The 54,986-nt window shown below is 65.6% G+C and carries 52 protein-coding genes and 4 pseudogenes (1 of these 56 running past the window's edge); 26 read left to right on the top strand and 30 right to left on the bottom strand.

All coding sequences use genetic code 11. The annotated features are described in order from the left end of the window. Positions 1–234: the 3' portion of a hypothetical protein gene (locus ACQ4OD_RS16545; protein WP_198754354.1), read on the top strand. Its footprint begins 78 nt before the window's first position; the window shows 234 of its 312 coding nt (coding positions 79–312); its start codon lies beyond the left edge, outside the window; it ends in the stop codon at positions 232–234. Then, positions 231–965: a YkgJ family cysteine cluster protein gene (locus ACQ4OD_RS16540; protein WP_139668712.1), complete on the top strand. Its 735-nt coding sequence runs from the start codon at positions 231–233 to the stop codon at positions 963–965. Before ACQ4OD_RS16545 ends, ACQ4OD_RS16540 begins: the two co-directional genes overlap by 4 nt. A gap of 97 nt (positions 966–1,062) precedes the next feature. Here the strand turns inward: ACQ4OD_RS16540 and ACQ4OD_RS16535 are convergent, their stop codons facing one another. Beyond that, positions 1,063–2,169: a methyl-accepting chemotaxis protein gene (locus ACQ4OD_RS16535; protein WP_408981089.1), complete on the bottom strand. Its 1,107-nt coding sequence runs from the start codon at positions 2,167–2,169 to the stop codon at positions 1,063–1,065. A gap of 195 nt (positions 2,170–2,364) precedes the next feature. Further along, a pseudogene (locus tag ACQ4OD_RS16530) lies at positions 2,365–2,634 on the bottom strand (PAS domain-containing protein); the annotation flags it as partial. A gap of 234 nt (positions 2,635–2,868) precedes the next feature. Between ACQ4OD_RS16530 and ACQ4OD_RS16525 the strand changes: the two are divergent. The 6 genes from ACQ4OD_RS16525 to ACQ4OD_RS16500 all read left to right on the top strand — a co-directional run bounded on the left by ACQ4OD_RS16525 (position 2,869) and on the right by ACQ4OD_RS16500 (position 11,122). After that, positions 2,869–4,032, top strand: a complete 1,164-nt coding sequence (locus ACQ4OD_RS16525; protein WP_198754352.1) for an efflux RND transporter periplasmic adaptor subunit — start codon at positions 2,869–2,871, stop codon at positions 4,030–4,032. After that, a complete protein-coding gene (locus ACQ4OD_RS16520; RefSeq protein ID WP_430944593.1) occupies positions 4,029–7,118 on the top strand; it encodes a multidrug efflux RND transporter permease subunit in 3,090 nt (1,029 codons plus the stop codon). The genes ACQ4OD_RS16525 and ACQ4OD_RS16520 overlap by 4 nt, the downstream gene beginning before the upstream one ends. Before the next feature lie 9 nt (positions 7,119–7,127). Next, on the top strand, positions 7,128–7,799 hold the full coding sequence (locus ACQ4OD_RS16515; RefSeq protein WP_139668704.1) for a heavy metal response regulator transcription factor: 672 nt from the start codon (positions 7,128–7,130) through the stop codon (positions 7,797–7,799). A 48-nt stretch (positions 7,800–7,847) separates the two neighbouring features. Beyond that, positions 7,848–9,251: a heavy metal sensor histidine kinase gene (locus tag ACQ4OD_RS16510; RefSeq protein WP_430944592.1), complete on the top strand. Its 1,404-nt coding sequence runs from the start codon at positions 7,848–7,850 to the stop codon at positions 9,249–9,251. Between the two features lie 130 nt (positions 9,252–9,381). Then, positions 9,382–9,606, top strand: a complete 225-nt coding sequence (locus ACQ4OD_RS16505; protein ID WP_023631633.1) for a hypothetical protein — start codon at positions 9,382–9,384, stop codon at positions 9,604–9,606. Positions 9,607–9,811: 205 nt separating this feature from the next. Further along, positions 9,812–11,122: an OprD family porin gene (locus ACQ4OD_RS16500; protein ID WP_430944591.1), complete on the top strand. Its 1,311-nt coding sequence runs from the start codon at positions 9,812–9,814 to the stop codon at positions 11,120–11,122. Positions 11,123–11,225: 103 nt separating this feature from the next. Here ACQ4OD_RS16500 and ACQ4OD_RS16495 read toward each other — a convergent pair whose 3' ends face one another. From ACQ4OD_RS16495 to ACQ4OD_RS16485, 3 genes are all read right to left on the bottom strand, one after another. Next, positions 11,226–11,477, bottom strand: coding sequence for a DUF3077 domain-containing protein (locus tag ACQ4OD_RS16495; RefSeq protein ID WP_430944590.1), 252 nt, complete (start codon positions 11,475–11,477; stop codon positions 11,226–11,228). Next, positions 11,474–11,713, bottom strand: a complete 240-nt coding sequence (locus ACQ4OD_RS16490) for a hypothetical protein (RefSeq protein ID WP_430944589.1) — start codon at positions 11,711–11,713, stop codon at positions 11,474–11,476. Before ACQ4OD_RS16490 ends, ACQ4OD_RS16495 begins: the two co-directional genes overlap by 4 nt. Positions 11,714–12,093: 380 nt before the next feature. Continuing rightward, entirely contained in the window at positions 12,094–12,891 is a 798-nt protein-coding gene (locus tag ACQ4OD_RS16485; RefSeq protein WP_430944588.1) for an RHS repeat-associated core domain-containing protein, read from the bottom strand. 297 nt (positions 12,892–13,188) lie between these two features. Between ACQ4OD_RS16485 and ACQ4OD_RS16480 the strand changes: the two genes are divergently transcribed. Then, positions 13,189–14,685 carry a GGDEF domain-containing protein gene (locus tag ACQ4OD_RS16480; protein ID WP_110700680.1) on the top strand — a complete coding sequence of 499 codons (1,497 nt, stop codon included), beginning with the start codon at positions 13,189–13,191 and terminating at the stop codon, positions 14,683–14,685. 146 nt (positions 14,686–14,831) lie between these two features. On the opposite strand, the gene ACQ4OD_RS16475 is transcribed toward ACQ4OD_RS16480, so the two are convergent. Beyond that, positions 14,832–15,308, bottom strand: a complete 477-nt coding sequence (locus ACQ4OD_RS16475) for a ferritin-like domain-containing protein (RefSeq protein WP_430944587.1) — start codon at positions 15,306–15,308, stop codon at positions 14,832–14,834. Positions 15,309–15,510: 202 nt separating this feature from the next. Between ACQ4OD_RS16475 and ACQ4OD_RS16470 the strand changes: the two genes are divergently transcribed. Further along, positions 15,511–15,732 carry a DUF3820 family protein gene (locus tag ACQ4OD_RS16470; protein ID WP_031315465.1) on the top strand — a complete coding sequence of 74 codons (222 nt, stop codon included), beginning with the start codon at positions 15,511–15,513 and terminating at the stop codon, positions 15,730–15,732. Between the two features lie 91 nt (positions 15,733–15,823). On the opposite strand, the gene ACQ4OD_RS16465 is transcribed toward ACQ4OD_RS16470, so the two are convergent. Genes ACQ4OD_RS16465 through ptsP form a run of 3 tightly spaced genes read right to left on the bottom strand, consistent with a single transcriptional unit; the run spans position 15,824 to position 21,335 of the window. Further along, positions 15,824–17,539, bottom strand: coding sequence for a PTS fructose-like transporter subunit IIB (locus ACQ4OD_RS16465; RefSeq protein ID WP_430944586.1), 1,716 nt, complete (start codon positions 17,537–17,539; stop codon positions 15,824–15,826). Next, positions 17,539–18,486, bottom strand: coding sequence for a 1-phosphofructokinase (gene pfkB / locus ACQ4OD_RS16460; protein WP_430944585.1), 948 nt, complete (start codon positions 18,484–18,486; stop codon positions 17,539–17,541). The genes ACQ4OD_RS16465 and pfkB overlap by 1 nt, the downstream gene beginning before the upstream one ends. Continuing rightward, positions 18,486–21,335, bottom strand: coding sequence for a phosphoenolpyruvate--protein phosphotransferase (ptsP, locus tag ACQ4OD_RS16455; RefSeq protein WP_258599255.1), 2,850 nt, complete (start codon positions 21,333–21,335; stop codon positions 18,486–18,488). The genes pfkB and ptsP overlap by 1 nt, the downstream gene beginning before the upstream one ends. Positions 21,336–21,631: 296 nt before the next feature. Here ptsP and cra point away from each other — a divergent pair, with 296 nt between their 5' ends. Continuing rightward, complete coding sequence (cra, locus tag ACQ4OD_RS16450) at positions 21,632–22,627, top strand: catabolite repressor/activator (protein ID WP_102682508.1); 996 nt, start codon at positions 21,632–21,634, stop codon at positions 22,625–22,627. 2 nt (positions 22,628–22,629) lie between these two features. Then, complete coding sequence (locus ACQ4OD_RS16445; protein ID WP_139668691.1) at positions 22,630–23,445, top strand: TatD family hydrolase; 816 nt, start codon at positions 22,630–22,632, stop codon at positions 23,443–23,445. Here the strand turns inward: ACQ4OD_RS16445 and ACQ4OD_RS16440 are convergent. From ACQ4OD_RS16440 to ACQ4OD_RS16420, 5 genes and pseudogenes are all read right to left on the bottom strand, one after another. Further along, complete coding sequence (locus tag ACQ4OD_RS16440) at positions 23,435–24,139, bottom strand: methyl-accepting chemotaxis protein (protein ID WP_371919248.1); 705 nt, start codon at positions 24,137–24,139, stop codon at positions 23,435–23,437. The genes ACQ4OD_RS16445 and ACQ4OD_RS16440 overlap by 11 nt on opposite strands. A gap of 153 nt (positions 24,140–24,292) precedes the next feature. Beyond that, positions 24,293–24,583, bottom strand: a pseudogene (locus tag ACQ4OD_RS16435) (HAMP domain-containing protein); the annotation flags it as partial. Between the two features lie 996 nt (positions 24,584–25,579). Beyond that, entirely contained in the window at positions 25,580–26,410 is an 831-nt protein-coding gene (gene ampE / locus ACQ4OD_RS16430; protein WP_198755211.1) for a regulatory signaling modulator protein AmpE, read from the bottom strand. Beyond that, positions 26,407–26,973 (bottom strand): 1,6-anhydro-N-acetylmuramyl-L-alanine amidase AmpD, encoded by a 567-nt coding sequence (ampD, locus tag ACQ4OD_RS16425; RefSeq protein ID WP_430944584.1) that lies wholly within the window; start codon positions 26,971–26,973, stop codon positions 26,407–26,409. Before ampD ends, ampE begins: the two co-directional genes overlap by 4 nt. 88 nt (positions 26,974–27,061) lie before the next feature. Next, positions 27,062–29,212, bottom strand: coding sequence for a DUF1631 domain-containing protein (locus ACQ4OD_RS16420; protein ID WP_430944583.1), 2,151 nt, complete (start codon positions 29,210–29,212; stop codon positions 27,062–27,064). Positions 29,213–29,457: 245 nt separating this feature from the next. Between ACQ4OD_RS16420 and nadC the strand changes: the two genes are divergently transcribed. Further along, complete coding sequence (gene nadC, locus ACQ4OD_RS16415; RefSeq protein ID WP_110700602.1) at positions 29,458–30,306, top strand: carboxylating nicotinate-nucleotide diphosphorylase; 849 nt, start codon at positions 29,458–29,460, stop codon at positions 30,304–30,306. Positions 30,307–30,380: 74 nt separating this feature from the next. Here the strand turns inward: nadC and trxB are convergent, their stop codons facing one another. Then, the gene (trxB, locus tag ACQ4OD_RS16410) at positions 30,381–31,343 is read right to left on the bottom strand and encodes a thioredoxin-disulfide reductase (RefSeq protein ID WP_430944582.1); all 963 of its coding nucleotides are present in this window, start codon (positions 31,341–31,343) and stop codon (positions 30,381–30,383) included. 327 nt (positions 31,344–31,670) lie between these two features. On the opposite strand from trxB, the gene cysZ reads away from it, so the two are divergent. Beyond that, positions 31,671–32,399 (top strand): sulfate transporter CysZ, encoded by a 729-nt coding sequence (gene cysZ / locus ACQ4OD_RS16405; RefSeq protein ID WP_111531689.1) that lies wholly within the window; start codon positions 31,671–31,673, stop codon positions 32,397–32,399. Positions 32,400–32,512: 113 nt separating this feature from the next. On the opposite strand, the pseudogene ACQ4OD_RS16400 reads toward cysZ, so the two are convergent. Then, a pseudogene (locus tag ACQ4OD_RS16400) lies at positions 32,513–32,932 on the bottom strand (methyl-accepting chemotaxis protein); the annotation flags it as partial. A gap of 174 nt (positions 32,933–33,106) precedes the next feature. After that, positions 33,107–33,739 (bottom strand): annotated as a pseudogene (locus tag ACQ4OD_RS16395) (PAS domain-containing protein); the annotation flags it as partial. 269 nt (positions 33,740–34,008) lie between these two features. Between ACQ4OD_RS16395 and ACQ4OD_RS16390 the strand changes: the two are divergent. Next, positions 34,009–35,220 (top strand): glycosyltransferase family 4 protein, encoded by a 1,212-nt coding sequence (locus tag ACQ4OD_RS16390; RefSeq protein ID WP_198755209.1) that lies wholly within the window; start codon positions 34,009–34,011, stop codon positions 35,218–35,220. Here ACQ4OD_RS16390 and ACQ4OD_RS16385 read toward each other — a convergent pair. Then, positions 35,189–36,292 (bottom strand): NADH:flavin oxidoreductase, encoded by a 1,104-nt coding sequence (locus tag ACQ4OD_RS16385; protein WP_198755208.1) that lies wholly within the window; start codon positions 36,290–36,292, stop codon positions 35,189–35,191. The genes ACQ4OD_RS16390 and ACQ4OD_RS16385 overlap by 32 nt on opposite strands. A gap of 251 nt (positions 36,293–36,543) precedes the next feature. Between ACQ4OD_RS16385 and ACQ4OD_RS16380 the strand changes: the two genes are divergently transcribed. After that, positions 36,544–36,891, top strand: a complete 348-nt coding sequence (locus ACQ4OD_RS16380; protein WP_023630676.1) for an HPF/RaiA family ribosome-associated protein — start codon at positions 36,544–36,546, stop codon at positions 36,889–36,891. Positions 36,892–37,020: 129 nt separating this feature from the next. Continuing rightward, positions 37,021–37,320 (top strand): DUF3509 domain-containing protein, encoded by a 300-nt coding sequence (locus ACQ4OD_RS16375; RefSeq protein WP_110700611.1) that lies wholly within the window; start codon positions 37,021–37,023, stop codon positions 37,318–37,320. A 3-nt stretch (positions 37,321–37,323) separates the two neighbouring features. On the opposite strand, the gene ACQ4OD_RS16370 is transcribed toward ACQ4OD_RS16375, so the two are convergent. Next, a complete protein-coding gene (locus ACQ4OD_RS16370) occupies positions 37,324–37,794 on the bottom strand; it encodes a phosphate-starvation-inducible protein PsiE (protein ID WP_031315617.1) in 471 nt (156 codons plus the stop codon). A gap of 220 nt (positions 37,795–38,014) precedes the next feature. Between ACQ4OD_RS16370 and ACQ4OD_RS16365 the strand changes: the two genes are divergently transcribed. After that, positions 38,015–38,278 carry a YebG family protein gene (locus tag ACQ4OD_RS16365; RefSeq protein ID WP_023631474.1) on the top strand — a complete coding sequence of 88 codons (264 nt, stop codon included), beginning with the start codon at positions 38,015–38,017 and terminating at the stop codon, positions 38,276–38,278. Between the two features lie 78 nt (positions 38,279–38,356). On the opposite strand, the gene ACQ4OD_RS16360 is transcribed toward ACQ4OD_RS16365, so the two are convergent. Further along, positions 38,357–39,376, bottom strand: coding sequence for a Leu/Phe/Val dehydrogenase (locus ACQ4OD_RS16360; protein ID WP_139668671.1), 1,020 nt, complete (start codon positions 39,374–39,376; stop codon positions 38,357–38,359). 123 nt (positions 39,377–39,499) lie between these two features. On the opposite strand from ACQ4OD_RS16360, the gene ACQ4OD_RS16355 reads away from it, so the two are divergent. Beyond that, a complete protein-coding gene (locus ACQ4OD_RS16355; protein WP_139668669.1) occupies positions 39,500–40,306 on the top strand; it encodes a SirB1 family protein in 807 nt (268 codons plus the stop codon). Here ACQ4OD_RS16355 and ACQ4OD_RS16350 read toward each other — a convergent pair. From ACQ4OD_RS16350 to hmgA, 4 genes are read right to left on the bottom strand one after another with little or no spacing between them, the layout of a single operon-like run. Continuing rightward, positions 40,295–41,644, bottom strand: a complete 1,350-nt coding sequence (locus tag ACQ4OD_RS16350; RefSeq protein WP_198755207.1) for an MFS transporter — start codon at positions 41,642–41,644, stop codon at positions 40,295–40,297. The two genes, ACQ4OD_RS16355 and ACQ4OD_RS16350, sit on opposite strands and share 12 nt — an antisense overlap. A 51-nt stretch (positions 41,645–41,695) precedes the next feature. Further along, positions 41,696–42,325 (bottom strand): maleylacetoacetate isomerase, encoded by a 630-nt coding sequence (maiA, locus tag ACQ4OD_RS16345; protein WP_430944581.1) that lies wholly within the window; start codon positions 42,323–42,325, stop codon positions 41,696–41,698. 13 nt (positions 42,326–42,338) lie between these two features. Beyond that, positions 42,339–43,631 carry a fumarylacetoacetase gene (gene fahA, locus ACQ4OD_RS16340; protein WP_198755206.1) on the bottom strand — a complete coding sequence of 431 codons (1,293 nt, stop codon included), beginning with the start codon at positions 43,629–43,631 and terminating at the stop codon, positions 42,339–42,341. Positions 43,632–43,634: 3 nt separating this feature from the next. Further along, on the bottom strand, positions 43,635–44,936 hold the full coding sequence (gene hmgA, locus ACQ4OD_RS16335; protein WP_430944580.1) for a homogentisate 1,2-dioxygenase: 1,302 nt from the start codon (positions 44,934–44,936) through the stop codon (positions 43,635–43,637). Between the two features lie 190 nt (positions 44,937–45,126). On the opposite strand from hmgA, the gene ACQ4OD_RS16330 reads away from it, so the two are divergent. Then, a complete protein-coding gene (locus ACQ4OD_RS16330; protein WP_094010273.1) occupies positions 45,127–45,906 on the top strand; it encodes an IclR family transcriptional regulator in 780 nt (259 codons plus the stop codon). 379 nt (positions 45,907–46,285) lie between these two features. Here the strand turns inward: ACQ4OD_RS16330 and ACQ4OD_RS16325 are convergent, their stop codons facing one another. The 4 genes from ACQ4OD_RS16325 to ACQ4OD_RS16310 form a co-directional block, all read right to left on the bottom strand. Continuing rightward, positions 46,286–47,200, bottom strand: coding sequence for an SDR family oxidoreductase (locus tag ACQ4OD_RS16325; RefSeq protein WP_198755204.1), 915 nt, complete (start codon positions 47,198–47,200; stop codon positions 46,286–46,288). Between the two features lie 115 nt (positions 47,201–47,315). Further along, entirely contained in the window at positions 47,316–48,221 is a 906-nt protein-coding gene (locus ACQ4OD_RS16320; RefSeq protein ID WP_139668656.1) for an alpha/beta fold hydrolase, read from the bottom strand. A gap of 173 nt (positions 48,222–48,394) precedes the next feature. Next, positions 48,395–49,081 carry an LrgB family protein gene (locus ACQ4OD_RS16315; RefSeq protein WP_102682530.1) on the bottom strand — a complete coding sequence of 229 codons (687 nt, stop codon included), beginning with the start codon at positions 49,079–49,081 and terminating at the stop codon, positions 48,395–48,397. Further along, positions 49,071–49,457 carry a CidA/LrgA family protein gene (locus ACQ4OD_RS16310; protein WP_102682531.1) on the bottom strand — a complete coding sequence of 129 codons (387 nt, stop codon included), beginning with the start codon at positions 49,455–49,457 and terminating at the stop codon, positions 49,071–49,073. Before ACQ4OD_RS16310 ends, ACQ4OD_RS16315 begins: the two co-directional genes overlap by 11 nt. Before the next feature lie 101 nt (positions 49,458–49,558). On the opposite strand from ACQ4OD_RS16310, the gene ACQ4OD_RS16305 reads away from it, so the two are divergent. Next, entirely contained in the window at positions 49,559–50,446 is an 888-nt protein-coding gene (locus ACQ4OD_RS16305; RefSeq protein WP_430944579.1) for a LysR substrate-binding domain-containing protein, read from the top strand. Between the two features lie 113 nt (positions 50,447–50,559). On the opposite strand, the gene ACQ4OD_RS16300 is transcribed toward ACQ4OD_RS16305, so the two are convergent. Next, on the bottom strand, positions 50,560–51,015 hold the full coding sequence (locus ACQ4OD_RS16300; protein ID WP_198755202.1) for a flavodoxin: 456 nt from the start codon (positions 51,013–51,015) through the stop codon (positions 50,560–50,562). Positions 51,016–51,199: 184 nt separating this feature from the next. Between ACQ4OD_RS16300 and ACQ4OD_RS16295 the strand changes: the two genes are divergently transcribed. From ACQ4OD_RS16295 to ACQ4OD_RS16275, 5 genes are all read left to right on the top strand, one after another. After that, a complete protein-coding gene (locus ACQ4OD_RS16295; RefSeq protein ID WP_102682534.1) occupies positions 51,200–51,823 on the top strand; it encodes a hypothetical protein in 624 nt (207 codons plus the stop codon). Between the two features lie 147 nt (positions 51,824–51,970). Beyond that, positions 51,971–52,543, top strand: a complete 573-nt coding sequence (locus ACQ4OD_RS16290; RefSeq protein WP_102682535.1) for an antibiotic biosynthesis monooxygenase — start codon at positions 51,971–51,973, stop codon at positions 52,541–52,543. A 76-nt stretch (positions 52,544–52,619) separates the two neighbouring features. Beyond that, positions 52,620–53,312 carry a dihydromonapterin reductase gene (gene folM / locus ACQ4OD_RS16285; protein ID WP_139668650.1) on the top strand — a complete coding sequence of 231 codons (693 nt, stop codon included), beginning with the start codon at positions 52,620–52,622 and terminating at the stop codon, positions 53,310–53,312. A gap of 11 nt (positions 53,313–53,323) precedes the next feature. Beyond that, on the top strand, positions 53,324–53,620 hold the full coding sequence (locus ACQ4OD_RS16280; RefSeq protein ID WP_102682537.1) for a DUF1244 domain-containing protein: 297 nt from the start codon (positions 53,324–53,326) through the stop codon (positions 53,618–53,620). Continuing rightward, complete coding sequence (locus ACQ4OD_RS16275; RefSeq protein ID WP_139668648.1) at positions 53,613–53,954, top strand: HopJ type III effector protein; 342 nt, start codon at positions 53,613–53,615, stop codon at positions 53,952–53,954. The genes ACQ4OD_RS16280 and ACQ4OD_RS16275 overlap by 8 nt, the downstream gene beginning before the upstream one ends. Positions 53,955–53,990: 36 nt before the next feature. Here the strand turns inward: ACQ4OD_RS16275 and ACQ4OD_RS16270 are convergent, their stop codons facing one another. Continuing rightward, positions 53,991–54,899, bottom strand: a complete 909-nt coding sequence (locus ACQ4OD_RS16270) for an alpha/beta hydrolase family protein (RefSeq protein ID WP_430944578.1) — start codon at positions 54,897–54,899, stop codon at positions 53,991–53,993. Between the last annotated feature and the right edge of the window lie 87 nt (positions 54,900–54,986).

The raw sequence follows: 54,986 nt of genomic DNA, 5'->3' as shown, positions 1-54,986 counted from the left end.
AGCGATCAGCGCCAGCACATGCTCAAGGCCTGCCTGGCCATAAGCCAGTTCAAGGATGCCCACGCTCTGGGCAAACCCGCCGAGTTCGACGACCAGGTCGGTTACAGCGCGCTGCTGATCGAGGGCACCTACCCGCAGAAACACATGCAGAACCGCATCGGCACCGAGCTGTGCCTCTATGATCGCCAGCGCCAGCAGGCCTTCGTCACCGACTGGGAAGTCGGCAAGCGATGAGCGACAGCATTCGGTTCGCCTGCACCGGCTGTGGTAAATGCTGCACCGGTCATCACGTGCCTTTGACCCTGGCCGAGGCCCGGCAGTGGGCGAGTTCCGGCGGCCAGGTGGTGGTGCTGATCGAGGGTTTTCTCGCCGATGGCCTGGGTATGCCGGCCGACCAGCGCGAGCATGTGCTGCGCCGTTCGCACCCGGTGCCGTGCGGTGACGCGCAGTTGCAGGTGTCGGTAACCTTCGCCGCATTCAACCCCGGGCGCTGCCGCAACCTCGATGACAATGACCTGTGCGGTATCTATGAAAGCCGCCCGCTGGTCTGTCGTATCTACCCGGCGGAGATCAACCCGCACCTGCCGCTGCGCCCGGAAAACAAGGACTGCCCGCCCGAGGCCTGGACGCAAGGGCCGGAACTGATTCACGGCAGCCTGCCGGTGGATGAGGCGCTGCGTGCCCTGATCGAGGCCTCACGCCAGGCCGATCGCGACGATATCGCGGCCAAGGTGGCAATCTGTCAGGCGCTGGGGATGACCACCAGCGCTCTGAAGGGCAATGGATTTACTGCCTGGCTGCCGGACATGGCGGCGTTTGCCTCGGTGCTGGAGCAGGCGCCACGGGCGGTCGATGGACCGTGGGCTGTGCATGTGCAGGACGAGGCGCTTGCGGCCGGTCTGCAGGAACATCGGCTACAGGTGACGGGCGAAGCGCCGGTCTACTATGCGTTCATCGGTTTCTAGATAGATCCAATCGCGGGGCAAGCCCACGCCAAGTACCAAGGTGCTTCGTGGGAGCGGGCTTGCCCCGCGATAAGGCCGGCACAGACAACTCAGTCAGTCACTGACAACGCCGCCAGAACTCGTCCGCCAGTCGCCGCAGGTCCTTGGCCAGGTCCGCCACGTCACTGGCACTGCTGTGGCTGCGCTGCCCGACGCTGACCGTCGCCTCACTGGCCTGGCGGATGCTGTTGATGTTGCGGTTGATGTTCTCGCTGACCTGGCTCTGCTGCTCCACCGCCGCAGCGATCTGCAGGCTCATCTCGTTGATCTGGTTGACCCGCACGCTGATGCTGTCCAGCGCGTCGCTGGCCAGTTGCGCCTGCTCAACGCTGTGCCCGGCATGCGCGCTGCTCTGCTGCATCACTTGCACCGCCGCGCGAGCCCCATCCTGCAGGGCGCCGATCATGCGCTGGATATCGTGGGTCGACTGCGCGGTGCGCTGGGCCAGGCCACGCACCTCGTCGGCGACCACCGCGAACCCCCGCCCCTGGTCACCCGCCCGCGCCGCCTCGATGGCGGCGTTGAGCGCCAGCAGGTTGGTCTGCTCGGCAATGCCACGGATCACATCAAGCACCCCGGAAATCTCGCTGCTGTGGTTTTCCAGTTGCTGGATCACCTCGCTGGCCTCCACCAGCGAGCCCGCCAGGTCCTGGATCGCGCAGCGGTTGCGGTCGACCAGCTGATGCCCGGACTGGGTCTCGTCTTCCGCCTGGTCGGCCGCCATCGCCGCCATCTGCGCGCTGCTGGCTACCTGGGCGACGCTGGCGCTCATCTGCTGGATCGCCGTGGCCACCTGGTCGGCCTCGTTCTGCTGCTCCAGGCTGTTGGCGTGGCTGCTGTGCAGTGCCTCGGCCAGGGAGCCCGAATGCCCGGCCAGGCGCGACGAGGTGTCGCCGATACGTCCGACCACCGCGCCCAGCTGCGCCTTGAGCATGCGCATGGCGAACTCGATCTGCCCCAGGCCGTCGCGCCGGCCGGTATATAGCCGCTGGCTGAGTGGGTTGTCGGCAATCGCCTGGGCCTGTCGGCGCAGCCGCTCGTACGGGCGTAACAGCAACCGGATCGCCAGGCTGCTCAAGCCGACCGCCGCCGCCACCTCCAACACGGATTCCAGCAACGGTGCCCCCAGCCACCACTGCCCGGCGCCCAGCACCAGCGCCAGCACGGCGCCGACCGCCAGCGACAAGCGGGTGCCCAACCCGATCACCGGCAGGCGCTCGCGCCAGCCACGCCGGCCCTCGCGCAAGCGCGCATAGGCACGCTCGGCCGCCGCCACCTGCTCAGTGCCAGGCTTGGTCCGCACCGACTGGTACTCCAGCACCTGCCCGCCGCTGCTGATCGGCGAGACAAAAGCGCTCACCCAGTAGTGATCGCCATTCTTGCAGCGGTTCTTCACCAGCCCCATCCACGAGCGCCCGGCCTTGAGGGACTGCCACATCTGGGCGAAGGCCTGGGGCGGCATGTCGGGGTGGCGGACGATGTGGTGGGGATTGCCCAGCAGCTCCTCGCGCAGGAAACCGCTGACCCGCAGGAAGTCGTCGTTGGCATAGGTGATGCGGCTGTCCAGGTCGGTGGTGGACAGGATGTTGGCGTCGCCGGGGTAATCCACTTCGCGACCGGTAACAGGCATATTGCACTTCATCGGAGGCACTCGTTGTTGTACGGGAGATCGGCAGGGCGTACGACTCTAGGGGCAAACGCCGACGTAACATTGATCCATGGCAGGATATTGGCACTTGGCCATCAACCCACCGAAACTGACAGCCGTGACAGCCTGGCGTCACGCTGCCGACCCGGTCGGCGCGCTATAACCCTGTAATAGCCGAATCCATTTCCCAGCCCCTTGGCCAAGGTGCCCACCCCGATGCGACGTCCGTCCCGCCTCCTCGTACTCGCCGCCCTGGCCCTGGTCCTGCTGGTCGCCATCGGCGCCTGGCTGGGGCCGCGCCGCGAAGCTACGGCCAACCGCGCCGCCAGCACGATACCGGTGCGAGTGATAGCCGTGGCCCAGCAGGACGTGCCGCGCTACCTCAGCGCCATCGGCTCGGTGCTGTCGCTGCACAGCGTCGAGGTGCGCCCGCAGGTCGAGGGCGTGCTGACCCAGGTGCTGGTCAAGGAAGGCCAGTGGGTCAAGCAGGGCGACCTGCTGGCCACCCTCGATGACCGGGCGATCCGTGCCAACCTCGACCAGGCCCGTGCCCAGCTCGGCCAGACCCAGGCGCAGTTGCAGGTGGGCAAGGTCAACCTCAAGCGCTACCAGTTGCTGAGCAGCGACGACGGCGTGTCCAAGCAGACCCTCGACCAGCAGCAGGCGCTGGTGAACCAGTTGCAGGCGACGATCAAGGGCAACCAGGCGGCCATCGACAATGCCGCGGTGCAGCTCAGCTACACGCAGATCCGCTCGCCGGTGAGCGGTCGCGTCGGCATTCGCAACGTCGACCCTGGCAACCTGGTCCGCACCAGCGACACCCAGAGCCTGTTCAACGTCACCCAGATCGACCCGATCGCCGTGGAATTCGCCCTGCCCCAACAGCAGCTCCCAGTCCTGCAGGGCCTGTTGAACTCAACCACGCCCGCCGAAGTGGAGACCTACCTGGACGCCGACGGCGAACGCAGCCTGCTCGCCAAGGGGCACTTGATGCTGATCGACAACCAGGTCTCGGCCACCACCGGCACGGTGCGGGTCAAGGCTGAGTTCGCCAACCAGGACGGACGTCTGTGGCCGGGCCAGCTGGTCACCGTGCGCCTGCGCACAGCGGTGGACGAGGACGCCCTGGTGGTGCCGCCACCGGTGGTACAGCGCAGCATCGACGGCCACTTCGTCTACCGTCTGGACGGCGACAAGGTCAGCGCCGTACCGGTCAAGGTGGTGTACCAGGACAGCACGCTGAATGTCATTGCCGGGGTCAAGGCCGGCGATCGCCTGGTGCTGGACGGTCAGTCGCGACTCAAGCCCGGCAGCACCGTGGAGGTCACCCCCGACACCCCTGCCCCGGCGGAAATGGCCGAAAGCAGGAGCCAGCCATGAACACCCGCAACGGGGTCTCGGCCTGGTGCATCGACCACCCCATCGCCACCTTGCTGCTGACCTTCGCCCTGGTCCTGCTCGGTGCCATCGCCTTCCCGCGCCTGCCGGTGGCGCCGCTGCCCGAGGCCGACTTCCCGACCATCCAGGTCACCGCCCAGTTGCCCGGCGCCAGCCCCGAGACCATGGCCTCGTCGGTCGCGACGCCCCTGGAGGTGCAGTTCAGCGCCATCCCCGGCATGACCCAGATGACCAGCAGCAGCGCCCTGGGCTCGACCAACCTGATCCTGCAATTCACCCTGGACAAGAACATCGACACCGCCGCCCAGGAGGTCCAGGCGGCGATCAACACCGCCACCGCGCGCCTGCCCCAGGACCTGCCCAGCCCGCCCACCTGGCGCAAGGTCAACCCCGCCGACAGCCCGGTGCTGATCCTCACCGTCAGCTCGGCGCAGATGCCCGGCAACCAACTGAGCGACTACGCCGAGACCCTGCTGGCCCGCCAGCTCAGCCAGATCGACGGCGTCGGCCTGATCAACATCACCGGGCAACTGCGCCCGGCCATCCGCGTGCAGGCCCAGCCCGAGAAGCTCGCCGCCATCGGCCTGACCCTGGCCGACATCCGCCAGGCCATCCAGCAGACCAGCCTCAACCTGGCCAAGGGCGCGCTGTACGGCGAACACAGCGTGTCGACCCTCGCCGCCAACGACCAGCTGTTCCACCCCGAGGACTACGCGAAGCTGATCGTCAGCTACCGCAACGGCGCCCCGGTGCACCTGGCCGACGTCGCCAAGGTGATCGACGGCGCCGAGAACGCCTACGTCAGGGCCTGGTCCGGCGAACAGCCGGGGTTGAACCTGGTGATCTTCCGCCAACCCGGCGCGAACATCGTCGACACCGTGGACCGGGTGATGGCTGCCCTGCCCCGCCTGCAGGAAATGCTGCCGGCAGCGGTCGAGGTGTCGGTGCTGCAGGACCGCACGCAGACCATCCGTGCCTCGCTGCACGAGGTCGAGCTGACCCTGCTGATCGCCGTGGCCCTGGTGATCGGGGTGATGGCGCTGTTCCTGCGCCAGTGGTCGGCGACCTTCATCGTTTCCAGCGTGCTCGGCGTGTCGCTGATCGCCAGTTGCGCATTGATGTACGTGTTCGGCTTCAGCCTCAACAACCTCACCCTGGTGGCCATCGTCATCGCCGTGGGTTTCGTGGTGGACGATGCCATCGTCGTGGTGGAGAACATCCACCGCCACCTGGAGGCCGGCGACGACAGCCGCACGGCCGCGCTCAAGGGCGCCGGCGAGATCGGCTTCACCGTGGTGTCGATCAGCTTCTCGCTGATCGCCGCGTTCATTCCGCTGCTGTTCATGGGCGGCGTGGTCGGCCGGCTGTTCAAGGAATTCGCCCTGACCGCCACCGCGACCATCCTGATTTCGGTGGTGGTCTCGCTGACCCTGGCGCCGACCCTCGCCGCGCTGTGCATGCGCCGCCCCGAGGCACAGCATGACGGTTTCGGCCAGCGCCTGGTGCGCTGGTACGAGAAGGGCCTGGACAGGGCCCTGGCGCACCAGCGCGTCACCCTCGGCGTGTTCGGCCTGACCCTGGCACTGGCGGTGGTCGGCTACGTGGCCATCCCCAAGGGCTTCTTCCCGCTACAGGACACCGGTTTCATCCTCGGCACCAGCGAGGCGGCGGCCGATGTGTCCTACCCCGCGATGATCGAGAAGCACAAGGCCCTGGCGAAGATCATCGAAGCCGACCCGGCGGTGCGCGCCTTCTCCCATTCGGTCGGTGTCACCGGCAGCAACCAGACCATCGCCAACGGGCGCTTCTGGATCTCCCTCAAGCCCCGTGGCGAGCGCGACGTGTCGGCCAGCGAATGGATCGACCGCATGCGCCCGAAACTGGCGCAGGTTCCCGGCATCGTCCTGTACCTGCGCGCAGGGCAAGACATCAACCTCAGTTCCGGGCCGTCGCGCACCCAGTACCAGTACGTGCTCAAGAGCAATGACGGCGTTGCGCTGAACCTGTGGACCCAGCGCCTGACCGAACGCCTGCGCGAGAATCCGGCGTTCCGCGACCTGTCCAACGACCTGCAACTGGGCGCCAGCGTCACCCGCATCGACATCGACCGCCAGGCCGCCGCGCGCTTCGGCCTGACCACCACCGACGTCGACCAGGCGCTGTACGATGCCTTCGGCCAGCGGCAGATCAGCGAGTTCCAGACCGAGACCAACCAGTACAAGGTGATCCTCGAACTGGACGCCCGCCAGCGCGGCAAGGCCGAGAGCCTCAACTATTTCTACCTGCGCTCGCCGCTGTCCGGCGAAATGGTGCCGTTGTCGGCCCTGGCCCATGTCGCGCCACCCAGCACCGGCCCTTTGTCGATCAGCCACGACGGCTTGTTCCCGGCGGCCAACCTGTCGTTCAACCTGGCCCCCGGCGTGGCCCTGGGCGATGCGGTGCAGACCCTCGAACGCACCCAGCGCGAACTGGGCATGCCCGACGCCATCGCCGGCAACTTCCAGGGCGCCGCCCAGGCCTTCCAGAGTTCACTGTCGAGCCAGCCCTACCTGATCCTCGCCGCGCTGGTGGCGGTGTACATCATCCTTGGCGTGCTCTACGAGAGCTTCGTGCACCCGCTGACCATCATCTCCACCCTGCCCTCGGCGGGCCTGGGCGCGTTGATCCTGCTCTGGGCGATGGGCCAGGACTTCACCATCATGGGCCTGATCGGCGTGGTGCTGCTGATCGGCATCGTCAAGAAAAACGGCATCCTGCTCATCGACTTCGCCCTCGAAGCCCAGCGCAACCACGGCATGACGCCGGAGCAGGCGATCCACCAGGCGTGCCTGGTGCGCTTCCGCCCGATCATCATGACCACCCTGGCCGCGCTGCTCGGCGCACTGCCGCTGATGTTCGGCTTCGGCGCTGGCGCCGAACTGCGCCAGCCACTGGGTATCGCCGTGGTCGGCGGCCTGCTGGTGAGCCAGGCCCTGACGCTGTTCACCACCCCGGTCATATACTTGGCCCTGGAACGCCTGTTCCACCGCCGCCGGGCCACCGTCGCCCCCGCGCCGACCGCCAGTTGAGACAAGACCATGCGTGTGCTGATCATCGAAGACGAAGAAAAAACCGCCGACTACCTGCATCGCGGCCTCACCGAGCAGGGCTTTACCGTCGACCTGGCACGCGACGGCATCGACGGCCTGCACCTGGCCCTCGAAGGTGACTACGCGGTAATCGTGCTCGACGTGATGCTGCCTGGCCTCGATGGTTACGGGGTGCTGCGTGCGTTGCGGGCACGCAAGCAGACGCCGGTGATCATGCTCACCGCCCGCGAGCGGGTCGAGGACCGCATCCACGGCCTGCGCGAAGGCGCCGACGACTACCTGGGCAAGCCGTTCTCGTTCCTCGAGTTGGTGGCCAGGTTGCAGGCCCTGACCCGACGCAGCGCGGTTCATGAACCGTTGCAGATCCAGGTCGCCGACCTGTGGATCGACCTGATGGCGCGCAAGGCCAGCCGGGCCGGCCAGCGCCTGGACCTGACCGCCAAGGAGTTTTCGTTGCTCAGCGTGCTGGCCCGGCGCCAGGGCGAGATCCTGTCCAAGACCGCGATCGCCGAGCTGGTCTGGGACATCAATTTCGACAGTGACGCCAATGTCGTCGAGGTAGCGATCAAGCGCCTGCGCGCCAAGCTCGACGGGCCCTTCGACAACAAGCTGCTGCATACCATCCGAGGCATGGGCTATGTCCTGGAAAACCGTGGCTGAAGCCTGCGGCAGTACCCGCTCCCACGCGTCGGCCACAGGTGCCGCCCCATGAATCCTTTACGCAACTCCATCGCCCTGCGCCTGTCGGCGCTGTTCGCCATGGTCGCCCTGGCCGTGTTCGTGCTGATCGGCAGCGCGCTGTACCGCCAGGTCGATCGCAGCCTCGACCTGTTGCCTGAAGCCGAGCTCGATGCGCGCTTCAGCGTGCTCGAATCGACCCTCAACCGCTACGGCACCCCCGAGCACTGGGCCAAGATCAACAACAAGCTCAACCTGCTCGGCGAAGAAGACCGGCGCATCCGCTTCTGGGTAGTGAGCGGCAATCCGGCCTTCGAGTATGGCCAGCCCAGCGAACAGGTCCGCGCTTTCGCCGACGGCCCGGAGGGCATGCGCGACCTGCGCCTGAGCGACAGCCCCTATCCCTACAAGGTGCTGGTCAGCGCTCTGCCCGCCCTGGGCGAGCGCCCGCCGCTGCGCTTTCTGATCGGCATCGATACCGAGACGTTCTGGCAGGCCCAGCACAGTCTGCTGGTGGCTATCGTCGGCCTGGCGGCCTTCGGCGTGGTGCTGGCCTCGCTGCTTGGTTACTGGGTCGCGCGCATTGGCCTGCGCCCACTGCTGGCCCTCTCCGACGAGGCCCAGGCCCTGGCGCCGCCGCGTCTGGATGGCCGCCTGCAGACCCGCGACCTGCCGCCTGAACTGGCACGCTTCGCCGGCACCTTCAATGCCGCCCTCGACCGCGTCAGCCAGGCCTATTCGCAACTGGAAGCCTTCAACGCCGACGTCGCCCACGAACTGCGCTCGCCGCTGACCAACCTGATCGGCCAGACCCAGGTCGCCCTCACCCGCGGGCGCAGCGCCGAGCACTACTTCGAGGTGCTGCAATCGAACCTCGAAGAACTCGAGCGCCTGCGCAGCATCATCAACGACATGCTGTTCCTGGCCAGCGCCGACCAGGGCAGCAAGGCCACCGCCCTTACCCAGGCCTCACTGGCCGAGGAAGTGGCCACCACTCTCGACTACCTCGACTACATCCTCGAAGACGCCCACGTCAGCGTCACCGTCAGCGGCGATGCCCAGGCCTGCATCGAAAAGGCCCAGTTGCGCCGGGCACTGATCAACCTGCTGAACAACGCCGTGCAGCACACCGCACCGCACCAGGCGATCCAGGTGCGCATCGAGGCTAATGAGGAGCAGGTCAGCATCGCCGTGAGCAACCCGGGGCCGGCGATCGACGACGAACACCTGCCGATGCTGTTCGAGCGTTTCTATCGGGTGGATGCGGCCCGCGCCAACAGCGGCGGCGGCAACCACGGACTGGGCCTGGCCATCGTCAAGGCAATCGCCCTGATGCACGGCGGCAGTGTTTTCGTGCACAGCGAGGCCGGGGCGAATACCTTCGGTATCAACTTGCCGAGCGCTCAACTACGCGGGTTTGCGGTAAAAGTCTGAGTGTTTTTCCCGCGATCATTACTTTTTGCGCAACAGTGCTTATCTGAACAGCCTCTGTTTCCCCGCTGTTTACAGGACTAACTTTAGCCCTGTCTCCATTAGCACTTGCCCCGCAAGAAGGTTGTTCCAAATGTCCAACAGTATGGGTATTGCCAGCGTCTTCGTCCTGTCTTCCCTGTTGTTGTCGCCCCTGGCCATGGCGGAAGAATCCCCGGCCTTCGTCGCCCGCAACGCCGAACTCGCCGCGGTTCACCAAGAGGCGCGTGACGCCTACGCCGCGCAGCAGTCGGCTGCGGCTAAAGACGCACAGCAGACCGCTTCCAAGGTATCTGTCGATACCGATGCCGATAGTTGACCGGCCACGTCAGCTGTTTCCAGTTTTCCCTGGGCTACACCATGGGCACTGCCTGTGACGATATGTTAGCCTTTCAAAGCCGCTGCCTTTCAGCGGCTTTTTTTATGCGTCGGAAATCTCAGCCTGGCTGTTACGTCTCTAATAAGAACTTGCAGACACGACAATAAAAAACTGCCCCATCGCTTGACCAAAGGAGTTTGTACCGGTGTCTTTCGCGTTTCGTTTCACCCCGTTGTTCGTTGCATTGGCCGCAACGATGCCCGTGGCCGCACAGGCCGATGAAGACAAGGCTGATGGCTTCATCGAGGGCTCCACGCTGAACCTGCATTTGCGTAATGCCTACTTCAACCGCAACGAGAAGAATGCCTCGATCAAGGACAAGCGCGAGTGGGGCCAGGGCGCCGTGGCGCGCTTCGAGTCCGGCTACACGCCTGGCGTGATCGGCTTCGGCCTCGACGCCCACGCCATGGTCGGCCTGAAGCTCGACGGCGGTGATGGCCGCGCCGGCACCTCGATCCTGCCGAGCGCGCCGGAGGACAAGGCGCGCCATGCCTTCTCCACTGCCGGCGGCGCGATCAAGCTCAAGGGTTTCGACACCGAGTTCAAGGCCGGCGACCTGTTCCTCACCAACCCGGTGATCGCCGGTGGCGAAAGCCGCATGCTGCCGCAGACCTTCCGCGGCGTCGCGCTGACCAACAACAGCATCGACGGGCTGATGCTCGAAGGCGGCAAGGTCAGCTTCACCAAGCCGTACAACCAGAGCGGCCACCGCCGCATCAACACCTACTACAGCAACCAGACGCCCGAGCAGGACAGCCAGAACCTGAGCTGGGCCGGTGCGTCGTGGAGCGGCACCGAGGGCGTCACCGCCAACCTCTACGCCGCCGAGCTGAAGGACATCTGGAACCAGTACTACGCCGACTTCGACTACACCTACCAGGTCAACGACCTGGTCAGCCTGAACCCGGGCGTGCACTTCTACCACACCCAGGACACCGGCCAGTCGAAGCTGGGCGACATCGACAACAACACCTGGAGCGTGCACTTCACCGTCGCCGCCGGGTACCACAGCGTCACCGCCGCCTACCAGCGGGTCAATGGCGACACGCCGTTCGACTACATCAACCTGGGCGACAGCATCTTCCTCGACAACTCGCGCATGTACTCGGACTTCAACGCGCCGAACGAGCGCTCGTGGAAGCTGCAGTACGACTATGACTTCGCCGGCCTCGGCATGCCGGGCCTGAGCACCTCGCTGTCGTACTCGCGCGGCAAGGCCGACCTGACCAAGGCCAGCCAGGACACCCAGTACTACGCCTTCTATAACGCCGACGGCGAGAATGCCCGGCACTGGGAGCGCGACTTCGACGTGAAGTACGTGTTCCAGCAAGGCCAACTGAAGGACCTGTCGGTGCTGCTGCGCTATGCCACGCACCGGGCCAACGCGGCGTACTCGAACATCCAGGACAACGACGAATTCCGCGTGATCGTGGATTATCCGTTGAACGTGTTCTGATCCATCATCGCGGGCGAGGGCTACGCCCTCGTTTCGCCGGCAAGCCGGCTCCCACAGGTACAGCGCTATTTTGTGGGAGCCGGCTTGCCGGCGATGCTCTGCTTCAACTGTTTCTTTTCAGCCCTGTTTCCAGGTCATTGATCAGCGCCTTGGCCATGGCGCTGAGCATCCGCGCCGCACTCCCCGCTTTCAGGTCCCCTTCCATTTCCGCCTCGGTGGTCAGGTGCAGGATGCAATCCTGCAATACCGACAGTTCATCGAATGCCCGGCTCAAGGGTACACCCGGCAGCACGCGATAACATTCCAGGAAGGTCTCGTCGCCCGCGGTGACGGGCATATCGAGCTGCTCGCTCATGGCTGCACCTCCAGCGACCTGGCATGGGCCATCAGGCAGCTCAGCAGCCGGCTGTGGATGGAAATGTTCTCCACCAGGATCTCGGGACGCTCATCCACGGGAAAGGCCATGTAGACATCGCAGGTGCGGGTCATCATGGTCATCAGGACAGCGGCATGTTCCCAGACTTCGGCGAGGGGCAGGTGGTCGATGATGGAGATGTAGGGGATGGGTGGGTCAGGTACTAGCTTTTTCATATGCGTTTTCCAATGTCATTAAAGGAAACCGCCAGCTCATCCTTTCTCACCAGATAAGGGTGGCAGCCGTACACGGGGTGAGAAAACCGAGGACATTGGAACCCGGCCAGACCTAGGTCTGCCCATGCACGGCTGCCGTAACAGAATGCGGAACCAACATCGTTCGGGTTTCTCACGCCCGGTCACCAAATTTGGCGACCCGACGACGTTAGCCCTGATGCATTTCCCGGCCTATCCAGACCCTTCCGGCAAGCGCGTAGGATAGGTCCCAAGCACAGCCCGACTGAAGCATTTGGTTTCAGATTCGGAAATGTCGTACACCAGATCACGCAAGAAGGCTCACGGCACTCCTTCTCTACCAATTTCGAGCGAATGCTCTGCTACGTGGCAGTTCGAAGCATGTCCATGGTTTCACTATACGGAGGTGGGGCGTCGTATTCCGGTGGCAGGTCAACAGCCTCAGCGACAGGTCTACGGGGCGAATCTAATGGGTTTTGGTCAGCCTCAGTCCCCCAATCGGGCAGCGGAAGCCCACGCTGTACATACTCAACAGCGGAGTAGAATCGACCCTCTTCAAGCTTTTCGAAACTCTTGGCGATCTTTTTTTTGTTTCGCTCAAATTGCACCCACGGCATCGATGTTGTTGGCCGAGCATTCGGAAGGTTCTCTACTTGATCGGCAAGTTTTTTGGCTTTCTCGATCCTGCTGATGAGCTTGCCAATATGGCGTTTAGCTTTCTTGCTCAGGGTCGGATAGTTCTGCCAATCAGGATGGTACTGAAGTGGATTCTCGAGTTGCGCATGGCGATGCAGTTGACTCGTAAGGTTGCGAGACTGCCCAGAATCATCCCGATAATTCATAGGGTCACCGGCACAGTACGCGTAGGCATTGGCCCCACCCGCATCAAACGGGCTCAAACTATCCGCCGAGATAAAGCGCATAAGCCGAGGGTTATAGATACGGTGCCCCCGCCCCAAAAAATAGCAACTGAGGGGTGGTGTCCGTGGGTATCCATCGAAACCAAGCCACGGCTGCACACGGTTGCCAACCGCGTCGAATCCATAGCTGGTATAGGCAAACGCCTGGCGCCCGGCCTTTGAAGTGTGTTGCACAATCGAATGTTGGCGATCGGTTGCAAGCAACCCCATCGTCCGAAAACTGTTCGGTTCAAGAGTCATGGACATGCGCTTTTAATGAAGTGTCATAGCACTCTGCCCCCCAAACTGAGAGCTGACAACTGGTAGAAATGCCAGGTCATCCCGGTCTGTACCCGTGCGTATTCAAGCCTGCACATTGCGCAACGCAAATTCCCCTGTCGCCGCGAGCTAGACTTGTCATTGCGCCCGACTGAACCCTTTCCGTCGAGCGGAACACCTTTGATCTTGTCCGACAATCCCGCCTTGCCTAAAATACCGCCGCCGCTTTCCGGCCCACTCCCCATGGATCCCGGGGCTTATGCAGTTGCGAGCATGACGTTGCCCACCCGATCACCACGATCCGCCCTGTACAAGTCACACCCCGAGCTGGTCCTCAATCTGGGCAGCTGCCTTGCCGTGCTCGCCATCGTGGCCATCGTCGGCTACCTGCTGGCCCGCGAGCGCGACAGCGTCGAGCAATCGGAAATGCGCTCGTCGAGCAACATCGTGCAACTGATCGAAAGCGACATCCTGCGCAACGTCGAGCTCTACGACCAGTCGCTCAAGGGCCTGATCTGGGCCGTGCAGCACCCCGAGCTGCTCAACGTGCCGACCAAGCTGCGCCAGCAGATCCTGTTCAACCAGGCTTTCTCCGCCCCGGTGCGCGGTGACATTCTCTGGCTCGATGCCAAGGGCGACGTGCTCGGCGACTCCACCAGCGCGGTGCCGCGCCAGGCCAACTTCGCCGACACCGTGGCCTTCCAGGCGCACCGCGACCGCCCGGGCCTGGGCCTGCTGATCAGCCCGCCGTTCAAGGCACGGCTGGGCAACCTGGACTGGTGCATCAGTTTCAGCCGGCGCATCTCCGGCGCCAACGGCGAGTTCCAGGGCCTGGCCGCCGGGGCCCTGCGTCTGTCCTATTTCAACGAACTGTTCCAGCGCCTGGATATTGGCGTGGACAGTAGCATCAACCTGCTCAACACCGATGGCCAGCTGCTGGCGCGCCAGCCGACCCGGCCGCAGGATCCACTGATCGGCACCAGCTTCAGCGAGCGCCCCAACTTCAAGCGCATCCTCAGCGAGCGCAGCGGCAGCTTCACAGCCCGCTCGACGGCCTATGAGGGCCAGCGCCTCTACACCTTCGCCCGGGTCGCCGACCTGCCGTTGATCGTGCTGGTGGCCCACTCGGCCGATGAAGTGTTCCAGTCGTGGCGGCGTACCGCGATCGTGGTCAGCGTGGCCACCGGCGTGCTGTGCATTGGCATCCTCTGGCTGACCTTGCTGCTGGGCCGCGAGCTACGTCGGCGCCACGATGCCGAACTGGGTCTGGCCACCCTCGCCGCCACCGACAGCCTCACCGGCCTTGCCAACCGCCGCCGCCTCGACCAGGTGCTGCGCCAGGAATGGGCGCGCGCCCAGCGCAACCGCAAGCCGCTGGCGGTGTTGATGGTGGATGTGGACCACTTCAAGGCCTTCAACCAGCGCCATGGCCATGCCGGTGGCGACCATGTGCTGCGCGAGGTGGCCACCACCATCGAGCTGTGCATCCGCCGCCCTGCGGACCTGGCGGCGCGTTACGGCGGAGAGGAGTTCCAGGTGGTGCTGCCGGAAACCGAGTTGGCCGGCGCCCGGTTGCTGGCCGAGCGGATTCGCGCCAGTGTCGAGGCGATGCCGCCATTCGGCGATGACGAGCGGTCGGTGACGGTCAGTGTGGGGATTGGCCTGCATATCCCCGGTACCCATCAGGACCTGGCGGCGCTGCTGGGCGATGCGGACGAGGCGTTGTATCGAGCCAAGGCCAATGGGCGGAATCGGGTGGAAGGACCCGAGGGGTGAGTCATGGGGCCGTTACACGGCCCTTTCACCGCGGTTCGTCGCCACGACAAGCCGGCTCCCACAGGGTTCGCTCCAGCTTCAAGCCATGCGCGATCTTGTGGGAGCCGGCTTGCCGGCGAAAGGGCCGCTCAGCGGCCCCTTGCTACTTACGACCGAGCGCGGGCTGCGTTACGCAGAGCCTTCACCTGGTCATGATTGCGCTGCACGCCCTGCAGTTGTTTCTCTACCAAGGCATACGAAGCGTCATTGGCCGAGCGCCCCAGTTTGACCAGCTTCTCGCGGGCTTCCTTGTAGGCCTTCAGCGCATGGTCTTCACCACGCTCCACTTCATTGAGCACCGCCTCTTCATCCTTGCCGGTGACCATCGACTTGAGGTTGACCCAGCCACGGTGCAGGTCGCCGCTGATGCTGGTGCTGGTTTCCGGATCACCGCCCAGCCGGCGCACTTCACTTTGCAGCTCGGCCGCAGCACTGGCGCACTCGCTGGCACGCTGCACGAAGAACGCTTTCAGTTCAGGGTTCTTCACATCCTCGGCGGAGGTCTTGAAGCCTTTCTCACCATCCTTGCTGTACTCGATCAGGTCGTTGAGTACGTCGATCGTGTCTTTGTTGGGGTTACTCATGGCAACAACTCCTTGGCAGGTGATAGTCACCTTGATCGGAGCAGGCTTCGTGCCAGGCCCAGCAAATAAAAATAAATGATATAAATCAGTAACTTGAAGATTTAATAAACACACCGTTAAACGGCGTTCTGCATGATCGCCGCTTGGGTCGTCGTGCAGTTTGCAGTAAGGTCGCGCTTCAACCACCACCGGCCACCGCCCGATGAAACCCGAAACCCTGCAACTGCTGGTAACCCGCACCATGCCTTTTGGCAAGTACCAGGGGCGGATCATCGCCGACCTGCCCGGGGACTACCTGGCATGGTTTGCCCGCAAGGGCTTCCCGCCGGGGGAGCTGGGAGGGTTGCTGGCGCTGATGCACGAGATCGACCACAACGGATTGGGCGATCTGCTGAAACCGTTGCGGGGCAAGACCAGGGGTTGAAGCACTTGATGGCCCTATCGCGGGGCAAGTCGCATCGGCGCACCGCCGCTCCCACGCCTTGTCAGCGGCTCCGCGACAGGATCCTGCGGGATTAGCCCTTGGCCGGCGCCACCACCATCTCCACCTGCTCGCTCTTCTTGATCAGCGCGTACACCACCGCCGTCAGCAGGCTGCCGGCGACGATGGCCAGCAGGTACAACAGCGCATGGTTGATCGCGTTGGGGATCAGCAGCACGAACAGCCCGCCATGGGGCGCCATCAGCTTGCAGCCGAAATACATCGACAAGGCCCCGGTCAGCGCGCCGCCGGCGATGCTCGCCGGAATCACCCGCAGCGGGTCCTTGGCGGCGAACGGGATCGCGCCCTCGGAGATGAAGCACAGGCCCAGCGCCAGCGCCGCCTTGCCAGCCTCGCGCTCACTCTGGGCGAACTTGCGCCGGGCCAGGAAGGTGGCGATGCCCAGGCCGATCGGCGGCACCATGCCGGCGGCCATGGTCGCGGCCATCGGCGCGTAGCTCGACGAAGCCAACAACCCCACCGAGAAGGCATAGGCGGCCTTGTTGATCGGCCCGCCGAGGTCGACGCACATCATGCCGCCGAGCAGCAACCCGAGCAGCACGGCGTTGGTGGTGCCCATGCTGTCGAGGAAGTGGGTCAGTCCCGCGAGCATGGCCGCCACGGGCTGGCCAACCACGTAGATCATCACCAGGCCGGTGAACAGGCTGGCCAGCAGCGGGATGATGAGGATCGGCTTGAGCGCGTCGAGGCTGCTGGGCAGGCGCACCCAGCGGGCGATGGCCTTGGCGCTGTAGCCGGCCAGGAAGCCGGCGACGATGCCGCCGATGAACCCCGCCCCGAGCGTGCTCGCCAACAGGCCACCGATCATCCCGGGCGCCAGGCCCGGGCGGTCGGCAATGGACCAGGCGATGTAGCCGGCGAGCAGCGGCACCATCAACTTGAACGCCGCCTCGCCGCCGATCTGCATCAAGGCGGCGGGCAGCGTGCCGGGCTCCTTGTAGGCCTCGATGCCGAACACGAACGACAAGGCGATCAGCAAGCCGCCGGCCACCACCATCGGCAGCATGAACGAGACTCCGGTCAGCAGGTGCTTGTAGACGCCGGTCTTCTCGGCCGGCGGCATCGCGCCGGTCGCCCCCGCTGCCTCCACCTTGCCCTCGGCCAGTGCCTTGTCCAGCGTGGCGCGGGCCTGCTTGAGGGCGATGCCGGTGCCGCAACGGTAGATGCGCTTGCCGGCGAAGCGCGCGGCCGGTACTTCGATATCGGCGGCCAGCAACACCACATCGGCTGCGGCGATGGCCTCGGCCGGCAGCGGATTGCGTGCGCCGACCGAGCCCTGGGTTTCCACGGTGAGCTGGTAGCCCATGGCCTGCGCCGCCTGTTGCAGGGCTTCGGCGGCCATGAAGGTGTGGGCCACGCCCGTCGGGCAGGCGGTCACAGCGACAATCTTCGGCCCACCATGCACCGGGGTTTGCGCCACCTGCACCTGGGCGCCGGCAGCGGCCTCGTCGAGGAAGCCTTCACGGTCGGCCAGGGCCTGGGCCGGCGTGCTCTGGTACAGGCGCTTGCCGGCAAAGCGCGCCAGGTCCACCGGCCCGGTGCTGACCACCAGCACCCAGTCGGCCTCGGCGATCTGCGTTGGCGTCAGGCGCAGCTCCGGGTGTTCGGCGTCGTGCACCTCGACGCAGGTTTTCCAACCCCGACGCTGGGCTGCGGCGGCCAACAGACGGGCGCTGAGCACGCTGGACACCTGGCCGTTGGGGCAGGCGGTGACAATGGCAATGTTCATCAGCAGCCCTCTTCTTGTTGTTCTGTAAGGCGCACGGCGGCTTCCAGGCGCTCCAGTTGCTCACGGTCGTGAATGCCGAAGCCGACCTGGGTGACTGCCTGGGCGGCGATGGCGGTGGCGCGACGCAAGGTAGCGGCGGGCGCTTCGGCCTGGAGCAGGCCATGGACCATGCCCGCGACCAGCGAATCACCGGCGCCGACGGTACTGGCGATGCGCACTTTCGACGGTTGCGCATGCAGCGCCAGGCCAGCGGCGAACCAGTTCACGCCCTGCTCGCCCTGGGACACCACCACATGCTCGACGCCAGTGGCGAGCAGCCGCCGTGCGGCCGCGCGTTGCTCGTCCGCGCCCTGCACCGGCAGCCCGAGGACTTCACCCAGCTCCTCGGTGTTGGGCTTGACCAGCCAGGGCGCGGCCTGCAGGCCTGCGCGCAAGGCTTCGCCGCTGCTATCCAGGGCCACCTTCAGGCCCTGCGCCTTGAGCATCAGCAGCAGCTCGCGCAACCACTCGGGGCTGATCCCCCGTGGCAGGCTCCCGGCCACCACCACGGCGTCATGCCCCGGGGCTACGTGTGCCAGACGTTGCAGCAAGGCGTTGCGGGCGGCCTCGTCGACCTGCGGCCCTGGCCCGTTGATATCGGTGACCTGGCCATCGGCCTCGACCAGCTTGATGTTGCTGCGGGTCTCGCCGGGCACGCGGACGAAGCAGTCGGCGAACCCACGCCAGGCAATCAGCGCTTCGAACGGCGCCAGGTTGTCGAGTCCGAGAAAACCGCCGACGGTCACGCTGTGGCCCAGGTCGGCCAGCACCTGGGCGACGTTCAGCCCCTTGCCGGCGGCATGGCTGTGCTGCGCCTGGCTGCGGTTGACCGCGCCTGCACGCAGGCGCTCGAGGCTGATGGTGATATCCAGCGCTGGGTTGAGGGTGAGGGTGAGGATCTTGGCCATCAGTAACGCTCCACCAGCGCCCGGACTGCCTCGGCGCTGTCTTGTTGCAGGGCCTCGCGCGCCAGGGCGCGGGCCGTCGAAAGGTCGGCCTGGCGCACCAGGGCCTTGACTTCAGGAATGCTGCGGGCGGCGACGCTCAGTTCGTCCACCTCCAGGCCCAGCAGCACGGCCACCGCCTGCGGGTCGGCCGCCAGCTCGCCGCACACGCCCACCCACTTGCCCTGGGCATGGGCGGCGCGCACGGTCATGTCGATCAGGTTGAGCACCGCCGGGTGCAGGCCATCGGCCTGTGCCGACAGGCTCGGGTGACCGCGGTCGATGGCCAGGGTGTACTGGGTCAAGTCGTTGGTGCCGATGCTGAAGAAATCCACTACACGGGCCAGTTGCGGCGCCAGCAAGGCGGCCGACGGCACCTCGACCATGATGCCCACCTGCAGGTCGGCCACCGGGATCTCCTGGCGCAGGCGCTCGACCATGGCCTTGGCGGCGCGCCATTCATGGAGCTGGCCGACCATCGGGAACATGATGCGCAGCGGACGGTTGTCCGCAGCACGTAGCAAAGCGCGCAGCTGGTCTTCCATCACCTGCGGGCGTTGCAGGGTCAGGCGCACGCCGCGCACGCCCAGGAAGGGGTTTTCCTCAGCCGCGATCGGCCAGTACGGCAAGGGCTTGTCGCCCCCGACGTCGAGCGTGCGCACCACCAGTGGCCGTCCGTCCAGGCCATCAAGCACCCGACGGTACTCGGCTTCCTGGGTCGCCACGTCGGGCAGTTGCGGGTGGGCCATGAAGATCAGTTCGGTGCGCAACAGACCTATGCCTTCGGCACCTTGCTCCACCACCTTGTCGATGCCGTTGCTCTGGCCGATGTTGGCGAACACTTCAACGGCATGGCCGTCGCGCGTCCGCGCGGGCTCATGGCGGTTGGCCCAGGCGATCTGCAGCCGACGCTCGCGGGCATCACGCTCTGCCAGGGCTCGTTGCAACTCGGACTCGGCTGGCGCAACCACAACCTGCCCGCGCTGGCCATCAAGCAGCAGCGGCGTGCCGCTCTCCAGCAACAGCACGGCCGCCCCGGCCCCGACCACCGCCGGGATGCCCAGGGCCCGGGCGACGATGGCGCTGTGGGCGGTGGCGCCACCCTGCGCGGTGACGATGCCGGCGACCCGTGCCGGGTCCAGGCGCGCCACGTCCGAAGGGCCGACTTCGACCATCACCAGCACATAGGGCTGCTCTGGCTCGGCGCTGTCCTTGACGCCGCACAGTTGCGCCAGCACCCGACGACCGATATCGCGCAGATCGGCGGCGCGCTCGGCCAGCAGCGCATCGTGCAGGGCCTCCTGCTGGCGGGCGGCGGCTTCGATCACCGCCATCCACGCAGCGGCGGCGCTTTCGCCCTGGGCCAGGCGCAGCTCGACGTCGTCGGTCAGGGCCGGGTCGGCGAGCATTTCCTGATGGGTGACAAAAATTTCGCCGATGGCCTTGTCGCTGCGTTGCACCAGGGCCTGAAGATCGGCGTGCACCGTGTCGATGGCCTGGCGCAGCCTGGCCCGCTCCTGGGCAGGCGACTCTCCGCGCAGCGGGTAGTCGATATCGCGCTCGACCTGGACATGGGCCGGACCGCTGGCGATGCCCGGCGCCGCAGCGACGCCTTGCAGCGTGCTGCCTGGCGTCGGGGCCTGCAGGGCGGACATCGGCGCCTCGTCCTGCACCGCTGTGGGCGGCAGTGGGTCCACCTCCTCGCCCAGGCCCTGCTCGATGGCTGCCAGCAGTACCGGCAAGGCATCGGCGGCGATATCGGGCTCGGCGATCAGTTCCAGCACCTGGCCACGGCGAGCGCCGAGGCTGAGCAGCTTGCTCAGGCTCTTGACCGAAACGGCGGGCTGGGCGCTGTCGTGCAGCCGTATGCGGATCTCGCCCTCGAAGCCCTTGGCCAGCTGCGCCAGTACCTTTGCAGGGCGAGCATGCAGGCCATGGGCGTTGGCCAGTACTATCCGGGCGCTCGGCCAGTCGGCGGGCGCCTCGCCGCCGAGCACTTCGAGCACGGCGCGGCTGCTGGTGGCCTGGTAGAGCATCTGCCCACGGCCTTCGATCAACACCTCGCACAGGCGCTCGAGCAGGGCTTGATGCGCCGCTCCGAGGCTGGCCAGGCAGAACAGGCCATTGAGCGGTTGATCGCGGTAGCGCAACGGTTGTTGCGGGGTGACGAAGGCCAACCCCGGTTGGCGCACCTCACGTTCGCTGTGCAGCCACCACAGGCCTTCACCCAGCGGCAGCGGCTCGGTCTGCTGCAGCACGGCGGCAAAGCCGCTGTCGGCACAACCGGCGCGTTGCAACAGACGAGCGCCGCGCCAGGCCAGTTCGTCGAAGTCTTCCGCCGCCAGGTTGAGGCCGACCAGCTGGGCATCCAGCGCCAGCTCGCGTGGCGCTCCTTGCAGTAACTTGAGCAGTGCCTCGGCGCTGCCGGAGCGACGCAGCGCCTCGGCCAGGTCGGTTTCACCAAGGGCGCGGGTCAGCAGTTGCAGCAGGCGCAAATGTTCATCGGAGCGGGCGGCGATGCCGATGGCCAGGTAGACGATCTGGCCGTCGCCCCAGTCCACGCCGTCGGGAAACTGCAGCAGGCGTACGCCCGTGGCAAACACCAGCTCGCGGGTCTGCGGCGTGCCGTGGGGGATGGCGATGCCCTGGCCAAGGAAGGTCGAGCCCTGTGCCTCCCGGGCTTGCAGCCCCGCCAGGTAACCCTCGGCGACCAGACCATCGGCAACCAGTCGATCGGCCAGCAGCGCCAGTGCCTCGCCTTTGTCGGCGGCACGCTGGCCCATGGCAATCTGCTCAACGGCAAGCTCGAGCATGACCCTCTCCTTTTGCGGCAGCCCCGTCGGCTACCGAGGTATTGTTGTGGAATTCGACGGCAAAAGCCGCCGAAACGATCAGCACAACCGGCGAAGACTGATTTTCAGGCAGGAAAATTCGCCTTGCTGAAACGTTTAATCTGACCAAGCGGCCACGTTACTCGATAATCTGCCAACGAAAAAGCCCCATCCTGTCGGACAATTGCGACAATGGTCGTCTGCGCGCGGGTCCGTCGATGGGTGAAACTAGCCGGTCAAGCCCCGCAGGCAGTCCCGGAAACAACAAGGAAAATTCGGTGAAACTCAGCGATATCGCCCGTCTGGCCGGTGTGTCCGTGACCACCGCCAGCTACGTCATCAATGGCAAGGCCGAACAGCAGCGCATCAGCAGCAGCACCGTCGAGCGCGTGCGTGCGGTGGTCGAGGCCCACGGCTTCACCCCGAACCCCCAGGCCGCCGGCCTGCGCAGCCGCCACACCCGCACCCTGGGCTTCATTCTCCCGGATCTGGAGAACCCCAGCTACGCCCGCATTGCCAAGCAGCTGGAGCAAGGCGCCCGTGCCCGTGGCTACCAACTGCTGATCGCCAGCAGCGACGACCAGCCCGACAGCGAACGCCAATTGCAGCAGCTGTTCCGTGCCCGGCGCTGCGACGCACTGTTCGTCGCCAGTTGCCTGCCGCCGGAAGACGAGAGCTACCGCGAGCTGCAGGCCAAGGGCCTGCCGGTGATCGCCATCGACCGGCGCCTGGACCCGGCGCACTTCTGCTCGGTGATCAGCGATGACCGCGACGCCAGCCGCCAGCTGGCCCAGAGCCTGTTGAAAACCCGCCCGCGCAGCATCGCCCTGATCGGCGCCCGCCCCGAGCTGTCGGTGAGCCAGGCCCGCGCCGGTGGCTTCGACGAAGCCTTGCAAGGTTTCGACGGCGAAGTGCGCCGCTACCAGGGCGAAGCCTTCAGCCGCGAGTGCGGCCAACGCCTGATGCAACAGCTGATCGATGAACTGGGTGGCCTGCCAGATGCATTGGTGACCACTTCGTACGTGCTGCTGCAAGGTGTGTTCGACACGCTGCAGGCGCGCCCCGACGACTCACGCCAACTGCAGCTGGGCACCTTCGGCGACAATCAGTTGCTCGATTTCCTGCCGCTGCCGGTCAATGCCATGGCCCAGCAGCACGGCCTGATCGCCGCCACCGCGCTGGAACTGGCCTTGGCCGCCATCGAGGACAAGCGCTACGAGCCCGGCGTGCACGCCATCGGTCGCACCTTCAAGCAGCGGATCGCCAAGGCCTGACCATGCGCCTGATCGACACCCACACCCACCTCGACTTCGCCGATTTCGACGCCGACCGCCCGCGCCTGCTGGCCAACGCGGCGTCGCGCGGGGTGGAGCGCATGGTGGTGCTGGGGGTGTACCAGGACAACTTCCAGCGAGTCTGGGACCTGGCCTGCGCCAACGAAGGCGTGTACGCGGCGCTGGGGCTGCACCCGATCTACCTCGAGCAGCACCTTCCCGAGCACCTGGCGCAGTTGCGCGACTGGCTCGAACGCCTGCGCGGCAATCCACGTCTGTGCGCGGTGGGTGAGTTCGGCCTGGACTTCTACCTGCCCGAACTGGACCCGACGCGCCAGCAGGCGTTGTTCGAGGCCCAGCTGCAACTGGCCTGCGACTTCGAGCTGCCGTCGCTGCTGCACGTGCGCCGCAGCCACGCCCAGGTGATCGCCACGCTCAAGCGCTACAAGCCGGTGCGGGCAGGGATCATCCATGCCTTTGCCGGCAGCTACGAGGAGGCGCGGGAATACATCAAGCTCGGTTTCAAGCTGGGACTCGGCGGCGCCGCCACCTGGCCCCAGGCATTGCGCCTGCGCAAGACCCTGCCGCGCCTGCCGCTGGACAGCGTGGTGCTGGAGACCGACGCACCGGACATGGCGCCGGCGATGTTCCCGGGGCAGCGCAACAGCCCCGAGCACCTTCCCGAGATTGCCGGGGCGCTGGCCGAAGTCATGGGGATCGAGACAACGCTGCTGGCAGAGGCCAGCAGTCGCAATGCCTGCGGGGTGTTTGGCTGGCAGTCCGACACAGGATCCGCGTCGGCCTCGATCATACCCTGAACGCCCCGATCAACCGCTTGAGCTCCACCACCTGCGCCGACAACGCCCGGCTGGCATCTTCGGTCTGACAAGCGCCTTCGGTGGTGTCCTGCGCCGCACGGTTGATCGCCACAATGTTCTGGTCAATGTCGTGGGCCACGGCGGTCTGCTGCTCGACGGCGGCGGCGATCTGCTGGTTCTGTTCGACGATCCCGCCGACCGCGCCAAGGATGTTGCCCAGTGCCTGCTGCACCTGACGCGCTTCGTCCACGGTGCCTGCGGCCATCTGATGGCTGCTGCCCATCACCCGCACCGCCGCGCCCACGCCTTCGCGCAGGCGCTGGATCATCTGCGCGATCTCCTCGGTGGAGTCCTGGGTGCGCCTGGCCAGGGTGCGCACCTCGTCGGCGACCACGGCAAACCCCCTGCCCTGCTCACCGGCCCGGGCCGCTTCGATGGCAGCGTTGAGGGCCAGCAGGTTGGTCTGCTCGGCGATGCTGCGGATCACCTCCAATACCCGACCGATGGCCTGGCTGTCGCCCGCCAGCTGGTTAACCGCCGCCACGCTCTGGTCGATCTCGCCGGCCAGGCGGGCGATGCTGCCCTGCTGGCTTTCCACCAGGTCGCGGCCCGAGGCACTCTCATGGTTGACCCGCTGCGCGCCTTCGGCGGCCAAGGCCGCGCTGCGGGCGACCTCCAGCGCGGTGGCGCTCATCTGGTTCATGGCCGTGGCCACCTGCTCGATCTGCTCGCGCTGGCCACTGACCGCCTGGTTGCTGCGGCTCGACACCGAAAGCACCTGGCCGGCCTGCTCCTCGACCGTGGACACGGTCTTGCCGACCTGTTCGATCAGCCCGCGAATGCGCCGCACGGTCTCGTTGAAACCACGCCCCAGTTCGCCCAGTTCGTCCCGGCTGCTGGCCTGGAAGCTGATGGTCATGTCGCCTGCGGCCACCTTGTCCATGGCGGTGCCCAGGTTGCCGAGGGTTTCCCGGGTGGAGACGTAGAAGCCGCTGTAGAGGTAGATGATCAATGCGAAGACGCAGGCCAAGGCCGCCACCAGCGCGACCGTGCGCAGGCGGTGCTGGCCGAGGCGCTCTTCCAGTTGCCCATGCAGATGGGCCAGAACGGCATCGTTCAAGCGGTAAGTCTGCGCCATCAGGTCGCTGGTCTGCTGGTAGAAACCGGCCCACGGCGCGTCCAGGCTCTCGGCCACCACCACCTGGTCCTCGAACAGGGTCGCCGCCTGCTTGACGGTGGCCTGGCTGGCCTGGGCGCTACCGGCGAGCGCGAGCTTGAGCCCGGCATCGGTTGCCAGGGCGTCATCCAGGCGAATGGCGTAATCGGCGGACAAGCGCTCCAGGCGCTGTAGCAGGTCTTCGAAACGCGCGCTGCCCGAGGAGTCCATGAAGCCACGACCCAGGGCCACCGCGCCCATTGCCCGGCCCTCACCGATGGCCTGGGTCACCTGGGCGGTGGCATTGCCGAGCAGCTCGCTCAACTGACGCACCGAGGCCTGACTGTCCTGGCTGAGCCCCGACTGGCTGGCCACCAGCTTGCCCAGCACCTGGGCCTGGGCCAGCAACTTGTCGAACAGCGCCGCCTTGTTCTGCAGCGAGCTTTCGTCACGGGCACTGGCAAAGGCCTCGGCCAGCTCGGCACGCTTGGCCTCGAACACAGGGTCGCTACCCTTGAGGCCATCGAGCCGGGCCTGGACCTTGTCCTGCAGCGCCGCGATGCGGCTTTCCACATCGCCGGCCTGGCCCGACTGGCCCAGCACGGCGTTGATCTGCAGCAGGTTGCCGAGGGTCTCCAGGTCGCCGCGCAACGTCAGGCTCTCGGACAACGGCGCCAGCCCCTGCAATTCGCCACGGGTGGCCTGGAGCTGGCTGTAGGCGTCGCGTACCAGATAAAAGCTGGTGACCAGCATGGGCAGGAAAAACAGGACGCTGATCAGGCTGAACTTCATGCCGAAGCTCAGCCGATTCATCAGTGCGATGGCCGGATAGAGCAGACGCTTCACAGGTCACCTCCTTGAATTCTTGTTGTTCTGCGGGGTAGCACTAGGCCACCTAGGGCCAGTGGCCTTGTATAGCGCAGATTGGAATCAAGGTTTGTAACTTATGGTTAAGCGATCAGTTCGGTAGCGAACTGCTCAGACCAACACGGTCCACAGGGCAAAGCAGGCATACCACAGCACCGCGCAGCGCAGCAGCAGCTCCCACAGGCTGTCCAGCCGCTCAAGACCGCGCTGGCGGTCCTCTTCCTCAGGGATGTCGTCGGCCACCCGGCCGACCTTGGCCACCAGGTGCCCGGCGCTGACGTGCCAGTCGAGCAGCTCGTGCAGCATCACGCGGGTCACCGCGACGAAGTTGCCGACCAGGGCGAAACTCACCGTCATCACCCGTACCGGCAGCCAGTCCATGGCGTGGCGCAGTTGCCCGGCCAGGCTCTGCAAGGCGGGCTGACGGCTGTTGTCCATGGTCAGCGCCAGCAGGCGGTAGGCCAGCGCCGCCGCCGGGCCGAGCAGGAAGTACCAGAAGATCACCGCGAAGAAGCTCTGGTAGGCCTGCCACAGCAGGTGGCCCTGAACCCGCTTGATCAAGCTCTGGGCATCGTCGGCGGCCAACCCCAGGTCGCGCTCGGCCACGTGCAGCGCGGCCTGTTCGTCACCCCGGCGCCAGGCGTCGCGAAACGGGCCCAGCGCCGCCTTTACATCGCCGCGCCCCAGGCTGTAGATCAATACCAGCAGGTGCACCGGCAACGCCAGCAAGCCATAGGCCACCGGCTCCAGCACATGCAAAAGCAGCACGAGCAGCGCCACCGGTGCCAGGATCAGGATACTCAGCGTCCACCACGGGTGGACCTTGCCGCTGCGCTCCAGGCGCACCAGCTCGCCCAGATAGAAGCTGTCGCGCTGCAACCGCTGGCGCAGGGCCGAGAACTTCTCGACCCACAATGCCAGCACCAACACCAGAAAACTCATGCCTTGTCCTCGTTGCGTTGCAGGGCAGCCCGGTAGCGCAGCCAGTCGAATGCCGGGCCCGGGTCGGTCTTGCGCTGCGGGGCGATTTCGTTGTGGCCACAGATGCGCTGGGCGTCGATCACTGGCCAAGCCGCGCGGATCTCGCGGGTCAGCCGCTCCAGGGTGGCGTACTGGGCATCGGTGTAGGGCAGTTCGTCGGTGCCCTCCAGCTCGATGCCGATGGAAAAATCGTTGCAGCCCTCGCGCTCGCCGAAGCGCGACACGCCGGCATGCCAGGCGCGGTCGAGCAACGAGACGAACTGGGTCACCGCGCCATCGCGCTCGACGAACAGGTGCGCCGAGACGGTCAGGTGGTTGATGGTCGCGAAGTACGGGTGCTCGTCCGGGTCCAGGCGGTTCTGGAAGAACTGTTGCACCTTGCCGGTGCCGAAGCAGGCCGGAGGCAGGCTGATGTTGTGGATGACCAGCAGCGCAATGGCCTCACCTTCGGGGCGGGCGTTGAAGTTCGGCGAGGGGCAGTGGCTGACGCCGGTGAACCAGCCGGTCGCGCGGTCCAATTGCATGGTGCAGATCCTGAAATGACGCCCGAGACAGATGGTCAGTATGCCGTGGGCGGCCAGTGCTTGCATGTAAATGATTGTGCAGGAGGCTTCAGCTTTGCTGTGCCTGCTGCCCACGCAATTGCTCCAGCACCGCCTCCAGCGCCCGCTCGAACAACAGGCCATCGTCCAGCAGGCGTACCTCGCCACGGCGCAGGGCCATGGCCAGGCCCATGCGGTTCCATTCGCGCACCTTCATGCCGGTGCGGTTGCTGAAGACCAACCGGTCATTGCTGTCGATACGCGCCACCAGCTTGCAGCGCAGCGGCTCGTCGTCGTCCATCACCTCGACCCAGGTGCCGACCTGCAACCGCTGTACCTGATGAACGGCAGGGACATGCTCGTCGAGCGGCAGGCCAGCGTCCAACTCGGACTCATCGCTGACGACCAGCACGATATCGTCCTCCACCCACACTTCGTCCAGCGCGGCATCCGCCTCCGGCGTAGCGCCACAGGCGCGCTGGTGCAGCTTCTCCAGTTGCAGGAAGAAATCACGGGTGGCGGCGGAGTCCAGCGCCACCCCCGCCAGACCGTCGCGCAGCGCCTTGAGCAGGCCCGGCACCTGCTCAAGCAGGCGCTGCGGCTCACGGTACGGAGCAATGCTGACCAGCAGGTCGTCCACCGTCGCCAGGGCCTCGGCCCAGGCTGGCGAAGCCTCACCCTGCTTCAGCCAGGCCAGCAGCAGCACCTGGCTCCAGGATTGAACCAGCATCTGCACCACCACCTGCGGCAGCACCCGGCCATGCAGGCGGTCGTTGAGCTCCTGCTGCACACGCTGGCGGGCCAGCAGCGTACGGGCGCGGCCCTCCTCGGCGTCACGGGTGCGCTGTTCGAGCAGTTCGTTGCGCCGACGTTCATCCTGGCTGAAAGCGAGAAACTCATCGAGCAGTTCATCAAACAGGGCGCAATCGTCGGAAAAGTCATTGAGCAGGCGCTGCACGATCCGCTCGACGCGCAGGTGCAGGCTGTCGCGCAGCCCCTCGGCCTCGGTCTCCCAGCCAATGGCCGCGGCGGCTATTTCGTTGAGCAGGCGGCGCGCCGGGTGGCTGCCACGGCTGAACATGCCCTTGTCGATCAGCGCCACCTTGAGCACTGGAATATGCAGGCGCACGAGCAACGCACGCAGGCTGGCCGGCAGGTTGTGGTCACCCTGGATGAAGGTGAACAGCAGGTCGACCAGGTTGATCGTGTCTTCGTCGTCGGTGGCAATGCGCCGCCGCGTGCCGCTGCGCACGCTGACCCGCAACAGCAGTTGCTCCAGCTGCTGGCCGAGGTTGAAGTCATCCGGCTCGCCAGGGGCCGGCACATAGTGCTGCAAGTGGGTGAGCAGGCGCAGCAGGTCGCCGGTACTGGTAGGCTGGGCCGCACCGGCCGCCTGCAAACGCGGCGTGACCCGCCCGCGCACCGGCGCCAGCAGCGCCTGCACCGAGGCGAAGAACGCCTGGCCGGCGGAGTCGGGCAGACCGCCCGGCATGACGCTGGCCGGCACGCGCCTGGCAATGCCGCGCCGGTCCTCGGCACGGCGCCGTGGCGCGGGCAGCAGGTCCGGCAGCACGCCGGCACTGGCGAGCAACTGGCTGGCCTCGCCGTAGAGCAGGTCGAGGTCGCGCAGCACATAACGCTCGTACAGCTTGAGCAGCACCATCTTGACGTTGGCGCCGACCCCCAGGTTGCGCCCGGCATCCAGGAAGTAACCGCAGAGGTTGCCTGGCCCGAGTGGGTTGTGCGCGGTCTCCAGCGGCACTTCCAGCAACGTGGTGAAGCGCAGGTTCAGTTGATCGAGCAGAAACCCGTCACGCGACAGCACCCGATCGACCATGGCCTGCACGGCCACGGTTCGCTCCAGCGCCGACCTGTCCTGGGTCTGTGACCTGACCAGGGCCTCGAGCCCACCGCCCTGGCCGATACGGGCAAAGGCGTCGTAGAAGGTGTCGAGGAACCCGCGCTCGATGCTCTTGCGCTTCAGGCGCAGGTCGCGCATGGCTTCGAAGTACAGGTTCTGGTCGAGTCGGCCACTGGCCTTGTCGGCCATTTCGAAAAGGGTGTCGTCAGCATTGTCGAACAGCGCCTGCAAGCCCTGGCGCAATTGCAGCGCGGCTTTGTCGCGCACCTGCAGGAGCAGGACCGGAAGGCATGGCGAGGGCGCGCGCGCACCCCGGTCGATGGCCGCCGCCAAGGGCACCACCTTGCCTTCATCATGCATCCCGGACTCCTTGCTGGATGTTGCGTTGTTCGACTGGAAGATAAATCGTCAAAGCTATGACGCCAATTACAAGGCGCCATTATCGGTGAAAATTCTGGCAGCTGCCAGCACGCCTTTCGCACGCCTCAACGGACAATGCATTTGCAGAATTGCTCAAACCGCCTGACCAAAGGTCATCGGCACGGCAGCTGTACACGCCGCCCCCCTGCCCTATAATCGCCGGCACCTAGCTTGTGGAGCCGACCATGCCGAACCTACGCCTCGCCGACCTGACCGCCGAAATCGAAGCCAACGTGCGCCGCGCGCTGCTCGAGGACATCGGCGGCGGCGATATCACCGCCCAGTTGATCCCGGCCGAGCGCCTGGCCAAGGCGACCATCATCACCCGCGAGGACTGCGTGATCGCAGGCTCCGCCTGGGTCGATGCGGTGTTCCGCCAGCTCGACCCGCGGGTGGCGGTGCACTGGCAGGTGGCCGATGGTGAGCGCGCCACCGCCAACCAGGCGCTGTTCCACCTCGAAGGCCCGGCGCGCTCGTTGCTCAGTGGTGAACGCTCGGCGCTGAACTTCCTGCAACTGCTCTCGGGCGTTGCAACCCGCGCGCGCTTCCTGGCCGACCTGGTCGAGGGCACCCAGGTGCGCCTGCTCGATACCCGCAAGACCCTGCCGGGCCTGCGCCTGGCGCAGAAGTACGCGGTTACCTGCGGCGGCTGCCACAACCACCGCATCGGCCTGTACGACGCGTTCCTGATCAAGGAAAACCATATCGCCGCCAGTGGTGGCGTGGCCGAGGCCGTGGCGGCGGCGCACCGTATCGCCCCGGGCAAGCCGGTGGAGATCGAGGTGGAAAGCCTGGACGAGCTGCGCCAGGCGCTGGCGGCGGGCGCCGATATCGTCATGCTCGACGAATTAAGCCTGGATGAAATGCGCGAAGCGGTACGTATCACTGCTGGCAAGGCCAAGCTCGAGGCCAGCGGCGGGGTCAACGAGACCACCCTGCGAGTGATCGCCGAGACCGGTGTCGACTACATCTCGATTGGTGCGATGACCAAGGATGTGAAGGCGGTTGACCTGTCGATGCGACTGAGCCTGTGAGCTGAATCGCAGGTACAAAAAAACCGGCCAGATGGCCGGTTTTTTCATTGCGAGGCAAGCCCGCAGGGGCTGGATCAGTGCGCGGCGTTGGCCAGGCCGTCCAGGTAACGCTCGACGTCCAGGGCCGCCATGCAGCCAGCGCCGGCGGAGGTGATGGCCTGGCGGTAGACGTGGTCGGCCACGTCGCCGGCGGCGAACACGCCCTCGACGTTGGTGGCGGTGGCGTTGCCTTCACGGCCGCCGTGGACCACAAGATAACCGTCCTTCAGGGTCAGCTGGCCTTCGAACAGCGAGGTGTTCGGGGTGTGGCCGATGGCGATGAACACACCGTCGACCTTGATTTCGTCGAAGCTGCCGTCGTTGTTCTTCAGGCGCGCACCGGTCACGCCCATGTTGTCACCCAGCACTTCGTCCAGGGTGGCGTTGAGCTTGAGTTCGATCTTGCCTTCGGCGACACGGGCGTGCAGCTTGTCGATCAGGATCTTCTCGGCGCGGAAGGTGTCGCGACGGTGTACCAAAGTCACCTTGCTGGCGATGTTGGCCAGGTACAGCGCCTCTTCCACGGCGGTGTTGCCGCCGCCGACGACCGCCACCGGCTTGTTGCGGTAGAAGAAGCCGTCGCAAGTGGCGCAGGCCGACACGCCCTTGCCCATGAAGGCTTCTTCCGACGGCAGGCCCAGGTAGCGAGCGCTGGCACCGGTGGCGACGATCAGCGCGTCGCAAGTGTAGGTGCCGCTGTCACCGCGCAGGGTGAACGGCTTGTTGGCCAGGTCGACGGCGTTGATGTGGTCGAAGACGATCTCGGTCTCGAAACGCTCGGCGTGCTCCTGCATGCGCTGCATCAGGGCCGGGCCGGTCAGGCCGTGGGGGTCGCCCGGCCAGTTGTCGACTTCGGTGGTGGTGGTCAGCTGGCCGCCCGCCTGCATGCCGGTGATCAGCAGCGGCTTGAGGTTGGCGCGGGCGGCATACACCGCGGCGCTGTAACCGGCAGGGCCGGAACCGAGAATGATGACGCGCGAATGACGTACTTCGGACATGTCGAACTCCTGTCGAGCGGGCCGCACGGGGCCGGCGTCTGTGCGCCGGTTGCGCCAGCTGGAATTAAAAGGGACCCACGCAGCACTTGGGGAAGGCTACAACGCGTTGGTCCAAAACCAAAAAAGTTGAGCGCACTGTAGCGAGGCCGCAGAGATTAAGGAAATATCCTTCGACAATCCACCTTATAGACAGTCTCTATCCGCAGAGGAAATAGCCAGGCATTGTGCCTGTGCTTTGTTACACGCCGTTTCCCGGAGGCGCGGCGCCTTTCGTCGGCGCGCCAAACTCGGTAAGGTCAGCGCGTTTTCCTCAAGCGGAGCACTCCGATGCAAGCCCCCGTCCTGTCCGGCCCGCAGTACCTGCGCGAAGGCCTGAAACTGGTCCTGAGCCCCAGCCTGCGCCTGTTCGTGCTGCTGCCCCTGGCGGTCAACCTGCTGCTGTTCGGCGGCCTGATCTACTTTGCCGGCCACCAGTTCAGCCTGTGGGTCGATGCGCTGATGCCCACCCTGCCCGACTGGCTGGGCTTTCTCACCTACATCCTGTGGCCGCTGTTCGTCGCCCTGGTGCTGTTGATGGTGTTCTTCACCTTCACCCTGCTGGCCAACGTCATCGCCGCGCCGTTCAACGGTTTCCTGGCGGAAAAGGTCGAAGTGGTGGTGCGCGGCCAGGACAACTTCCCGCCCTTCAGCTGGAGCGAGCTGATGGCCATGGTGCCACGTACCCTGAGCCGCGAGATGCGCAAGCTTGGCTACTTCCTGCCGCGGGCCATCGGCCTGTTCATCCTGTCGTTCATCCCGGTGGTGAACGTGATCGCCGCGCCGCTGTGGCTGGTGTTCGGTATCTGGATGATGGCCATCCAGTACATCGACTACCCGGCGGACAACAACAAGATGAGTTGGCAGGACATGCTCGCCTGGCTGCGCGCCAAGCGCTGGCAATCGATGGGCTTTGGCGGGATCACCTACCTGGCGCTGATGATTCCGGGAGTCAACGTGCTGATGATGCCGGCAGCGGTGGCCGGAGCCACGTTGTTCTGGGTGCGGGAGCGCACTTGAAAGGGCCGGGGGCGCGTTGCGCCCCTTTCGCCGGCAAGCCGGCTCCCACAGGCACAGCGCAACCCTCTGTAGCAGCCGTCTCGCCGCGGCAGCTAAGCAAGACGCTGAACGGATCAGTGGCTTAACTGGCTGGAAAACTGCCCCACTGCATCCACCACCTTCTTCGCTCCTTCCTGGATCTCGACGATCACCCCGCCGGTATCGGCGGCCAGTGCCAGGCCCTGCTCGGCCTGGCGCTTGCTGGTGTCGATGATGTCCACCGCGGCCTGGGCCAGCTGTTCATTCTGCTGCACCACCTTGGCGATTTCCTCGGTGGCGCTACTGGTGCGCGAGGCCAGTTGGCGCACTTCGTCGGCGACCACGGCGAAACCACGGCCCTGTTCGCCGGCGCGGGCGGCTTCGATGGCGGCGTTGAGCGCCAGCAGGTTGGTCTGCCCGGCGATGTCGCTGATGGTCTTGATGATCGCGCCGATCACCTTCGACTGCTTGTCCAGTGCCTGGATGCCCTCGGCGGCTTCCTGCATCGAGCCCTCCAGCCCACGCATCACCTCGACGGTCTGGGTTACCACGTCGGTGGCCTTGCGCGCGCTGTCGTCGGTTTCCAGCGAGGTGGTGTAGGCGATGTCGGCGGCCTGGGCCACGGCCAGTTCCTGGTTGACTTGGTCGGTGATCACGGTGGCGAACTTGACCACCTTGTAGAGCACGTCGTGGGCGTCGATGATCGGGTTGTACGAGGCTTCCAGCCACACCACGCGGCCATGGGCATCGACGCGCTTGAAGCGCTCGGCAACGAATTCGCCGCGGCGCAGCCTGTTCCAGAACTCCTGGTAGCCCGGCGAATTGGCTTCTTCCGGCTCGCAGAACATGCGGTGCGACTTGCCGCGGATCTGTTCGAGGGTGTAGCCCATGGTCTGCAGGAAGCGGTCGTTGGCGGTCAGCACCTGGCCTTCGAGGTTGAACTCGATCACCGCGGTGGAGCGCATCAGCGCCTTGATCAGGCTCTCATGCTCACGGGACGTCTCGATGGTGCGGGTCAGGTCGCTGGAATGCAGGGAGAAGTACTTGAGGCGCCCGTCGCTGTCCTTGACCGGTTGCAGGATCGAGCGCAGCCAGGCCTCTTCACCGTTGCCACGCAGCAGGCGGAAGGCGCCGTTGAGATGCTCGCCCCGGGTGATGGCGTGTTTCATGCGCTGGTAGAAATCGAGCTTCTTCACATGGGCCGGGACGATCTCCTCGATATTGCGCCCGATGAGCTGCTCGGCGCGGTAGCCCATTTCGGCCTCGAAGTTGCCGTTGACCGACTCGATGCGCCCCTGTGGATCGAGCTGGAGCACCAGCATCTCGCTGTCGAGGCTGTTCTTGACCTGCTCGATGGACATCAGTTCTTCGCGCAGTTGCTGGATTTCTTTCTTCAGTTTGCTATTGAACATGGCCGCTCTCCCGGAGCGTATTCCCGTAGTCGAATGCATCTGCATCGGCTGCGTCCCGTGAGTTCTTGAGTGCGTTGCAAGGAAATATTCATACGGATGAAACTGCCGGAAATCAGGCGTCATCCGCACGTCACAAAGGCGTCATATGGCCGCAACGGGGGCGGCGGACACTTTTTGTCATGAACACACCGTCCTTGCGCATCACCCTGGTCAGCGAAACCTTCCCACCCGAGATCAATGGCGTGGCCAACACCCTTGGCCGCCTCAGCGAGGGTCTGCGCCAGCGCGGGCATCAGGTCGAACTGATCCGCCCGCGACAGGCCGCCGACAGCGCAACGGGCAACGATGACGAACTGCTGCTGTGCCGTGGCTGGCCACTGCCCGGTTACCCCGGCCTGCAGTGGGGCGAAGTGTCGATGCACAAGCTATGGCGTCGTTGGCGTCGGCAGCGTCCGGACGTGCTGTACATCGCCACCGAAGGCCCCTTGGGCCTGAGCGCCCTGCGCGCCGCCCGGCGCCTGGGCGTGGCAGTAGTCAGTGGCTTTCACACCAACTTTGCGCAGTATTCGGGGCAGTATGGCCTGGGGCTGCTGTCGCGACTGCTCACCCACTACCTGCGCTGGTTCCATCGGCGTACCGCCATCACCCTGGTGCCCAGCATCAGCCAGCGCCTGGAGCTGGAACGCCGCGGCTTCGAACGCCTCGGCCTGATGGCCCGTGGTGTCGACTCCGGCCTGTTCAACCCGGCACGGCGCAGCCAGGCCCTGCGCGGGCAGTGGGGGCTGGGCGTGGATGACCTGGCCGTGCTGCACGTCGGACGCCTGGCCGCAGAGAAAAACCTGGCCTTGCTGCGCCCTTGCATGGAAGCCCTGCGCAAGGCCTACCCGCACCGGCGGCTGCGCCTGGTGATCGTCGGCGATGGCCCACTGCGCGGCCAGCTCGAACAGCAGTTGCCCGATGCGGTGTTCTGCGGTGCGCAGCGCGGCGAGGTACTGGCCGAGCACTATGCCAGCGGCGATTTATTCCTGTTCCCGAGCCTGACCGAGACCTTTGGCAACGTGGTGCTCGAGGCGCTTGCCTCGGGCCTTGCCGTGGTCGCCTACGATGAAGCCGCCGCCGCCCAGCACATCCGCCACGGCCATAGCGGTGCGTTGGCCATGCCGGGTGACCAGGCGGCATTCATCGACGCCGCTTGCTGGTTGCTGGAGGAAAGCGAAACCCTGCGCCGGGTGCGCCTCAACGCTCGCCAGCACGCCAGCCGCCAGGGCTGGCCGGCGATCATCGAACAGTTCGAGGGTTACCTGTACGGAGCCTGCCGCGAGTTGCAGAGCACCCGCGAACAGACGCCGCCCCTGGTGATCAAGCCAGGGTCGTCAGCGCCTCACGGCTGAACGGCAGCACGTCTCCCTCACGCCCATCGCGAACCTTGCGCGCCCATTCGGCATCCACCAGCAAGGCGCGGCCCACGGCCACCAGGTCGAACTCCTGGTCCTGCAAGCGTTGCAGCAAGCCTTCGAGGCTGGCCGGCCTGGCCACCTTGTCGGTAGCGACCATGAACTGCAGGAACTCGCCATCCAGGCCGACACTGCCCACGGTGATGGTCGGCTTGCCGGTGAGCTGGCGGGTCCAGCCGGCCAGGTTCAGCTCGCTGCCCTCGAATTCTGGCTCCCAGAAGCGCCGGGTAGAGCAGTGGAAGATATCCACGCCCGCGTCGGACAAGGGCTTGAGGAACGCTGCCAGGGCCTCGGGGGTTTGCACCAGGCGTGCGTTGTAGTCCTGCTGCTTCCATTGCGAGAAGCGCAGGATGATCGGGAAATCCGCGCCCACGGCCTGGCGCACGGCCTGGATCAGTTCGATGGCGAAACGCGAGCGTCCGGCCAGGTCACCGCCGTATTCGTCGTCGCGACGGTTGCTGGCCTCCCAGAAGAACTGGTCGATCAGGTAGCCGTGGGCGCCGTGGATTTCCACACCGTCCATGCCGATGGCCTGGGCATCGCGCGCGGCCTGGGCGAAGGCGGCGATTACCTCGCGAATGTCGTCGTGGCTCATCTCCTGGACCAGTACCTGGCCATCCTTCTCCTTGCCGCTCGGGCCATAGCCCGGCACCTCGGCATCCGGCTCGGTGCCCAGGCGGCGCACACTGCCCACGTGCCACAGTTGCGGCACGATGCGCCCGCCTTCGGCATGGACCGCGTCGACTACACGTTTCCAACCGGCCAGGGCATCTTCACCGTGGAAGCGCGGCACGTTGGGGTAGCCATTGGCGGCCTTGTGCCCGACCGTAGTGCCTTCGGTGATGATCAGCCCGACCCCGGCTGCGGCACGACGGCGGTAGTAATCGACCACACCGTCATGGGGCACGCCCCCGGGGCAGAGGGTACGGGTCATCGGTGCCATGACCACGCGGGTCGGCAGGTCAAGGGAGCCTAGGGTGAAAGGCTGGAACAGAGGGTTGCTGGACATGCGGCGCTCCCGACGGGTGAGGAAATGCGCCTGAGCTTAGGGGCCGCCTGGCGGATGGCCCAGCATTATTGATTGCAGTGATCGGCCGTCATCGTTGTGAGCAGAGCGAATTGCAACAGGAAATTTATTTTCAGAAAGGGCTTGAATTCATCCGACAGTTGCCTGACTTTAGAGTCAAGAGGCGCAGGAAAACCAACGCCCTCAGTGGCCTAGGCGCGCCTCTCGCGAGCAAGCTGAATAAGGATTGAATCATGCAAATCCAGGTCAACAGCAGCAACCATATCGAAGGCAACATCCGTCTCGACCAATGGGTCCGCAGTACCCTGCAAAGCAGCCTCGAACGTTACGAGGACGACCTCACCCGCATAGAAGTCCACCTGCGTGACGAAAACGGCGCCAAGCCCGGTCCCCACGACAAACGCTGCCAGATGGAGGCTCGCCCTAAAGGTCACCAGCCGATTTCCGTGACCCACACCGCCACTTCGCTGGAGCACGCCGTCGATGGCGCGGCCAGCAAGCTGAACCACGCCCTGGAGCATTTCTACGGCAAGTTGCGCAGCAAGCGCGGCGCCCTGGAACTGAGTGATCCAGACGCCTGACCGACAATGGTTCAGACAAGAACGCCCGGCCTTGCGCCGGGCGTTTTCGTTGTTCACCGATCAGCGGGCCTGAACCAACCTCGGTCGAGCCCGGTCAACTTCTGCAATCATTCACTGCAGAACCCGACCATGAACAATCCCTTCGATCAGATCAGCGCCGCCTTCGCCCCAGAGTACCGGGTCAACCTGAGCATCGAACGCCTGGACGGCAGCATCATGCTGACCCTCTCCGACGACAGCGGCGTGGTCGCCAAGCGCCTGATCAGCCAGGCCCAGCGCAACGACCCGGTGCGTCTGCAACGAGTCATCGACAGCATTCGCCTGGGCCTGGCCATCGAGCTGGGGCAAAACCCGCTGGAAGTGCTCGCAGCCCTGACCCGCCCCGCGCAGGGCGAGCGCCGCGTCCCTGTCGTCGGCCTGGCAAACTGAGGGTTATTTGCCCTCGTCCACTTCCTTGCCGCTGGCATCCAGCGCCTTGGTCGACGGGTAGCGGTACGACGCATAGCGCACCACCAGGATGGCGAAGGCCAGCAGCAGGATACCGCCGCACACGTACAGCAAGCCGACATCCGGCGCCTTGTGGTGCGAGACATCGCCGATCAGCAGGCGGGTCAGCGCGGTGATTGCCACGTAGAGCAGGAAGCGGATCGGCATGTGGTTGGTCTTGAAGTAGATCCCCACCATCGCCCCCAGCTCCAGGTAGATGAACAGCAGCAGGATGTCATCCACGCTCACCCCACCCTTGCCCAGCATGTCCAGGAAGGTCACTACCGCCGCATAGGCGGTGATCGCGCCGATACCGAACAGCGCCAGGTAATGGAAGGCCTCCACACACAGGTTGCCCAGCGAGTCGGCGGAGCCGTGCAGGCCCTTGCGCAGCTTTTCTGCCCATTTGATGTTCACGATGTTCGATTCCTGATACTGAAGGTCTTGGTTGCCATGCAGTTAAAGGGCCATGGCCCCTGTCTTGGAAGGCGGTCGATTGCCGCAAGACACCTGTGGGCTACGCTGATTGTCAGTTTGCCTGGCCATCATTGCGGTTGCAGGGTGATGGCCTGACGATGTACTGTATAAAAACACAGTAATGCGCAATCCAATCAGCAAAAAGGCACAGAGGTGATGAATGGCCGTCGAAGTGGTGTACCGCAGCAGCCGCGACCCGGAGCGCTTGTTCATGGATAAGGCCGAAGCAGACCGTCACGACAAGATGCTCGAGCTGGCCGAACGCCTGGCCGAGGTACTGCACAAGGCCGTGCCTTCGATGAGCGAGCAGCAGGTAGAGGAAGCCGGCATCTACATGGCGAAGAACCGCGATGTGTTCGCCCGAGCGTTCAAGAGCCAGCCCGATGCGCTGGCGGAGCTGCTCGAAGGCGGCGCGGTGGAATGACGCTATCGCGGGGCAAGCCCGCAAGGCTCGCATCCATGGAAAATCTCGTGGGAGCGGGCTTGCCCCGCGAAATGGCTTTCAGCCGTACAACAATCTTTCCGCCAGCATCTGCGCCACCCGTGCCGGCGAACGTTTCTCCGCCTGGGCATGGGCGAACACTTCGGTCAGCCGCGAAGGTATCCGCGCCAGGTGCGCGGTAATGGTCCCCAGCCCCTCGCCCCGATGGGTCAGGGCCACATAGATCAGCCCACCGGCATTGATCACATAGTCCGGCGCATACAGGATTCCCCGGTTCTCCAGCTGGTCGGCCACCTGCAAGGTGGTCAGCTGGTTGTTCGCCGACCCCGCCACCGCCGCGCAGCGCAGTTGCATCACGCTCTGCCCGTTCAGCACCGGCCCAACGCCACACGGCGCAAAGATGTCGCACGGCGTGCTGATCAAGGCTTCATGGGCCACCGGGTGGGCATTGAGCTGCTCCACCGCCAGGCGCACCTTGCCGGCATCCAGGTCGCTGACCAGCAGCTCGGCGCCGGCCGCATGCAGTTGCTCGGCCAGCGCATAGCCAACGTTGCCCAACCCTTGCACCGCCACTCGCAATCCCTCCAGGTTGTCACTGCCCAACCTGGCCATGGAGGTGGCGCGGATGCCGGCGAACACGCCCATCGCCGCATGTGGCGATGGATCGCCCGAGGCGGTGGTGCTGGTGACGTAGGGAGTGGCCTGGGCGATGCAGTCCATGTCGAGGGTCGAGGTGCCACTGTCCACCGCCGTGATGAAGCGGCCCTGAAGGGTGTCGACGAAGCGCCCGAACGCCTCGAACAGCGCTGCACGGTTCTCCACATGCGGGTTACGCACGATCACCGCCTTGCCGCCGCCCATCGGCAACCCGGCCAGGGCCGCCTTGTAACTCATGCCCTGGGCCAGGCGGATGGCATCGGTCATGGCGCTTTCGTCGTCGGCATAGGGCAGGTAGCGACAACCGCCCATGGCCGGACCCAGTTGTTCGCTGTGAATCGCCACCACGGCCTTCAACCCCGTAGGCGGGTCGATGAACAAGTGCAGTGACTGCGTGCGAGTGCTTTGCATGAGCGCGAACATCGACGGGTTCCCCAGCGAGGTGCTGCTACCAGTATAAACAGGTCAAGGCAGCACACCGTGCGGGCGGACCACTGGACGAAAAGCTTCGCCAGGGCTACAAGTTAAGCGTGATGGAGAAGTCCGATGAACTCACGCCAAGCCTGCCTGGCCTGCCTGGAACGCGAGCCGGTCGCCCTGCTGGAAGCCGCGCTGTGGATTGCTGCGGAGCATGACCGCACTGTCGAGCTCTCGGCCAGCCTGGCCAGGCTGCATGAGCTGCAACGCGAAGTCAGCACCAGCCTGCCGATGCTGCCGGTCAACGAACTGGCCCAGCCCTTGCTGCGCCAGCTCAACGCACTGGGCTTTCAGCAGGACGAGTACCACCCGTTGCGCCCGCACGTGGCCTTGATGGACAAAGTGCTGCAACGTCGGCGTGGCCAACCTCTGCTGCTGGCAATCCTTGCCCTGGAGCTGGCACGGCGGCTGTCGATCCCCCTGGAAGGCGTGAACTTTCCCGGGCACTTCCTGCTGCGGGTACCCGGTGCCGACCACCTGCTCGACCCTTGTGGTGGTCGCCGCCTGTATCCCAACGACTGCCGCGAACTGCTCGCCCGCCAGTTCGGCCCACAGGTGCCACTGTCCGCCGAGCACCTGCTCAGCGCATCGCCGCGGCAGATGCTCCAGCGCCTGTCGCGCAACCTTCGCCAGTTGCATATCAGCAACGACAACGACCTCGCGGCGCTGATCGATGCCGAGCGGGTCATGCAACTGGGCCCGGTGCAGGTCGGCGACTACCTGGCCCGGGCCACGCTGTACCAGCACCTGGACTGTCCCCAGGCAGAGCGCTTCGACCTGGAGCACGCCCTGCTGCTGACCGACGACCCGGTGCAGCGCCTGAAACTCACGGAACGCCTCGGCCAGTTGCCCAACGGCAAACGTTCAATCCATTAATGCCTCGCCCTTGACCGTCGCTTCGCGCGGCTGCGGTGCGCGTACCCGGCTGATCAGCAGCGCGCCGAGCAGCGCTGGCACGGCGCAGAAGAAGAAGATCTGCTCCACTGGCATGTGCAACGTCAGCAGCAGACTGCCGAGCAACGGTCCGAGGATCGAGCCGAAGCGCCCGACACCCAGGGCCCAGCCGGTGCCGGTGGCGCGCACCTGGGCCGGGTAGAAGTTGCTGACGAAGGCATTGAGCGTCAACTGCCCGCCAATGATGCAGAACCCGGCGGCGAACACACTGGGCACCAGCCAGCGCGGATCGTCATGGTTAAGGCCAACCAGCACGCTGAACAGCGCCGCGCCCAGCAGCACGCCGGCCAGCAGGTGAGCCTTGTTGGCCATGCGGTCGGCGCACCAGGCCAGGCACACCGCACCGAAGGTGCCGGCAAACAGGAACAGCGAAGTCACCAGGTTGGCCTGGTTCAGCGCCAGCCCGCTTTCCTGCAGCAGCGACGGCAGCCAGCTGATCATGAAGTACAACAGGATCAGGCTGACAAAGAAGGTGCTCCACAGCAGCAGCGTGGGCCGGGCGAACCCCTCGCGAAACAACGCCACCACGGTGAGCTTACTGTCGGCCGACGCATCGGCCGCGACCTGGGCCGCCGGCACCTGCCAGCCCGGCAGCAGGCGGGCGGTCACCCGTTGCAACCGCGCATAGGGAGGGGCGTCGCGCAGCAGGCGCGGCAGCGATTCAGGCAGGAACAGCGCCAGGAACGGGAACAACAGCAGCGGCGCCACGCCACCGGCAAGAAACACCGCCTGCCAACCATGGTGATCGATGAAACCTGCAGCTACGAAGCCACCCGCCGCGCCCCCCAGGGAGAAGCCGCAAGCTGCCAGAGTCACCATCAGGGTACGCAGCCGCGGTGGTGCATAATCGGCCATCAGCGCCATGGCGCTGGGCATCGCGCCGCCCATGCCGATACCGCAGAGAAAGCGCGCCAGCATCAGGCTGTCGAGGGAAGTGGCGAACACCATCAGCAGCGTAAGGCTGGCGTACAGCAGCACGCAGCACAGCAGCACCCGCCGCACGCCGAAGCGGTCGGCCAGTGGCGTCACCGCCAGCGAACCGACCGTCAGCCCCAGCAGGTTGGCGCTGAACACCGGCCCGAAGGCCGCCTTTTCCAGCCCCCAGTCCTGGGCCAGCGCGGGGATCACGTATCCCAGCACCTGGGCGTCATAACCATCGGTGACCAACAGCAGGATCAACAGCAGCAGCAAGCGCCACTGGTAGGGTGACACCGGGCGCGCGTCGAGCGCCGCGCGAAAGCTGGCTATCTGGTTGTGCATCGCAAGGTACCTGTCTTTTGTTGTTATGAGTGCAGGTGCGGGCTGGGTGGGTCAGTTGGGCGTGTCGGGCTGCCTCGACGGGTGAGCCTTGTGGAAGGCCGGGTGCTGTTCGGCGAGGGCCGCCACCCGGCAAATGCGCGGGTAGCCACTGAGGTCGATGTTGAAGCGCTCGGCCGCGTACAACTGCGGGATCAGGTAGACATCGGCCAGGCCCGGCGTCGCACCGAAGCAGAAGCCATCGTCGCCGATCAACTGCTCGATCGCCGCCAGCCCCTGGCCGATCCAGTGGCCGATCCACTGGTTGACCTGTGCCTCGTCGTGCCCCAACTGACGCAGCTGGTTGAGCACGCTGACGTTGTGCAGCGGGTGGACATCACAGCCGATGATCGCCGCCACGCCACGCACCTTGGCCCGGGCCTTGGCTGCGGTCGGCAGCAGCGCTGGCTGCGGGTGCGCCTCTTCGAGGTATTCGATGATCGCCGGCGACTGCACCAGCAACTCGCCATCGTCAGTACGCAGGGCCGGCACCCGCCCCTGCGGATTGAGCGCCAGGTAGTCCGCGCCGCGCTGCTCGCCCTTGAGCAGGTTCACCGGCAGGGCCTGGTAGGCCAGGCCCTTGAGCGCCAGGGCGATGCGCACCCGATACGACGAGGTGGAGCGGTAGTAGGTGAACAGTTCCATCGCCCTGCCCTCCTCAGTTGGCCGCAACGATGGTGCCACGGCACTCGCCGAAGCCGATGCTGGCTACGCCATCGCGCACGCAACGGGCGCGCAGGATGATCTCGTCGCCGTCCTCGAGGAACTTGCGCACTTCGCCGCTGGCCAGTTCCACCGGCTGCTTGCCGCCTTCGGTGATCTCCAGCAGGCTGCCGAACGAGCCTGGCGCCGCGCCCGACAGGGTGCCCGAGCCGAACAGGTCGCCCGGTTGCAGCTGGCAGCCGTTGACGCTGTGGTGGGCGACCATCTGTGCCACGGTCCAGTACATGCTGCGGGTGCTGCTCAACGTGAGGCGATGCGCCGGCAGGTTCTGCTCGCGCATGCGTTCGGTCAGCAGCAGCACTTCCAGTTCGATGTCGAAGGCGCCGGAGGCCTGGTCGCGCTTGTCCAGCAGGTATGACAGCGGCTGCGGGTCACCCTCCGGACGGGCCGGCTGGGCGCAACGGAACGGCTCCAGGGCCTCGGCAGTGACCACCCATGGCGACACCGTGGTGATGAAGCTCTTGGACAGGAACGGGCCCAGCGGCTGGTACTCCCAGGCCTGGATATCGCGCGCCGACCAGTCGTTGAGCAGGCAGAAGCCGGCCACGTGCTCGGCGGCGTCGCCGATCGGGATCGGCTGGCCCATGTCGTTGCCCTGGCCAATCCAGATGCCCAGTTCCAGCTCGTAGTCCAGGCGCGCGCAAGGGCCGAAGCTCGGCTCGGTCTGGCCCGCCGGCAGGGTCTGGCCCTTGGGGCGGCGCACGTCGGTGCCGGACGGCCGGATGGTCGAGGCGCGGCCGTGGTAGCCGATCGGCACGTGCTTGTAGTTGGGCAGCAGCGGATTGTCCGGGCGGAACAGCTTGCCGACGTTCTTTGCGTGCTCGATGCCGACGTAGAAGTCGGTGTAGTCACCGATCTTCGCCGGCAGGTGCAACTGGCATTCGCCGGCCGGGTACAGCGCGGCCTTCAGGGCCGCCTGGTGCTCGCTGCCCTCGCCCAGCAGCGCCAGCAGGCGCTGGCGCAGGGCAACACGGGCCTCGCGGCCAAGGGCGAAGAAGGCATTCAGCGCGCCGCCCACTGTCGCTTCGACGGCGGCCTTGGCCGCCCCCTCGAACAACCCGGCGGCCAGCACGGCCTCGAGGTCGAGGATCGCGTCGCCGATGGCCACGCCGCAACGTGGCGTCTGCCCTGGGCGGCTGAAGATGCCCAGGGGCAGGTTCTGCAACGGGAAGTCGCGGTGCCCGTTGGCGTGCTCGACCCAGCTACGGGCAATGGCGGTGTGGTTCATCGGTTATCTCCGGTTCGGGTTGAAGGTGCTCGGCAAGGTGGCCCAGCAACTATCGTAGTCGGCCTGCAACTGCGGGCTTTCGAGGGCCTGGCGGCTAGGGCGCAGCACCTGGCTGGTCTCGAACATGAAGGCCATGGTGTTGTCGATCTTGTGCGGCGCCAGGTCCACCGAGATGGCCTTGTCGCAAGTCTCGGCGTCGGGGCCGTGGGCGCTCATCACCCCGTGCAACGAAGCGCCGCCGGGCAGGAAGCCTTCGGCCTTGGCGTCGTAGGCGCCCTGGATCAAGCCCATGAACTCGTTCATCAGGTTGCGGTGGAACCATGGTGGACGGAAGGTGTTCTCGGCCACCATCCAGCGCGGCGGGAAGATCACGAAGTCCATGTTGGCCATGCCATGCACGCTGGTGGGCGAGGTCAGCACGGTGAAGATCGACGGATCGGGGTGGTCGAAGCTGACCGTACCGATGGTGTTGAAGCGGCGCAGGTCGTATTTGTAAGGCACGTTGCTGCCGTGCCAGGCGACTACGTCCAGGGGCGAGTGCTGCAGCTCGCAGGCCCAGTGTTCGCCGAGGAATTTCTGCACCAGCTGCACAGGGCCGGTGCTCTCTTCGTAATGGGCGACCGGGGCGAGGAAGTCACGCGGGTTGGCCAGGCCATTGCTGCCGATCGGGCCAAGGTCCGGGATGCGCAGCGGCGCGCCGTGGTTCTCGGCAATGTAGCCCCGGGCCTGCGCATCGAGCAGTTCGACCCGGAACTTCATGCCGCGCGGGATCACCGCGATCTCCAGCGGCTCGAGCTCGAGCACGCCCAGTTCGGTGGCGATGCGCAGGCGGCCTTGCTCGGGCACCAGCAGCAACTCGCCGTCGGCGTTGAAGAACACCCGCTCCATGGAGCGGTTGGCGCGGTAGATGTAGATACTCACGCCAGCCGGTTTCTCCGATGCCGAGTTGGCCACCATCGGCAGCCAGCCGTCGATGAAGTCGGTCGGTTCGGACGGCATCGGTTGCGGGCTCCAACGCAGGCGGTTGGGATTGACGCCTCCCAACGGCCCGGTCAGCGGCTGGCGCTCCAGGCGCTCGAAACGCGGGTGCAGGGCCGAGGGGCGAATGCGGTACAACCAGGTGCGTCGCAGTTCGCTGCGAGTCATGGTGAACGCGGTGCCCGACAGCAGCTCAGCGTACAGCCCATAGGGAGCCTTCTGCGGCGAGTTCTGCCCGACCGGCAGGGCGCCGGGAAGGGCTTCGCTGGCGAACTCGTTGCCGAAGCCGCTCAGGTACTGGAGCTCAGGGGATGTGTCGCGGGTCATCGGTGCCTCCGGGCTGCTGGGAGCCGTTTCGGGCAGCTGGCTGCGGAGCCCGATCCTGAAACCGGCACCAAGGGCGGCAGCGCGTCTGCATTGTTTTTATCGTAATCAGATTACGAATAACGTAATTTGCCCGAGCGCAGGCGTCAAGCTATAAAGGCGCCACCCCATGAAATCTGCATAGAAGTCCCCCATGGCCAAAGCCAGCAGCACCGACAACGGCAAACAGAAAGTCCGCTCGGCGGAAGTCGGCACCGACATCCTCAAGGCCCTGGCCGAACTTTCCCCCTCCACCTCGCTGTCGCGCCTGGCCGAGCATGTCGACATGCCGGCGAGCAAGGTGCACCGCTACCTTCAGGCGCTGATCGCCAGCGGCTTCGCCGAACAGGACCCCGCCACCAACCACTACGGGCTGGGGCGCGAGGCGTTGCGGGTGGGCATGGCGGCCCTGGGTAGCATCGATGTGCTGAAGGTGGCGGCGCTGCCACTGTCGCAATTGCGCGACGAGTTGAACGAAAGCTGCTTCATCGCCGTGTGGGGCAACCAGGGCGCGACCGTGGTGAGCATCGAGCCGGCGGTGCGGGCAGTGACGGTGGTGACGCAGATCGGCTCGGTGCTGCCGTTGCTCAGTTCGTCCACCGGACTGGTGTTCGCCGCGCACCTGCCCGAGCGCGAGACCGTGGAGCTGCGCGACCGGGAACTGGCAGCGCTCGGCCAGACGGCGGATGACTATGCCGCCCTGCTCGAACAGATCCGCCAGCGCGGCCTGCACCATGTGCACGGTTTGCTGATGCCGGGGGTGGACGCGCTGTCCGCGCCGGTGTTCAACGCCATGGGCCAGGTCGCCGCCGTGATGACCGTGGTCGGTCCGACCTCGATCTTCCATGCCGACGAGCACGGCCCGGCCGCCCGGCGCCTGCTCGCCGCCACCCAGGCCACCAGTTGGCGAATGGGATACGGCGCGGATCAGTAAAAGGACTTACAAAGCATTACGGACTTTTCCTGTGAGAGCGGCCTATAGTCCGCCTCGCACTTTTACTCGAAACGTAAAGGTGAATGTCATAAGCGGGTATTTTTCCCACGGGATCATGCGCTTATTCTGACCTCACTGGCCGGCACGAAGGGCTCTCCCCCCCTGCTTTTCGCGCCCGCCCAGGTTCACCGACGTTGATTTTGAAGCTCCTTGATCTAACGTCTCGATTGGCCGCTGCGATTGCAGCGGCCTTTTTTATTTCTGCAAGAATCGCAAGATCGGCGCCAGGCTCATCACCGGCAAGCCGGCCACAAGCTGGTGCGATCCCCGTGGGAGCCGGCTTGCCGGCGAAAGGGCCGCAGCGCGGCCCCGGCATTGTTCAACCCAACGGATACCTCTGCAGGTTCGCCATCATCTGCTGCAACGCCTGCAGGCTGTCCTGCGGGTGCTCCGCGCCCTCGAAATCACCGATCCGCCCCCAGTTGTCCGCCACCTGCTCGGGGGTGAACCCTTCACGCGGGTCGAAGCCCACGCCCTGGCTACGCTCCCAGCGCACCTTGCCCACCCAGCCGCCGCCCACCTCGAACAGTTCGCCGCTGTCCTGGCACTGCTCGCTGCCCAGGTACACCACCAACGGACTGATCAACTCGGGCTGCAGACGTTCGAACACCTGCGGCGGGATCAACCCCTCGGTCATTCGCGTGCCGCCGGTCGGGGCGATGGCGTTGACCAGGATGCCGTGCTTGCGGCCCTCGATGGCCAGGGTGCGGGTCAGCCCATAGAGGCCGAGTTTGGCCATGCCATAGTTGGCCTGGCCGAAATTGCCATAGATGCCCGAGGTGGACGAGGTGAAGATCACCCTCCCCCAATTCTGCGCCCGCAGGTGCGGCCAGGCGGCGTGGGTAACCTTGTAGGCGCCCTCGACGTGCACCCGGTAGACCAGCTCCCAGTCGCTGTCTTCCATCTTGTGGAAGGTCTTGTCGCGCAGGATGCCGGCGTTGTTCACCAGCACATCGACCCGACCGAAGGTATCCAGGGCCTGCTCGACGATGCGCGTGCCATCGGTGACCGAGTCATGGTTGGCGATGGCCGTGCCGCCCGCGGCGCGGATCTCCTCCACCACGCGGTCGGCCGCCGAGGCGTTGGCGCCTTCACCATGTGTAGACCCACCCAAGTCATTGACCACCACGTGAGCGCCGCGCGCGGCGAACAGCAGCGCATGGGCCCGGCCCAGGCCGCCGCCGGCCCCCGTGACGATCACCACTCGATCCTGCAGACGTACCGGCTCGCTCATGCTCAAGGCTCCTGGCAATGAAGGGATGCAAAGCAGTTTCCGCCAGCCGCCCGGGCCCGGCAATCAAGCGCACCGTGGCGAATGCCGCCCGATAACGCCCGACGATGATCGCCGGTCAGGACCAGGCGACCTTCAGCGGTAAATAACTCATCGGTTGCTCACGAAAGGCCAGGTAATGGCGCAGCACCTGCACCGGCGCTTCGGTGTGGGGGTAATGGCCGATGCCCTGCAGAACCACGGTGTCCGGGTCCGGGACGATTTCCCGGTAGCGCTCGACCATGTGCGCGCCGGACAACGGATCGACCGCGCCATTGATGAAGCGCAGCGGCACGCCCGGACGTTGCAGCGCGGCGACCCAGCGCTCGCGCTGGGCCCGGCGTTCCGGCAGGAAGCTGACCAGTTTGTGCAGGATCCGTGGGCCTCGGTTGGAGGCGATCAGGCTCCAGTAGTCGTCCAGGGCGCTCTCGCTGGGATGGGTGCACGGGCCATAGACCTGGGTGACGTTGCGCACCAGATCGTCGCGCCCGAACGAGCGCCCGACCAGCCAGCCCAGGCGGCTGAGCAGCAGCTTCTGGACCAGCAGCACCCGGCAGCTCTCGGGGAACAGCCCGCTGTTGAGGAACACACAACTGGCCACCTCCAGCCGCCGTTCGTGGTGCCGGGCCAGCAGCTCCTGGGCGACGCTGCCGCCGTAGTCGTGGGCCAGCAGGTGCACCGGCTGGTCGATGTGCAGGTGCGCCAGCAACGCCTGCTGCAGGTCGGCCTGCTCGAGCAGGCTGTAGTCATGGTCCGCGGGCTTGGCCGAATCGCCGAAGCCGAGCATGTCGCAGGCCACCACACGAAAGCGCTGGGTCAGGGGTGCCCACAGGTAGTGCCAATCCCAGCTGGCCGTGGGGAAACCGTGAAGCAATAGCAGGGGCTCTCCTTGCCCTGCCGTCCAGTAGCGGATGCTCTGGCCCCGGAAAGTGAACCCCTGGCTCCGGGTGCGCCAGACGCACAATGGAATTTCGGCCAGTGGCATCACGGTCGTCCCGGTGGATAAGCGTTGGAAGAGGGCAAGGCTGCGTTCATTGCATGTCACCTCGGCACTTACATGTGCTCTCTATGTCGAGGCTCAGTCTAGAAGCCTATACGAAGGTGATAAGTCGCCTTGGCAGCCAGCCTGATGACCGTGCGAGTCAGTGGCACGAACGGTCAGATCAACCTCATCAGCAACGGCGCGGCCAACAGGTTGAGCAGCCCGGTCAGGACCATGACCAGGCCGGCCACCGAGCCTTCCTCGCGCCCGACTTCCTGGGCGCGGCTCACCCCCGCGCCATGGGCACCGACACCGAACAGAGCCCCCCGCGCCAGCGGTGTGCGCAAGGGCAGCCAACGCAGGAGAATGCCGCCGAACATCGCCCCGAGCACCCCGGTAAACATCACGAACACCGCCGTCAGCTCCGGCACGCCGCCCAGGTCCTGGGCCACGGGCATGGCGAACGGCGTGGTGATCGAACGCGGCAGCAACGACAGGCTGACCGCATCGTCCAGCGCGAGCAGGTGCGCCAGCGCCCAGGAGCTGCCGATAGAAGCCACGCTGCCGGCGAGCATGCCGACCAGCAGCGCCGGCCAGTGCCGCGCCAGCAGTGCCCGTTGTTGCCAGATCGGCACCGCGAAAGCGACGGTGACCGGGCCCAGCACGCCCATCAACCAATGCGTGTTGCGGGCGTACTCGGCGTAGGCGGTGTGCAGCGGCACGGCCACCGCCAGCAGCAAGGCCGGCACCAGGATCAGCGGCGACAGCAGGTAGCGCCCGCTGCGCCGGTACAGCCAGCGGCTGCCCAGGTAGGCGCCCAGGGTCAGGGCCAGCCAGAACAGCGGCATGGGTTCAAGGCTCATGGCGCAACCTCCAACGGCACACCAGCTCGACGGTGACCGCGGTGACCACCATCACCAGCAGGGTGCTCAGCGCGATCACCAGCAGGATGCGCCAGCCCTCGCTGCGCAGCAGGCTGCCGTAGTCCAGTAGGCTCATCAGCGCCGGAATGAAAAACAGCAGCATCTCGGCCATCAGCCAGCCGGCACCCAATTGCAGCGTGGCAGGTTTGAGCAGCCCGGTGGCGAACAGCGCCAGCAGCAGCGCCAGGCCCATCACCCCACCGGGAATCGGCCAGGCGAGCCAGGCGGCCAGCTGGCCACCGATCAGGAACAGCGCCAGCAACACCGTCAGTTCGGCGAAAAGGCGCAGGGTCTTCTTCAGTAATGCAGGATTCATGGGCGGGGGTCCTCGACAACGTGCCCATTGTAAAAGTCGCGCACCTAGGCCAGAAGCGAATTGTTAGACTGGCAACCATTCCAAAATGGAATCTAGAACTCATGGAATTCAAACAACTGCGCAGTTTCATCGAGGTCGTTCACAACGGTGGTTTCACCCAGGCGGCAGGCACCCTGCACATCAGCCAGTCAGCGGTGAGCAAGCAGGTCGCCCAACTGGAGCAGGACATCGGCCAGCCGCTGCTGGAACGCCAAGGCTCGCAGTTGCTGCTGACTGCCGCCGGGCGCATCGTTCTGGAGCGCGGCGAAGCGCTGCTGCGCCAGCGCCAGGAGCTGCTGAGCGAACTCGACGATCTCAGCCAGATGGCCCGCGGCGAATTGCGCCTGGGCCTGCCGCTGCTGGGCAGCGATGCGCTGTTCGCTGGGTTGTTCGCCGAGTATCGGCGGCGCCATCCGAATATCTCGATACAACTGCTCGAAGGTGGCAGCCGCATGGTCGAGCAGGCCGTCAAGAGTGGCGAGTTGGAGCTGGGCGGCAGCCTGACGCCAAACGACCCAGCGTTCGACTACCAGCCGTTCTGCAATGAGCCACTGGAAGCCTTGCTGCCCGCCGGCCACCCGCTGGCCGGGCAGGTCGACGTCGCCCTGGCACAACTCGCCGACACGCCGTTTCTGCTGTACCAGCGTAGCTTCGTGCTCAATGATCGATTGCTCAGCGCCTGCCAGCAGGAAGGCTTCACGCCCAGGGAAGGTGGGCGTAGCGGCCAGGCAGACTTTCTTGCCGCATTGGTGGCGGCCGGGCAAGGCGTGGTGCTGCTGCCGGCGATCGTCGCACGGGCGCTGGAACGGCCCGGGGTGGTGCGCTTGCCGTTGCGGGCGCCGGAGTACCTGAGGTGGGACATCGCCTTCATCTGGCGGCGCGGGGCGTATCTGTCACGGGCGGCGCAGGCGTGGCTGGCATTGTTGCGTGAGGATTCAGCCATGCATTGAGGCGACCGGCCCTATCGCGGGGCAAGTCGCAGCGGCGCACCGCCGCTCCCACGAGCATCATGCAGCTTTCGTGGGAGCGGGCTTGCCCCGCGATAGGACCGGCCCAGGCAATATCAGCCTTTCAGCACAGCCGCAAACTCCGCCAGCCAGGGCTCGGCATCGGCCTCCGGTGTCACGGTCTCACTGGCATCTAGCCGCAGCATCGGCAGCACTTCGTTCACCCCCAGCTCGGCGAACAGCTCGCGCATCTGCTCGCCACCGCCGCAGTAGGTGTCGCCGTAGCTCGAATCGCCCAGGCCGATCACCGCTCCCGGCAGTCCGCGCCAGGCCGCCGGCAGCACATCGCGGATCGCGCTGTACAGCGGCATCAGGCTGTCGGGCAGCTCGCCCATGCCGGTGGTCGAGGTCACCGCCAGCAACGCGTCGGGGCCAAAGCCCTCGATGTCCTGCAGGGTGGCGCGTGCCGCGTGCCAGGCTTCAAGGCCGGCGGCCTTGAGCAGCGACTCGGCGTGGCGGGCGACTTCGTCGGCGGTGCCGTACACCGAACCGGAAATAATGGCGACTTTCATCGGGTGAGGATTCCGAAACTGAGTGAAAACGTAGGATACTAGCATTCGACAGTGGCAAAAGGCCGCCTCCGGCTAAAGTCACAGGCTTCAGGATTTTCCGACGAATGACCGGAACGAAGCGGATTGACCACTGTCCACCGCCGTGAAGAAATCGCCGTTACCGATCGCCCCTTCGAGTCAGACCATGCAAGCAGACGCCCTACTCTCCCAGGACGAACTGGATTTCATCCAGGACATGCAGCATTCGCCCCAACTGAACCTAGCCGACCCCATGTCGAGCCTGCTGGTCAATGGCGACCGTCGTCTCAAGGACCTGCTCACCCGCCTTGTGGCCAACGAGCAGGTGACGCTGCAGGCCAGCTTCAACAACCAGCAGTTGAGCTTCCCCCTGCAACTGGTCGAGGATGAATTCCACGCCCTGCACCTGCAACTCGGCTCGCCGGACATCTACGAGGATGGCCCCAGGCTGCGGCCCTGGCGCCTGTCGCTGCAGCCCCCGATCGCGTTGCTGGATGATCATGGCCAGGCCAGTGACCTGTGGGTACGCGACATTTCCTTCAAGGGTGTGCTGCTGGAAGTGCGCGATGGTGCTCAAGCCCCTGCGCAATTCAACCTGCGCTTCGCCGCCGAGGACATCCCGCCGATCGGCCTGCACGGCGCGCTGCGCCGGCGCATCGGCCCGCGACTGGCCGCCTACGACCTGACCCACACGCCGGCCGAAGAGATCGAGCGCCTGCGCGAGTACATCCTCCAGGCCCACCGCAAGGCTCACCCCGAACTGCACGCCCAGGCTCCCTGCACCGCCTGAAGACCGTCCAGCCCCTGAAACTGACTGGTCATGATTGATCGGCGATAATCCGTGCCCGATTCTTGCAAGCCCGCCTGCGCCGCCCATCACCCCGGGCCGCAAGCCAGGGTCCGGCTACCCGCCAGCCCCGTCGCCAGGAGATACACGATGTCTACTCCACCCGTCACCTTGATGGTGTCGCGCCGCGCCGCCTGCGGCCGCTACCAGGACCTGCTGGCCTGGCTGCACGAAGGCGAGCAATTGGCCACCGACTTTCCCGGCTACCTGGGCTCGGGCATCCTCGCCCCGCCGAGCGAGGGCGACGAATTCCAGATCATCTTCCGCTTCGCCTGCGAACAGACCATGCACGCCTGGGAGCATTCCGCATCGCGCAGGGCCTGGCTGGAGCGCGGCAACGGCCTGTTCGAACGCCCCAAAGAGAGGCGCGTGAGCGGTATCGACGACTGGTTCGGCACCAATACCGTGCAAAAACCACCGCGCTGGAAGCAGGCAACGGCCATCTGGCTGGCATTCTTTCCGGTTTCGCTACTGTTCAACCTGCTGTTCGGCCACTGGCTGGCGCCACTCGACCTGTTGCCTCGAGTGCTGCTCAGTACCCTGGCCCTGACGCCATTGATGGTGTACCTGTTCATCCCCCTGTCCACCCGGCTGCTGGCCGGCTGGCTCAACACCACCCCACGCGCCGCCACCGAACGTTCCCAGGGGCTGCGCAGCCGCTGAGGCACGGGCTCGCAAGGCCGCGCAGTTCGGGTATGCTGGGGCATCACGCACGGACAGACGAACAGACCGCCCGAACATGAACAGCCCAATCCTCATCACCGGCGCCAGCCAGCGCGTCGGCCTGGCCCTGGCCCTGGAGCTGGCCCAGGCCGGCCATACGGTGGTCAGCGCCAGCCGTACCTTGCAGGGGCAGGCTGCCCACCCGAACATCCAGCAGTTCCAGGCCGACCTGACCCGCGGCGAAGACCGCCAGGCCCTGATCGACCACCTGCACAGCCACTACGACGGCCTGCGCGCGATCATCCACAACGCCTCGCTGTGGCTCGACGATGGCCTGGACAACCTCGATACCATGTTCCGCCTGCACGTCGAGGCGCCCTACCACCTCAACCTCGCCCTCGGCGAGCTGCTGAACAAGGTGGACAAAGCCGACATCATCCACATCTGCGACGAAACTTCCTCGCGCGGCAGCAAGAGCCACATCGGCTATGCCGCGACCAAGGCCGCGCTGCAGAACATGGTGCTGTCGTTCGCCGAAAAGTACGCGCCGAAGGTACGGGTCAACGGTATCCTGCCCGGCCTGCTGATCCTCAAGGAAGGCGGCGACGAACAGTACCGCCAGCAGACCCTGAAGAAAGCCCTGCTCGAATTCGAGCCCGGCGCCCGCCCACTGATCGACGCCGTGCTGTTCCTGCTGCAAAGCCAGTACAGCACCGGCAGCCAGGTGGTCATCAATGGTGGCCGCCATCTGAAGAACCGCATGACCTGAAGAGACCGCCCATGACCCCGCAACAACAGCTCGAACTCGAAGCCGCCGCGTTCCGGCGCCTGGTCGACCACCTGCAAAAACGTACCGACGTGCAGAACATCGACCTGATGAACCTCTCCGGCTTCTGCCGCAACTGCCTGTCCAAGTGGCTCAAGGCCGCCGCCGATGATCGCCAGATCGAGCTGAGCCTGGACGATGCCCGTGAGCAGGTGTACGGCATGCCCTATGCCGAATGGAAAGCCCAATACCAGAACGAAGCCAGCGCCGAGCAGAAAGCGGCGTTCGAACAAGGAAAACCGCGTGACTGACCTGAATAGCCTGCGCAGCAGCCTCGCCAGCGGCGAACACGTTTTTGCCGACACCCTGGCCTTCATCGCCGCGAACTACAGCTACCAGCCCCAGGCCTTCGACAATGGCGACGTGCACAACGCCGCCGGGCAGAACGAAGGCTCGTGCAAGACCCTGGGCCTGGCGCTGCTCGAAGGGTTGAGCGACCAGGAGGCACTGCTGGCCTTCGGTGAGCACTACCGTAGCGTGGTCGCCACGCCCGAGGGCAGCGACCATGGCAATATCCGTGCGCTGATCAAGCATGGGCTGGCCGGGGTGAAGTTCACCACCCGGCCACTTGCGCGCCTGGGCTGATAGCAGATGGGGCCGCTGTGCGGCCCCAACCGGACATCAACTGATGAGCCGGCCTGGTGTTCCAGCCTCAAGGCGCCCCTTCTGCAACCACTCCAGCGCAATCGGCCACAGGCTTTCACGAAACCGATCGTGAAAGAACGCGAAGTGCCCGATCTCCCCGACCAAGATATCCACAGGCGCCACCCGCAGATGCCGTCGCTCGCCCGTTCGCAGGTACCCCAACAACCGCTCGGTGGCCGCCACCGTGCCGAACGGATCGTCAGTCAGGCTGATGGCCAGGGTCGCCGCCTGTACCTGGGCAAATGGCGTCCCCGACAGCAGACGCCCACTGGGCCGCTGCTCGTAACGCGGCGTACGGGCAACCCAATCGCGCACCACGCCGGCCGGGGTGTCTTCCAGCCAGCCCAGGCGCTTTCCGGGGAAATAGCCGAACAGCCGGGTCAACAGCGGCATCACCACGTGCCATTTGCCGAACAGCTGCCAACGCTGCTCCGGCGCATAGTCGCGCCAATAGGCGAACTGCGCGCCCACCAGCAGCGCATGGCGCACCTGCCCCGCCGACGGTGCCAGCCCCAGCGCCCAGCCGCCGAAGCTGTGGCCGACCACATGCATCGGCTGGCCCGGATGCTCGGCGGCGGCCAGTTGCAACATCGCTTCGAAGTCCAGCCGGCCCCAGTCGCTCCAGGACGCCTGGAAACCGCGCAGCGTGGCCGGGCGTGACTCGCCGATGCCGCGATAATCGTAGGTGAGCACGTCAAAGCCCTGGGCGAACAGGTAGTCGGCGAAACGCGAGTAGTAGCGGCAACGCACCGAGGTGGCGGCGTTGATGATCACCAGTGGACGCAGGGGGTCGGGTTCGGCGTGGCGCCAGCGAAATCCGCCGAGGCCATAGCCGTCGGCGGCGACATGACGAAAGGCACAGGCGGGTTGGGTAAGGCTGCTCATGGCGCACTCCCTGCGGCGTCGCGCCATGCTGGCGGACGGGCTGTTGTCGTGCGCCAACGCTAGCAAAAAAAACCTTGCCTGTAATCG

The sequence above is a fragment of the Pseudomonas sp. WC1 genome (assembly GCF_050586565.1).
Classification (GTDB): domain Bacteria; phylum Pseudomonadota; class Gammaproteobacteria; order Pseudomonadales; family Pseudomonadaceae; genus Aquipseudomonas.
This window is presented reverse-complemented; position numbering and strand designations above follow the sequence as displayed.

What these genes read in the sequence shown, in the direction of transcription:
- ACQ4OD_RS16520 (WP_430944593.1), top strand. Translation starts at nt 4,029, where the DNA reads ATGAACACCCGCAACGGGGTCTCGGCCTGGTGCATCGACCACCCCATC.
- ACQ4OD_RS16475 (WP_430944587.1), bottom strand. Translation starts at nt 15,308, where the DNA reads ATGAGTAACCCCAACAAAGACACGATCGACGTACTCAACGACCTGATC.
- ACQ4OD_RS16325 (WP_198755204.1), bottom strand. Translation starts at nt 47,200, where the DNA reads ATGAGCGAGCCGGTACGTCTGCAGGATCGAGTGGTGATCGTCACGGGG.
- ptsP (WP_258599255.1), bottom strand. Translation starts at nt 21,335, where the DNA reads ATGCTCGAGCTTGCCGTTGAGCAGATTGCCATGGGCCAGCGTGCCGCC.
- ACQ4OD_RS16315 (WP_102682530.1), bottom strand. Translation starts at nt 49,081, where the DNA reads ATGAGCCTTGAACCCATGCCGCTGTTCTGGCTGGCCCTGACCCTGGGC.
- pfkB (WP_430944585.1), bottom strand. Translation starts at nt 18,486, where the DNA reads ATGGCCAAGATCCTCACCCTCACCCTCAACCCAGCGCTGGATATCACC.
- cysZ (WP_111531689.1), top strand. Translation starts at nt 31,671, where the DNA reads ATGCAAGCCCCCGTCCTGTCCGGCCCGCAGTACCTGCGCGAAGGCCTG.
- ACQ4OD_RS16280 (WP_102682537.1), top strand. Translation starts at nt 53,324, where the DNA reads ATGACCCCGCAACAACAGCTCGAACTCGAAGCCGCCGCGTTCCGGCGC.
- ACQ4OD_RS16270 (WP_430944578.1), bottom strand. Translation starts at nt 54,899, where the DNA reads ATGAGCAGCCTTACCCAACCCGCCTGTGCCTTTCGTCATGTCGCCGCC.
- ACQ4OD_RS16510 (WP_430944592.1), top strand. Translation starts at nt 7,848, where the DNA reads ATGAATCCTTTACGCAACTCCATCGCCCTGCGCCTGTCGGCGCTGTTC.
- ACQ4OD_RS16470 (WP_031315465.1), top strand. Translation starts at nt 15,511, where the DNA reads ATGAAACCCGAAACCCTGCAACTGCTGGTAACCCGCACCATGCCTTTT.
- nadC (WP_110700602.1), top strand. Translation starts at nt 29,458, where the DNA reads ATGCCGAACCTACGCCTCGCCGACCTGACCGCCGAAATCGAAGCCAAC.
- ACQ4OD_RS16350 (WP_198755207.1), bottom strand. Translation starts at nt 41,644, where the DNA reads ATGCACAACCAGATAGCCAGCTTTCGCGCGGCGCTCGACGCGCGCCCG.
- ACQ4OD_RS16330 (WP_094010273.1), top strand. Translation starts at nt 45,127, where the DNA reads ATGGCCAAAGCCAGCAGCACCGACAACGGCAAACAGAAAGTCCGCTCG.
- ACQ4OD_RS16495 (WP_430944590.1), bottom strand. Translation starts at nt 11,477, where the DNA reads ATGAGCGAGCAGCTCGATATGCCCGTCACCGCGGGCGACGAGACCTTC.
- ACQ4OD_RS16295 (WP_102682534.1), top strand. Translation starts at nt 51,200, where the DNA reads ATGCAAGCAGACGCCCTACTCTCCCAGGACGAACTGGATTTCATCCAG.
- ACQ4OD_RS16305 (WP_430944579.1), top strand. Translation starts at nt 49,559, where the DNA reads ATGGAATTCAAACAACTGCGCAGTTTCATCGAGGTCGTTCACAACGGT.
- ACQ4OD_RS16365 (WP_023631474.1), top strand. Translation starts at nt 38,015, where the DNA reads ATGGCCGTCGAAGTGGTGTACCGCAGCAGCCGCGACCCGGAGCGCTTG.
- ampD (WP_430944584.1), bottom strand. Translation starts at nt 26,973, where the DNA reads ATGCAATTGGACCGCGCGACCGGCTGGTTCACCGGCGTCAGCCACTGC.
- ACQ4OD_RS16540 (WP_139668712.1), top strand. Translation starts at nt 231, where the DNA reads ATGAGCGACAGCATTCGGTTCGCCTGCACCGGCTGTGGTAAATGCTGC.
- ACQ4OD_RS16485 (WP_430944588.1), bottom strand. Translation starts at nt 12,891, where the DNA reads ATGACTCTTGAACCGAACAGTTTTCGGACGATGGGGTTGCTTGCAACC.
- fahA (WP_198755206.1), bottom strand. Translation starts at nt 43,631, where the DNA reads ATGAACCACACCGCCATTGCCCGTAGCTGGGTCGAGCACGCCAACGGG.
- ACQ4OD_RS16385 (WP_198755208.1), bottom strand. Translation starts at nt 36,292, where the DNA reads ATGTCCAGCAACCCTCTGTTCCAGCCTTTCACCCTAGGCTCCCTTGAC.
- folM (WP_139668650.1), top strand. Translation starts at nt 52,620, where the DNA reads ATGAACAGCCCAATCCTCATCACCGGCGCCAGCCAGCGCGTCGGCCTG.
- ACQ4OD_RS16525 (WP_198754352.1), top strand. Translation starts at nt 2,869, where the DNA reads ATGCGACGTCCGTCCCGCCTCCTCGTACTCGCCGCCCTGGCCCTGGTC.
- ACQ4OD_RS16310 (WP_102682531.1), bottom strand. Translation starts at nt 49,457, where the DNA reads ATGAATCCTGCATTACTGAAGAAGACCCTGCGCCTTTTCGCCGAACTG.
- ACQ4OD_RS16290 (WP_102682535.1), top strand. Translation starts at nt 51,971, where the DNA reads ATGTCTACTCCACCCGTCACCTTGATGGTGTCGCGCCGCGCCGCCTGC.
- ACQ4OD_RS16505 (WP_023631633.1), top strand. Translation starts at nt 9,382, where the DNA reads ATGTCCAACAGTATGGGTATTGCCAGCGTCTTCGTCCTGTCTTCCCTG.
- ACQ4OD_RS16490 (WP_430944589.1), bottom strand. Translation starts at nt 11,713, where the DNA reads ATGAAAAAGCTAGTACCTGACCCACCCATCCCCTACATCTCCATCATC.
- ACQ4OD_RS16515 (WP_139668704.1), top strand. Translation starts at nt 7,128, where the DNA reads ATGCGTGTGCTGATCATCGAAGACGAAGAAAAAACCGCCGACTACCTG.
- ACQ4OD_RS16375 (WP_110700611.1), top strand. Translation starts at nt 37,021, where the DNA reads ATGAACAATCCCTTCGATCAGATCAGCGCCGCCTTCGCCCCAGAGTAC.
- ACQ4OD_RS16355 (WP_139668669.1), top strand. Translation starts at nt 39,500, where the DNA reads ATGAACTCACGCCAAGCCTGCCTGGCCTGCCTGGAACGCGAGCCGGTC.
- ACQ4OD_RS16445 (WP_139668691.1), top strand. Translation starts at nt 22,630, where the DNA reads ATGCGCCTGATCGACACCCACACCCACCTCGACTTCGCCGATTTCGAC.
- ACQ4OD_RS16465 (WP_430944586.1), bottom strand. Translation starts at nt 17,539, where the DNA reads ATGAACATTGCCATTGTCACCGCCTGCCCCAACGGCCAGGTGTCCAGC.
- ACQ4OD_RS16420 (WP_430944583.1), bottom strand. Translation starts at nt 29,212, where the DNA reads ATGCATGATGAAGGCAAGGTGGTGCCCTTGGCGGCGGCCATCGACCGG.
- ACQ4OD_RS16300 (WP_198755202.1), bottom strand. Translation starts at nt 51,015, where the DNA reads ATGAAAGTCGCCATTATTTCCGGTTCGGTGTACGGCACCGCCGACGAA.
- ACQ4OD_RS16440 (WP_371919248.1), bottom strand. Translation starts at nt 24,139, where the DNA reads ATGAGCGCCACCGCGCTGGAGGTCGCCCGCAGCGCGGCCTTGGCCGCC.
- ACQ4OD_RS16360 (WP_139668671.1), bottom strand. Translation starts at nt 39,376, where the DNA reads ATGTTCGCGCTCATGCAAAGCACTCGCACGCAGTCACTGCACTTGTTC.
- trxB (WP_430944582.1), bottom strand. Translation starts at nt 31,343, where the DNA reads ATGTCCGAAGTACGTCATTCGCGCGTCATCATTCTCGGTTCCGGCCCT.
- maiA (WP_430944581.1), bottom strand. Translation starts at nt 42,325, where the DNA reads ATGGAACTGTTCACCTACTACCGCTCCACCTCGTCGTATCGGGTGCGC.
- ampE (WP_198755211.1), bottom strand. Translation starts at nt 26,410, where the DNA reads ATGAGTTTTCTGGTGTTGGTGCTGGCATTGTGGGTCGAGAAGTTCTCG.
- ACQ4OD_RS16390 (WP_198755209.1), top strand. Translation starts at nt 34,009, where the DNA reads ATGAACACACCGTCCTTGCGCATCACCCTGGTCAGCGAAACCTTCCCA.
- ACQ4OD_RS16320 (WP_139668656.1), bottom strand. Translation starts at nt 48,221, where the DNA reads ATGCCACTGGCCGAAATTCCATTGTGCGTCTGGCGCACCCGGAGCCAG.
- ACQ4OD_RS16380 (WP_023630676.1), top strand. Translation starts at nt 36,544, where the DNA reads ATGCAAATCCAGGTCAACAGCAGCAACCATATCGAAGGCAACATCCGT.
- hmgA (WP_430944580.1), bottom strand. Translation starts at nt 44,936, where the DNA reads ATGACCCGCGACACATCCCCTGAGCTCCAGTACCTGAGCGGCTTCGGC.